The following is a 57671-nucleotide window of genomic DNA, read 5'->3' as shown; positions in this document are numbered from 1 at the left end:
TGAATTGCAATTGAATCGGTTTGCGACCACCGATCGAAGTGGAATCACCAATGCCGACTTCGCGCACGAAGTCCGTGTCGATCAGTTTTTTGGTTATTTGAGAAACAGACGCTTTATTGAGATGGGTCAAATTTGACACTTCCGCTCGTGACACATTTTCATTGTCAATGATCGTCTTCAATACAGCCGCTTCATTTTGTTCGCGTATGCCCATTTTATTGATAATCATGTGTTCTCCTCTTCGTAGATGTGATTAGTGTTAGTTTACCGTGCAAATTAATATTGTGCAAGCTGAAGAATAAAGAAAAGACGCAGAATGTAGGAGCAGCAGTTTGAGAAGGAAAAACCATGAAAGATTCGTTGAAAGCGCTTGACAGGAATGCGAGAATCGTTTACTATCCAATTAGTTAGTTTTGAATGCTAATTAACCGTTTGAGAGTCAATGGTTAACTGCTTCAAACAGAGGAAGGAGAGAAGAGATGGCTTATTTTTTAGGGTTGGATCTAGGAACAAGTGCGTTAAAAGGCTTAGTTTTTGATCAAACCGGGGAACTCCAAGGAACAGCAAGTGCTGACTATCCATTGTCATCCCCTAGACCGGGGTTCAGTGAGCAAGAGCCGGTGCATTGGCAAGAGGCGGCAGATAAGGTGATCAAAACCTTGATCCAGCAGCTTCCAACGCTGCAGAAGGAATTGATCGGCATCAGCTTTTCTGGGCAAATGCATAGTCTTGTTTTATTGGATGAAGAAAACCGAGTCATTCGTCCGGCAATATTATGGAATGACGTTCGAACCACCAAACAATGCCAAGCGATCATGGCATCCTTTGGAGAGGAAATAAAAGCAATCACCAAGAATGTTGCTTTGGAAGGGTTCACCTTACCAAAAATTTTATGGGTCCAAGAACACGAGCCTGAACATTGGCAACAAGTTCGTCACATGATGCTGCCAAAAGACTACTTGGCTTTTTGGCTGACTGGGAACTATTCGATGGATTATTCCGATGCAGCGGGTACGTTACTGCTGGATATCGAAAAGAAGTGCTGGTCTGAAGCCATTCTAGAAAAATTCGCAATCGCATCGGATTTACTGCCGCCGCTTTTTGAATCAGCAGCGCCTGTAGGGCAAATGCGAAAAGAGCTGCAAGAAGCCTTTGGGTTTGAACAAGAGGTGACGATCTATGCAGGTGGCGCAGACAATGCCTGTGCTGCATTAGGTTCAGGGATCATCGCCGAAGGTGTCGGCATGGTGTCGATTGGCACTAGCGGTGTGTTCTTATCCTTTGAAGAAGCGCAAGAGGTTGATTATCAAGGAGATCTACACCTTTTCCGTCATGCGATCAAAGACAAGTTGTATTCAATGGGGGTCACGTTAGCCGCTGGAAATTCCTTAAGCTGGTATCGTGATACGTTTGCCCCCAACCAATCGTTTCAGGAATTGCTTTCAGCGATCAGTGAGGTAAACCCAGGGGCAGAAGGCCTGCTGTTTACGCCTTATATCGTGGGCGAACGCACCCCGCATACCGACAGCCAAATCAGGGGTAGTTTTATCGGCATCGACACACGGCATCGCGAAAAGCATTTCAGTCGTGCCGTCTTAGAAGGGATCACCTTCTCTTTGAAAGATTCCCAAATGATCATGGAAGAACGGGCACAGCGGAAATTCACCCAGATCGTTTCTGTGGGGGGCGGTGCGAAAAATGCCGAATGGCTGCAAATGCAAGCCGATATTTTTAATGCAGAAATGCTGACTTTGTCTACTGAGCAAGGTCCAGGTATGGGAGCAGCAATGCTGGCAGCAATCGGCAGCGGCATTTATCCAGATGCAGCAGCTTGTGTTAACGCCTTTGTCAAATACGGCAAGGCCATTGCACCGATTCCTGAAAATGTCGCCAAATACCAAGAAATTTATGCGATCTACCGCACCGTCTACCAACAAACCGCACCTATCTGCCATGCATTGGCGCAAATCGAGTAGCGTAATGGCAGCAGGCAATCTACTTGATCAAAGCGAGGAATCGTTTTTGGTTCTAAATGATTGGAAACAAGTAAGTTAGTTTATTACACTAAAAAACATAAAATGGAGGCAACAACAATGACTTATTTCCCAGAGATCGAAAAAATCCGCTACGAAGGTCCTAAAACAGACAATATGTTTGCATTTCGCCACTACGATGCCGAAGAAGTTGTTTTAGGCAAGAAAATGAAAGATCATCTACGTTTTGCAATCGCCTATTGGCATACGATGACGCAAGACGGCTCTGATCCTTTCGGCGCACCTGTCAACAAACGGACGTGGATCGGTGACACCGAAATGGAAACGGCGAAAAATCGAGTAGAAGCCTTCTTCGAGATTTGCGAAAAATTAGGGGCAGAGTTCTTCTGTTTCCATGATGTTGACGTGGCACCTGCAGGAGAAACGTTAGAAGAATTTTTCCAAAACTTAGACGAAATCACCGATTTGATCAAAGAAAAAATGGAACAAACGGGAATCAAACTATTATGGAATACAGCAAATATGTTCTCACATCCTCGTTTCAATAACGGCGCTGCTTCCACCAATAATGCGGAAGTTTATGCGTATGCGGCAGCCCAAGTCAAAAAAGGCTTAGACATCTCGAAAAAATTAGGCGGCGAAAACTATGTCTTCTGGGGTGGCCGTGAAGGCTATGAAACCTTGTTGAATACAGACATGAAATTTGAACAAGACAACATCGCCCGTCTATTCAAAATGGCGATCGCTTATGGCGAAAAAATCGGTCATAAACCTCAGTTCTTATTAGAGCCGAAACCAAAAGAACCATCAAAACATCAATATGATTTTGATGCAGCGACAACGATGGCCTTCATTCAGCACTACGGCTTAGAAGGAGATTTCAAATTAAACCTAGAAGCCAATCATGCAACATTAGCTGGCCATACCTTTGAACATGAAATCGCCGTTGCCCGTAGCTATAACGCATTAGGCTCACTGGATGCCAACCAAGGAGATATGCTGTTAGGGTGGGATACGGATGAATTCCCAACCAACGTCTTTGACTCCACACTCGCTTTATACGAAGTCTTAGAAAACGGCGGCATCGCGCCGGGAGGAATCAATTTCGATTCTAAAGTCCGTCGTTCGTCATTTGAAATGGAAGATCTGTTGTTAGCCCACATCGCTGGTATGGATACGTATGCCAGAGCGTTGAAAGCAGCAGCGAAACTAAAAGAAGACCGCTTCTTAGACGAGTTGAAGGAAAAACGGTACGCCTCTTTCCAAGAAGGCATCGGAGCGAAGATCGTTGCTGATGAGGAAAGCTTAGAAACACTGACAGATTACGCATTGGCTCATGATCAAATCGAATTAGAATCCAGCCACATTGAATATGTGAAATCTCGTTTGAATGATTACCTGTTTTAATAAGAAACGACTGTCGTTCTGAGGAGCGGCAGTTTTTTCACCTAAAAATATCTTTTAGCAATTGTTACGAATCAACCAAATTATGATACGATAAAATGTAACCGATTTATTTCGGTTTAGGAAATGAAGGAGGCAACTTGATGTTTCACACAAACTTAGATCCTTTCCCAGAAAACTTCTTATGGGGGGCAGCTTCGGCGGCCTATCAAATTGAAGGAGCATGGGCAGAAGACGGCAAAGGTCCGTCGATTTGGGACACCTATGCCCAAATTCCTGGCAATACTTTTGAGGAAACCAACGGCAAAGTGGCGATCGATCATTACCATCGATACAAAGAAGATATTGCCTTGATGAAGCAAATGGGCTTGAAAGCCTATCGCTTCAGCGTGGCGTGGTCGCGAATATTGCCTGATGGCGAAGGCGCGGTCAATGAAGCGGGTGTGGCGTTTTACGAAAAGCTGGTGGACGAATTGCTTCGGCAAGGAGTAGAGCCGATTTTGACGCTGTATCACTGGGACCTTCCCCAGGCTTTGCAAGACAAATACTTAGGGTGGGAAGGCCGAGAAACAGCAGAAGCATTTGAACGGTATTGTCGGATCCTTTTTGAACGCCTAGGAAAGAAAGTCACCTATTGGGTCACCATGAATGAACAAAATGTCTTCACTTCTCTTGGGTACCGTTGGGCGGCACATCCGCCGGGCTTGAAGGACTTAAAACGGATGTATGCAGCCAATCATATCATCAACCTTGCCAATGCTAAGGCGATCAATTTGTTCCATGAGCTGGTTCCTCAGGGCAAGATCGGTCCAAGTTTTGGCTATGGCCCGATGTATCCGTTTAGCTGTGACCCAGAAGATGTGCTAGCAGCAGAAAATGGCGAAGCCTTCAATAACGCATGGTTTTTAGATGTCTATTGCAAAGGCGAATACCCGAAATTTGTGTACAAGCAATTAGCCAAAGTTGGCTTGGCTCCTGAAGTCACTCCAGAAGATCAAGCACTATTAAAACAGGCAAAACCTGATTTCTTAGGAATCAATTACTATCACGGTGGGACGGCCCAGCAAAACAATTTGCAAAAGCAGTCAGCTGAAAAGAAAGAATTTTCTAAAGTCGATCCGTATTTGATGCAAGCGGCAGCTGGTGAGTTCTCACCCGAAGAAACCATGTTTGCGACAGCAGAAAATCCTCACTTGAAAAAAACAGATTGGGGCTGGGAGATCGATCCCGTTGGTTTCCGTGTAGCCTTGCGGCGCATCCAAGCCAATTATGACTTGCCGATTTTTATTACTGAAAATGGGTTAGGCGCTATCGATCAATTGACAGAAGACAAACAGATCCATGACCCATACCGCATCACCTATTTGCAGGAACATCTGGTGGAACTGCAAAAGGCCATCACGGATGGGGTTGAGCTGATCGGCTATTGTGCTTGGTCCTTTACAGATCTACTGAGTTGGTTGAATGGATACAAAAAACGCTATGGGTTTGTTTATGTCGATCGCGACAATCAAAGCGAACGTCAGTTGGCGCGCATCCCGAAAGATAGTTTTTATTGGTATCAAGAGGTGATTCGCACCAACGGGGCAAGTTTGACAAGTGAAACATGATGTAACGAAGGAGTAGCTGAAAATGGAGGTTGGAAAATGCGTAAAGTGTTGATCGTTGACGATGAAGCATCGATCCGAAATGGGCTACCTCTGATCATCGATTGGGAACGTCTGGGGTATCAAATCGTCGGGTCGGCGGAAAACGGCGAAGCTGGCTTGGCAATGATCCGTGAATTGAAGCCAGACGTTGTGATCGCTGATATCCGTATGCCGGGAAAAAATGGTCTTGAGATGGTGCAAGCAGCATCGGAGGAAGGGCTTTTGTTTTTTGCCATTATTTTATCCGGCTACTCAGATTTTGACTATGCCAAGCAAGCTTTGCAACTGGGCGCTGTGACCTATTTGCTGAAACCAGTTGATGAAGAAGAGCTGATCGGTATTTTGACGAAAATCGATCAAAAAGCCAAGACCGATCAGCAGAAAAATCAGAAGAGTCAGTTGATGGAGAAATTGTTTGGCGGGGATCAAACGGGGATCAAAGACGCACAAGCCATCAAGCTATTGCGTCTTTCCGAGGAGGCAGATGCCCAAAAGCTGGTTGAGAAATTGCAGGAGCAAGTGGCGCAAGTCGTCACCTTGATCCATCGGCATCATCGGTATTTGGTTTTGTTAAACGAGGAGCGCTTTTCCGACGAGGCGATCGATGCGTGGTGCCGTAAAAAATTGGCTCACCAAGAAATCTTGATCTCCCGCTGGTTTGCGGCGCAAGATAACTTGAAGCCATTGATGATCGATATCCAGACATTAAGTAAATTGATTTTCTTATTTCCCAATCAAGTCATTTCTCACCATGTTTTGGATACGACGCAAGAAGCAGAAGAACGAAGCGATTTGCGTGAAGAATTAGTTAAGGCGATTTTGGCAAACGATCCGTTAGAACAGCCGTTATCCCGCTATTATCAAACCTTTTATCATTCATTGGCATTGGAAGAAGAGATCAAATGGCAAATCAATGGTGACATCGAATGGCTGCAGCATCAAATCAGTGAAAAAGTAGCCTTAGCAATCAAATGGTCGACAGACGAAGTGCATCAGCAGATTTTTCTCGCCCAGACGTTTCCAATGCTGCAAGAGGTGATCACCGCAAAACTAGCAGACTTGCAAGCAACAGTCGCCAGCAGTTTGAACCAAATCGATATCATTGCAGAATTGATCCAATACACGAAAAAGCATTATCAAGAAGATTTGACCTTGAAAAAAATCGGGGAACGTTTCAATTACAATAGTGCCTATCTAGGCAAGAAGTTTCGCAAAGAAACTGGGAAAAATTATTTGGCGTTCTTGGATGAAGTACGAATGGAAAAAGCGGTGGAAATCTTGCGTCATTCCAATCTAATGGTCTACGAAGTTGCTGAATTGGTGGGCTACAGCAATGTTGATTATTTCTACAAAAAGTTCAAACAATACCATCAGGTTTCACCGAATGAGTTTCGGAAAACATAAGAAAATTCGCTGATACATGAGCAGCTGCTTTTCAGGAAAACAGTCCATCGAATAGGCAATGAAAAGAGAAATTTGTGAAAAGAAAAAGCGGCATTACAGGTTCGCATGGCGGCAGCAAGAGACAACACGTCTTTTTTTGTCGCCATTTTTTTGAATAATCTCGTCAGAAGCTCATACAAGAAAATGCTTTAAAAAAGCTATTGACGTCGTTTTCATTTTGAAGTATAGTAAGTGCATCGGATCGTTACTGATAATGCAGGCGTGACCACAGGTATGAGATTTTCTCCATTCGTTTGTTTTGGAAAAAGATCATAGCTAGTTGGTGACGTTATTTTTTTGTTTTATTTTAGGAGGTGTTGACCATGGAAATCGTCAAAGTATTTAATAATAATGCTTCATTAGTCCTGAACGACAATCACCAAGAAGAAGTTGTGATGGGGAGTGGCATCGGCTTTGGTTTGAAGCCAGGCGACACTGTCGATCAAAAGAAAATAGAAAAGCGATTCATCATTAACGACCAAAAAAGCATTGCAGATTTGGAACAGCTGCTTAAACGGATTGAATATCGTGATCTGCAACTGGCCAGCGATATTTTAAAATTGTTTGAGGAAGCGTTTCAATGCGAAAGCAATCCTGCACTGCTAGTAGCACTTGCAGACCATATCGGTTTTGCTCTGACGAGAGCAAGAGAAGGGATGAAAATTCAAACACCCCTAGAATGGGAATTAAAGCAGGTGTACCCGAAAGAATATGAAATTGGTCTTCAAGCGGTTGAGCTGATGCAAAAGCGAACACATCTGAATATTCCGCAAGATGAGGCTGCTTTTATTACGCTGCATTTCGTGAATTTTTTAGGCGATAACAACGGAATGGAAGAAACAATGCTGATTTCCAAAGTCATGAAAGATATTTTGACGATCATCAATTATCATTATGGCAAAGAATTCAGACAAGACTCTATTTATTTTTCCCGATTCATCACTCACATTCGCTACTTTGTTAAACGACAGATGAGCAATGAGCTACCAGCTCAACCAGCGTCTAGTTTATTAGATGTGATTCAACTGAAATATCCGTTGGATTATGAGTGTGCTATGAAAATCAAGCAATTTCTGGAAAATAGGTATCAGTGGGAAATCACTGAAGATGAAGTGTTGTATTTAACCTTACATTTAAATCGATTGGCATCTTAACGGATCGTTACTGGTAAAGCAGGCGTGACCTAGAGTGAGCACTCAAACGAGTCTTTTGTTTGAGGTGTCTTCTAGATCACGCTTTTTATTATACGCAAAAGGAGAATAACTATGAAATTTGAAAACGAAAGTGCCGCGATCATTCGCTTGATCGGTGGTGAAAAAAATATCGACAGCTTGGTTCATTGTGCAACGAGATTGCGTTTTGGCTTGAAGGATGACACCAAGGCCAATAAAGGGGAACTTCAAAAACTGCCCTATGTGATGTCCGTTGTACAAAGTGGAGGACAATATCAAGTCGTAATCGGCAGCAATGTATCAGATTACTATGCGACGATCTCAGCTATGGCTGGGTTATCAGATCAAGAAACAGGTTCTTCGAAAAAAACAGGTTTTAATTTGAACGCCGTATTTGAAATTATCTCAGGTGCTTTTTCTCCTTTAATTCCTGCTCTAGCAGGTTCGGGGATGCTAAAAGCACTGCTGACGGTTTTGACCCAATTTAATTGGTTATCAGCAGAATCTTCTACTTATGTCATTTTGAGTGCCGCGAGTAATGCAATATTTTATTTTTTACCGATTTTCTTAGGGATCACGTTGTCGAAAAGATTAGGTGCCAACATGTACGTTGGCGGTGTGATTGGTGCAGCATTGTTGGAACCTCAGTTTACTGGGTTGATTGGCGTGGAAAATACAAATTTCTTAGGCATACCAGTTCAAGCCGTGGACTATGCCACAACCCTATTTCCGATTTTTGCGGCTATTTTTATTTATCAATTTGTAGATAAATTTTTGAAAAAGATTATTTATAAAGACATTCAATTGTTTGCCGTACCCATGCTTAGTTTGATGATCATGATTCCATTGACCGTTATCCTTTTTGGTCCATTCGGCACCTTTTTCGGGGATCTTTTATCAGGAAGTGTAATGTGGTTATTTGAAAAAAGCCGGATCCTTTCAGGCATCGTTTTAGGCGGCGGGATGACCTTCATGGTTATGTTTGGTTTGCACTGGGGCTTTACACCTGTAACGTTAGATAATCTGACAAGATTAGGTGGAGACCCTATTGAAGGAATGGCATTGGCCGCTGTTTTTGCTCAAATCGGGATTGCAGTTGGCTTCTTCTTACGAGCGAAAAAACATTCGAAAATGCGGGCTTTGGCAGGCCCAGTTGCCTTGACTGGCTTCTTTGCCGGCGTGACAGAGCCCATCGTCTATGGGATTATTCTTCGTTACAAAAGACTTTTGCCGATCGTAGCTATTTCCGGTGGTTTAGGCGGAGCGGTGTTAGGCGCTTTTGGTGTGACGATGAATGCGTATGTTTTCCATAATATTTTTTCCTTGCCTGTTTACAGTCCTTTGGTGGGTTATCTGATCGGAATCACCGTTTCATTGTTGTCAGGAGCTTTACTGGCTTATTTCTTCGGCGTGAAGGAAAGCGAACTAACAGAATTTGAAGCAGAGCCTGAATCAGAGGTAGAAAGTATCTTAACCAATGCAGCAACTCCGATTTATTCACCGGTAAAAGGACAAGTGATGCCTTTAGCAGAAGTGGAAGACGATGTGTTCGCCAGCGGAATCGCTGGACAAGGAATTGCGGTCATCCCCGATGAAGGAATCATTCGGGCACCTTTTGCAGGTACTGTTGTTGCTGTTTTCCCTTCTAAGCATGCGATTGGTATTAAATCTGATCAAGGGGTTGAATTATTGATCCACGTTGGATTGAATACCGTGAATCTAAATGGTGAGTTTTTTGATGTTAACGTCGAAAATGGTGCGACAATTGCACGAGGAGATCGTTTGTTGACCTTTGACCGGCAGGCGATTCTGGATAAAGGCTATCAATTATCGACACCCGTGATCGTTACAAATTGTGGACCAGATACAGTAATCGAGTACGAAACAACGGCCGGAACAATTGAAGTAGAAGGGATTCTGTTTACCGTAAACAACGAAGGATAGGAGTTTGAAAATGAAAGAAAACTTTTTATGGGGCGGTGCGATCTCCGCTCATCAAGTGGAAGGTGCTTGGCAAGAAGGCGGGAAAGGGATCAGTATTGCCGATGTGATGACAGCAGGAACGAAAGATCGGCCTCGGAAAATTACCAACACAATCTTGCCTGAGGAATATTACCCGAATCATGAAGGCATTGATTTTTACCATCGTTACCCGGAAGATATCAAACTTTTTGCGGAAATGGGTTTCAAAGCTTTGCGAATCAGTATCGCATGGACACGAATTTTTCCTTTAGGAGATGAACAACTACCGAACGAAGAAGGGCTGTATTTTTACGATCAGGTCTTTGACGAGATGCAAAAATATGGAATAGAACCTGTTGTGACGTTGTCTCATTTCGAGATGCCCTATCATTTAGTTGAAACCTATGGGGCTTGGCGCAACAGAAAGATGATCGGATTTTTTGAACGTTTTGCGCAAACTGTAATGGAACGATACAAAGAAAAAGTGCGGTATTGGCTAACATTTAACGAGATCAACAATCAGCGGATCATCGATAATCCAATTTACAGTTTTACCAATTCTGGTGTGATCTTTGACGAGGATGAGGAGAAACTAGCAGGCATGTACCAAGCTGCTCACTATCAGTTTGTTGCTTCAGCTCGTGTCGTCACAGCTGCGAAAAAAATCAATCCTGAGTTTCAAATTGGCTGCTGTTTAGCTGCCACGCCTAATTACCCGCTGACTTCTGATCCTCGTGATCAATTGTTAGCACAACAAGAAGATAATAATCAACTCTATTTCACAGATGTACATGTCCGTGGACACTACCCAAAAAGAATTCTCAATGAATGGCAGAAAAAAGGGTACACGATCGATGTGACAGAAGCCGATCTTGATGATTTGGCAAATGGCACCGTTGATTATATCGGTATTACTTATTATTTAAGCAATACAGTATCTACCCGCTCAGATGCAAACTATCTACATGATCCTTTGTTGGGCAGCAGTGTGCTAACAACGAATCCTTATGCAACGATGACGGAATGGGGCTGGACGATTGACCACATGGGATTGCGCTATATGCTGAATCTCTTGCAGGACCGTTATGAACTGCCGATTTTTATTGTGGAAAATGGCTTTGGTTTTAATGACCAAATGACAGAAACCGGCATTCATGATCCCGAACGGATTGACTATTTAGCTGAACACATCAAACAAATGATGCTTGCCATCGAGGAAGACGGCATTGATGTGATTGGGTATACAGCATGGGGCTGTATTGATCTCATCTCATTTACTACAGGTGAAATGCGAAAAAGATATGGGTTCATCTATGTAGACCGTGACAATGAAGGGAATGGTTCGCTTGATCGAATCAAGAAAGATTCTTTTGATTGGTATAAGGAAGTCATTGCTTCAAATGGAGCAATACTGAAATAAAAAAGAAGTATCCTATTGCCTATCGGAGACAGAAAAAAGCTAATTTTTATAGTAAGAAAGTCTATTCTAAGAAGTAGGCTTTCTTTTTTTTCTTTTATATAATTTAAATGAAACTGTAAGCGCTTTTCGAACGGAGGAGGAGAAATGACAGATGTACGCCTGTGCTTTGATGTAGGGGGGACCTATATCAAATTCGGGGTTTTTACGGAGAAGAATCAATGGCTGGACCGAGGCAAAATCAAAACCCCGAGTAATACGCGGGATGAATTTTTTGCTGCCTTAGCTGCCAAAATAAAAGAAGTCGAGCAAGCGCATGTCATCGAAGGGATCGGGCTGAGTTTTCCTGGTTTCATTGATTCAGTCAATGGCCGAGCGATCATGGCGGGGGCGTTGGCTCCTTTACACGGCTGTGCTGTCGTACAAGAGCTGCAGCAGCGTTTAACCAAGTCCTATCCGATCTGGATCGAAAATGATGCAAAATGTGCTGCTTTAGCAGAACTTTCTACCGGCAATGCTGCTGACGTACAAGATTTTGTCATGATCACATTAGGCACCGGTATTGGTGGCGCGCTCGTTCATCAGCGCCAGTTGATTCACGGACATGGGTTTCGGGCAGGAGAATTCGGAATGATGATCACTGATTTTCAAGCATCTTCTTTTGCGACCCTCCATGATCTAGCTTCAACGAGAGGACTGATTGCTGCCTATCGGCGGGCAAAAGCGATTCCTGAATCAGAGGAGATTTTAGGCGAAACCATCATGCAACAGCGGTCGAGTGATCCTGAAACGCAGGAGATCCTGAAACAGTGGGCACGTTATGTCGCACTTGCGATTTACAACCTAGCTGTCACGATGAATCCCGAAAAAATACTGATCGGCGGCGGCATCAGCCAACACCCTGATCTATTAGCTATAATCAAACAAGCAATCAATGAGAACCCCCATTGGCCAGATTTCCAAGTGCCGATCGAGACTTGTCGTTACTATAATGATTCTGGTCTGTTAGGGGCGTTGACATTGATCCAACAAGGAGGAAAAAAATGAAATTTTCAGATGGCGGTTGGTTATTTCGTGAAGGATTTGATGTGAAATTTGCGGTGCATGTCTACGATGCCCGTAAAGAAGAAAACAAATTGGTTTTATATCTGCCTTATAGCTATGTCGGACATAAAGGGGCAACGCTGGATGGCGGATTGTTAACGATGGAAGTCACTACCCCTAGAAGCAATATCATTGGGATCACCCTCTATAACTATAAAGGGGTCCAAGCCAAAGCCCCCGATTTTGAATTGATGACAGAAGCGATCACTCCTGATATTTCAGAAGACGAGCAATCATATGTTTTTCGCTCGGGAGACTTGCAAGTCGTAATCACCAAAGAGGAAAATGTGACAGCTTCGTTTTATTACAAAGAACAGCTGATTACCCAAAGCAAGCCTCGCAGCAAAGCCTTAGTGATCGATCCGCAAGCAAATACCCATATCAGCGAGCAGTTGACTCTGGATGTGGGAGAAACGATCTATGGTTTAGGGGAACGCTTTACTAATTTCGTGAAGAATGGCCAAAGTGTTGATATTTGGAATGCCGATGGGGGGACTGGTACAGAGCAAGCTTATAAAAATATTCCTTTTTATGTAAGTAATAAAGGGTATGGCGTCTTTGTCAATTCACCAGATCGGGTGCAATTCGAAGTGGGGAGTGAAAAAGTTTCGCGTGTTCAATTCAGCAATCCAGGACAATCGCTGCAGTACTTTGTGATTGCCGGCGATGAGTTAAAACAAGTGATTCAGCGCTACACTGATTTGACGGGGAAACCGTCGTTGCCGCCTGCTTGGTCCTTTGGTTTGTGGCTAAGTACCTCGTTCTTGACGGATTATGATGAACAAACCGTGACGTCTTTTGTAGACGGTATGGCAGAACGTGATATCCCTCTTGAGGTCTTTCATTTTGACTGCTTATGGATGAAAGAATATGAGTGGTGCAACTTCACATGGGATGAACGAACTTTCCCAGAACCTGAAAAAATGCTGCAGCGCTTGAAAGCCAAAGGATTGAAAATCTGTGTCTGGATCAATCCTTACATTGGGCAAAAATCACCCTTGTTTGATGAAGGGATGGCGAATGGCTACTTTTTGAAACGCGCCAATGGAGATGTCTGGCAATGGGACAAATGGCAAGCTGGTTTGGCGGTCGTCGACTTCACCAACCCTGAAGCGATCGCTTGGTACAACAGCAAGCTGCGTGCCTTATTAGACATGGGGGTGGATTGCTTCAAAACGGATTTTGGTGAACGGATTCCCACCGATGCGGTGTACTATGATGGCTCTGATCCAGAAAAAATGCACAATTATTACGCCTATCTATACAATAAGGTCGTCTTTGACTTGCTGAAAGAAGTCAAGGGAGCAGAAGAAGCCATCGTTTTTGCGCGGGCAGCTTCGGTTGGTTCGCAACGTTTGCCTGTACACTGGGGCGGCGACAGTACCTCGGATTATCCATCGATGGCAGAGTCGCTGCGAGCAGGTCTATCCTTTGGATTAGGCGGCTTTGGGTATTGGAGCCACGATATCTCAGGGTTTGAAGCTGGCTCAACTCCAGACCTCTACAAGCGCTGGACACAATTTGGTCTGCTGTCTTCCCATAGCCGTTACCATGGCAGCTGGGAATACAAAGTGCCATGGGTCTATGACGACGAAGCCGTGGCGGTAGCTAAAGCCTTTACCAAGTTAAAACTGTCCTTGATGCCTTACTTGCAAGCCCAATCGGTGCTAACCGCTCAAACGGGGATTCCGATGATGCGAGCAATGGTCTTAGAGTTTCCTGAAGACGAGATGACCCATCATTTGGATCGCCAATACATGCTGGGGGAACACCTTTTAGTGGCGCCCATTTTTAATGATCAAGGAACAGTCTCCTTTTACGTACCGAAAACGAAGGGGCATTGGATCGACTATTTATCTGGCAAAGCATACGAGGGCGGACGCTGGTACCAAGAAACCTATGACTATTTCCACTTGCCACTGTTAGTCCGACCAAATCAAGTCATTATCGAAGGCCATGAACAAACCAAAGCAGTCTATGACTATGCCCAACAGCCAACGATCCATCTTTTTGATCCGCAAGACAAGACCGCTGCCGCTATCTATGATCACCACGGTGAGTGGCTTGGCGAGGTGGCTGTCGAAAGAGTCGATCAAGAACTGATCGTCAAGCTGACTGGCATCCAGCAAGCATCCTTGCAGATACACACGACTGCTGGAAAAACGAGCCATGAGCTGACGGCTGACCAAACCACGATAAAGGAGTTTTAGATGCCCATGCGAACCATCACGAATCCAATTTTACCTGGATTTCATCCAGATCCCAGTATTTGCCGTGTCGGTGAAGACTTTTATCTGGTGACGAGTACCTTTGAATATTTTCCTGGATTACCAATCTATCAAAGTAAAAACTTGGCAGACTGGCAGCTGATTGGCCATGGACTTTCGCGAACTGAGCAGTTGCAGCTACCGACGAAAAACCCCAATGCTTTTGGTCTGTATGCCCCAACCTTGCGTTTCATCAAGGACCGCTTTTACCTCGTTTGTACTAACGTTGGCGCAAACGAAGGAGGAGAAGGCAATTTTCTGATTTGGACGGATGACATCGCTGGTGAATGGTCTGACCCGATTTGGCTGGACACCCCTGGGATCGACCCGACGATTTTCGTAGATGACGATGGGCAGACCTATTACTTAGGCACCCATAAGGAGATCTATCTGCGGACGATCGATTTGGCTTCTGGAGAACTAGGCCCGCGGCAAAATATTTGGACGGGCAGCGGAGCGGCTGATCCAGAAGGCCCCCACTTGTATAAAAAAGACGGTTATTACTACCTGTTGATCTCCGAAGGCGGAACGTCCTATGGGCATATGCTGACCATGGCCCGCAGCCGTTCCTTGACGGGACCCTATGAAGCATGCCCCAACAATCCAGTGATGACCAATCGCAGTACGAATCTGCCACTGCAAGCCGCAGGGCATGCGGATCTCGTGCAAGATACTAAAGGCAACTGATGGGCAGTCTGTCTAGCAGTACGCCCCATCAGCTATCCTTTGAGGCATTTGTTAGGGCGGGAAACATGCCTGCTGCCAGTGGACTGGTCAAACCCATGGCCGGTGTTTGGCGAGGAAGGTCATCTACCAGAAACCATTCAGGTAGACACAGCAGCGGCACCAAAGGAAACACAAAAGAAGAGCAGCAAGCCTGATTACGTGACTTTATTCGAATGGGACCCGACGTTGATTGAAGAAGAGCCGCATGGCTTCTTGCTGCATCCTAATCAGACGGGTCTGTCTGATCAAGGCAAACTTGCGGCTGTGTTCCAACGGCAAACCGCCTTTGATCAACAATTTCAAGCAACCTTTGATTGTCGGCAACTAACGGATGGACAAGCGGGATTGACGGTTTTCTTAAATGCCACCCATCACTATGAGGGCTACCTGGAAAAAACGGCGTCCAGTCAGCAGTTAGTTTTCCGCCGACAAATCGGTTCCCTATGGAAAGTGGAAAAGAAACTGCCTTATGCAGCAGATACAGTCACCTTGCAGCTGAGCGCAGATAAAGAAACGTATCGTTTTTCTGTTGTTGATGAGCAAGGACAAGCACAGCCTTTAGGTAGTGGAGAAACAAAATATCTGACTACTGAAGTTGGCGGTGTCTTTACTGGGATCATGGTAGGCTGTTACGCCAGTGCTTCTTCACCACAACAAACCGTTCATGTGCGGGATTTCTAATCAATCAAAAGCCCCCCTTCGATTTCTGAAACAGGAATCGAAGGGGGGCTTTGCTGTTTTAGTGAGGAGAAGATGAATCTTGGCTTAGATCGTGGATCCGCAAGGTGACTTGTGTGCCGCTGCCCAACACACTCTCGATCGTCAAGCCGTATTCAGGTCCATAAAACATTTTGACCCGATGATTGACGTTGGCTAGCCCAATGTTCTTTTTGGCATGGGTGGAGGGCGTCTTGATTTTTTGCTGCAAGTGTTCGAGTTTTTCTGGTGGTATCCCGCTGCCGTTGTCTTGTACCACGATCACCAGATCATGGCCGTCTTTGGTGATCGTCAAACGAACAAACCCTGGATAGGTGATGCCTTCCAAGCCATGGGAGATGGCATTTTCCACCAATGGTTGAATCAGGAGGGGCAATATTTGGACTTCTTTTTGGTCGATCTCATTGGAGACTGAATAAGAAAAGTTGACTCGATCGCCAAAGCGCATCCGCTGGATCTTGACATATACGTGAACGGCATCTAAGGACTCTTCTAAACTCGTTCGCTTGGTTCCGTGGGCTTCTAGCGTATAGCGCATCGATTTTGCCAGTAACTTGATGGCATAAACGACGTCAGAATTGCCAGAAGTCAGCGCCATCATGCGAATCGTTTCTAACGTGTTGAACAAAAAGTGGGGATTGATCTGCCCCGCTAAGATATTAAATTCCATTTGCTGCTGCTGAGTCAACAGCTCTTGCTGTGCCAGACGCGAACGGTAGATCTCTTCTTCTTTTTTCTTGATTCGTTGAATGATCTTGTGGAAATCAAGAGAGATCTGTGAAATCTCGTCTTCGCCGCTGATATTTTGAAAGAAATCATAATCCTCGATCGAGGCAAAGTAGACCGCCTGCTGCAGTTGAGAGATTCGTTTGGTAAAGAATCGAGCAAAGAGAAAGACGATGATGAAAGTAGTGATCAAAATCACCAAAACGATCGTGCTCCACCGGATCAGATTGGTGCGTAGATTGCTGTAGGCATTGGTATCCGCACTATAAATCGTGATGATGTCTTCTTTGTTACTCATGGGTAAGGTGCTTTTGGTGAGCATCACCTTGGTACCATCATTTTTTAAAAAGGCAGCACTCGTTTGCGGCTCAGAAAGAGCTGTCAGCTGTCCCGGTTCCCCAACTTGATTGATTTTGTCGCTATAAAAGATGACATCATCATTTAACTGTAATTCCAATTCATAGGATGAATTACGAAGTCGGTTACTGAGATAATTGTAATCGACTTGGATCTCCAAAACGGCTGTTTCTTTTGATAAAGGCAAAGGTAACGTTTTATAAAGACTCAAACGATTTGCTTTGTAATCCTCTGGCATCGTCATCAAAAAAGCATCGGGTTGCTTGAGCGCTCGTTGGTACCAGGCGGTCGCTTGAATCGTGTCATCTGCCTGTTGAAAATATTTATAGTTCGGAATGGTTTGATTCGTCGTATAGATGGTTAATTTCGCAATCGAGGTTTGAAGATTTCTGATCTCATCTAGCTGATCATAGCTATTGATGTCCACAATCGCTTCTTGATCGTCAAGGTAATTGGCAGTTAAAAGTTGACGTAGATGGGTATCGTTTGATAAGGAACTCGCCGTGTTGGTCAGCGTGTTTGTTGTATCAAAAAGAACAGATTTGACACGCTGAGCATTCAACTCTGCCAAGTGTTGGTAATTGCCTGTCAGCTGTTTGGTTGAATCGTAGACCAATAAGAGACCTATAGTCACTGTGGATAAAAAAACAACAGGTAGATAAAGAATGAACAATTGTCGCCGAATGGAAAACTGACTCAGACGACGAAAAAGTGAGAGATGACTGATTCTTTTCATGCTTGTTGATTACGAAAGATAGAAAGCAACAGGAACGAACTACAATAAATAACAAAAGAAAAGCCGAAAATCAACAAGAGAAATTTAAACAACGGAAATAAAACAACAAAACAAAACGCAGCGATAGGAATAAGTGCGAGAGCTAACGAACGGACAGGGTCCGCGATCGGTAACAGAAACGCATTTTTTAGTGTTTGCCTAAAGCTGTTTTCATAACGTCCAATTAAGGCAAGGCAATAGACTAACACAATAAACAGATAAATAGCTGTAACAATTAGAACGAAAGCAAAAATACTGGCAAGAATGGTTTTTGAGGAAAACCAAAACAAGCTACTATACAGTAGTGCTACCATGGGGAGCCCAAGAAGGAGAAAACTACCGGTGGCTTTCATAAAGTTTGCTCGTAGCGCTTGCACATAGCCTACAATCAATTCACCACGCTCCTCATCCGCATAACGAATCGTCACTTCATAAAGGGCAGCTGTCGCAGCACCAATCGTAATAATTGGCAAACAGCTAATGATATATAGTAAATTTAACAATGTAAATTGTGAAAAAACGGTGGTTATTTTGTACAGTTGACCGTCAGGATTGTACTTCATTTTTATCCCTCCAAAATTGATATATTCCTATAGTACTCGCAAAAAACAAATTTTGAAAGCCTTACCATTCGAGCGGTTTCTAGCGAAAACATTGATAGATCAACGTTCTTTATAAATAAAAGAAAAATGAAGTCTAAAATGTACGGATTGACCTCTATTTTTCACAGGTGGCAAATAAGCATTCAGGTGCTAGTATTAAAAATGTAAAAGCGGTTACAAAAAAAGGGGGAGGAAAATGGAAAGTAAACTAAGCAGTGTCCCAAGAAAAAATAAGCGGGTGACACGAGAAGGGAAGATTTTGTTTTTATGTATCGTTCCCTTTCTGATTCTCGTGTTTTTGTTCTCTTATTTTCCTTTGCATGGATGGATTTATTCACTTTATGATTACAAACCAGCATTAGGTTTAGCTCGCAGCGAGTTCGTAGGCTTCAAATGGTTTCGACTTCTTGTCTCTAGTCCAACACAAGTGGATCAGATCGTACAAGTAATGAAAAACACCTTTGCCATGAGTTTTTTAGGGATCGCCACTTCGATCCTACCAGTAGGCTTCGCCATTTTACTGAACGAAATCAAGTGCAAATGGTTTAAAAATTTGGTCCAAACGCTGACCACGCTGCCGAATTTTATCAGTTGGGTTTTGGTGTATACGATTGCCTTTAGCTTGTTTTCTTCAACAGGGCTGGTAAACACGTTGCTGCAAGAATGGGGCTTCGTTACCGATCCAGTCAAATTTTTGGATAGCGGCAATCATACGTGGCTGATGATGTGTCTTTGGAATATTTGGAAAGGCTTGGGCTGGGGTGCCATCATGTATCTTGCAGGCATTTCAGGAATTGACCCCGAATTGTATGAATCGGCACGAATCGATGGGGCGAATCGTTTCCACCTGATGCGTCATATCACACTACCTGCCTTGATGCCGACGTTCCTTGTGATGTTGATGCTGTCTATCGCCAACTTGCTGAACAACGGAATGGATCAGTACTTTGTCTTCCAAAATGCATTCAATCGAAACACGATCCAAGTCCTCGATTTGTATGTCTACAATTTAGGGATGGGCGGAAATAGTCTATCGCTAGCGACCGCGATCAGTATGCTAAAAAGTGTCATTTCTGTTGCCTTGTTAGCCATCGTCAATATTGCTTCGAAAAAAATTCGGGGGACATCCATTATTTAGAAGAGGAGGATATCAATGGAACTATCGATTAGTGAAAAGAAAAAGGCGAAAAAAGTACGCAAACGTGAAAATCTGACGTTTAGTATCCTCAATTATACCTTTTTCTTTTTGATTACGTTGATTTGCGCGTATCCCTTTTATTACTTGATCATTAATTCAATCAGTAATAATGAGTTGAGTGCATTAGGTCAAATTCGCTTTTTTCCACAAGAGATCCATTTTGAAAACTATAGTCAAGTGTTACAGCTAAAAGGATTGCCTCTAGCCGCAACAGTTTCGGTGGCTAGAACGGTGATTGGTACCGCCGCGACTGTCTTAGCTTCAGCGTTTTTAGGCTTCATGTTTACCCAAGAAAAAATGTGGAAACGAAAATTTTGGTATCGCTTTGTCGTAATTACAATGTATTTCAATGCAGGGTTGATTCCATTATTCATCACGATGAAGACATTAGGTTTAACGAATAATTTTTGGGTCTATATTTTGCCGGCTGTCGTTCAGCCCTTTAATATCATCTTGGTGAAAACCTATATTGAGTCGATCCCCAAATCATTGCAAGAAGCAGCTGAAATGGATGGAGCTGGCATCATTCAAGTATTCTTTCGGGTAATTTTACCCAACTGTACGCCGATTTTAGCAACAGTAGCGATTTTCTCGGCAGTGGGTCAATGGAATTCCTTCCAGGATACACTGATTTACATTACGGATCAAAGTCTCTACTCCTTGCAATACCTTCTTTACACGTATATCAATCAAGCCAATTCGTTGGCACAAATGGTCAAAAATACCTCGGGATCACTTTCCAGCATCGCTTCAGCAGCAACAACGCAGACGCCGACGTCGATCCGCATGACCGTTTCAGTCATTGTTGTTTTACCAATCATGTTCATTTATCCGCTATTCCAGAAGTATTTTGTTAAAGGAATTATGTTGGGTGCGGTGAAAGGCTAATAAAAAGAAAGAGGGAAGAAAATGAAAAAAATGTCCAAATATGTAACAACAGGTTTGTTAGGCATGACATTGCTAGGTAGTTTAGCCGGCTGTGGAGGAGCGGCTGAATCTGAGACAGATGCTGCTTCCAGTGAAAGTGGCTACGATGAAACGATCACGATCGATGTCTATAATGGGCTAGCCAACTATATGGGAATGCAAGAAGGTTGGTTTGCCAAAATCGTGCGGGATAAATTCAATATGGAATTGAACATCATCGCACCAAACGTTGCTGGAAACGGTGATACCCTTTATCAAACGAGAACGGCAGCAGGCGATTTGGGTGATTTGATCATTGTTGATAATGGCCAACAATACAACGAATTGGTTGAAGCAGGTTTGTTGACCGATGCGAGCGAGTATTATGAAACTATGGAAAACGTTCAGCGCTTCGATGCGGCTGTTCAAAATCTAAACAAAGATGCCGATGGGCTGTATGGCTTTCCAACTTCTGTTTCTACCTTAAAGGCCACCGATCCTTCAGAAGGATTAGATCCTACATTTGGTGCTTATGTGCGTTGGGATCTTTATGGGGAGCAAGGATATCCAGAAATCGGGACATTGGAAGACCTACTTCCTGTGATTCAAAAAATGCAAGAAGACAATCCAACAACAGATTCTGGCAAAAAAGTGTATGGGTTTTCTCTATTCAGCGATTGGGACGGCAACATGATGAATGCAGGCAAACAGCTGGTCACCTATTATGGGTACGATGAATCAGGATTTGTCTTGGCAAAAGCGGATGGTTCTGATTATCAAAGCATTCTCGATAGTGATTCTGAATATATTCGCGCACTTAAGTTTTATTTCCAAGCCAATCAAATGGGCTTAGTGGATCCAGAATCAACGACGCAAAATTACGATACACTTTTTGCCAAATTCCAAGAAGGACAAGTCTTATTCTCATGGTGGCCTTGGTTAGGTCAAGCGGCTTTTAATACGACTACGAACTTGACTGAAGGAAAAGGCTTTATGTTGGCACCGATTCAAGACCAAAAAATCTTCTCTTATGGTGCGGAAGTTTACGGTGGCAAACAATTTATCGGGATCGGTTCTAATGCCGAAGACCCAGAGCGAATCGCAGCCTTCATTGACTGGCTCTACTCATCAGAAGGTGTGTTAGCAAATTCTTCTCAAACAAGCGGCAGTAGTGGTCCAGAAGGGTTGACTTGGGAAATGAAAGACGGCGAGCCTGTCTTAACTGAGTTCGGAAAACAAGCATTGCTAGATGGTGATGGGGATGTGCCAGAAGAATACGGTGGCGGAAGTTACAAAGATGGCGTATCTGCACTCAACGTCAATACGGTATTACCGATCGATATCAATCCTGATACAGGCTTCCCTTATGCTTATACGATGTGGGAAAGCTACCAAAATGAAACAACCGATCCTGTAAAAGAAGATTGGTCAAAAAATATGGGTGGTGCAGAATCCACCATTGGCTATTTAGAGGAGAACGACCAATTGTTAGTTGCCCCTGGTGCCAGCTATGTAGCGCCAGAAGATAGTTCAGAGATCTCTACGTTGCGTAACCAAGCCAAAGCGACGATCATCGAGTACTCTTGGCGAATGGTTTTTGCCAAAGATGAAGCAGAATTTGATCAATTGCTAAAAGAAATGCAAGAAACAGCAGATGGTCTTGGCTATCAAACCGTTTTGGAATTTGACATGAACAATGCAAAAGATCAAAACGAAAAACGGATAGAAGTAGCGAAAGAATTTGGAGACTAATCAAAAACAAACAAAGAATCGCTCGAGTGATTTGCCAACGGTTCCTTGGCAAAAGTGAGTATACAGCCTTTGGATAAGCAATCACTTAAGAAGATTGATCCAGCACCAGCGGATCAGTCTTCTTTCTTTAAGGAGGAAAACAATGATAGTGGAAAAAAAGATCGTTTGCTTTTTATGGGGGATTCGATCACAGATAGCAATCGAAATTATCAAGCGATACCCGCAGGTTGGTCTTCATGGGGGGACGGCTATGTTCATCTGATCAACGCCTATACCACAGCATTACTCCCGCAAATGGAATTAATGATCGTCAACCGGGGTGTCAGTGGGGATACGGTTGTCGATTTGAAGAAGCGCTGGAAGGATGATGTGTTGGCATTTCAACCAGATTGGGTAACGATCATGATCGGTGTGAATGATGTGTGGCGGCATTTTGATGGAACCTTTGCTCAAACGGAACTAGTGGGGATCGAGAGATTTGAATCAGAGCTGCGTGATTTGATCGAGCAGACCTTGTCAAATGTCAAGGGGATGATTCTTTTGAGCCCGTTTATGGTTGAAGCCAACAAAGAAGATCCATTAAGAAAAATGCTTGCCAATTACCAACAAGTGCTTGCCAAAGTAGCGCAAGAGTATGGTATCCTTTTAGGGGATACGCAGGAAAAGTTTGATGATTTTTTGCTTTATCAATCATCCTATGTCTTAAGCAGTGATCGCGTGCACCCCTCGACTGCCGGACATGTGTTGATTGCAAAAACATGGCTGGAAACAGTCGGTATTTTGGAGGAAAAACAATGATCACAGTAGAAACGATCCAGCAAGTCGCACATCAAGGCCCCTTTTTTCCAAATTGGCAGTCATTGGGCGCTTTTGTTCTACCGGAATGGTTCCGCAAAGCAAAATTTGGGGTCTTCATTCATTGGGGACTGTACAGTGTTCCAGCCTTTCACAATGAATGGTATTCAAGAAATATGTACATCAAAGGCCACCCAGAATATGATCACCATATTGAAACATATGGTCCACAAAAAAACTTTGGCTACAAAGACTTTATTCCGATGTTTACCGCAGATAAATTTGATGCAAATGAATGGATTCGCTTGATCAAACAAGCCGGTGCCAATTATCTTTTTCCCGTTGCAGAACATCACGACGGGTTTCAGATGTATAAAAGCGAACTGTCTGAATGGAATGCGTCAGTTATGGGGCCGAAAAAAGATATTCTTGGGGAACTAAAAGAAGCAGCAGAGGAGCAAGGCCTGCATTTTTGTACCTCATCTCATCGTGCCGAACATTGGTTTTTTATGGGACACGGTAAGGATTTTGACAGTGATATCAAGGAGCCGTTGGCAAAAGGCGACTTTTACTGGCCAGCGATGCCAGAGCCAGACCATGAAAGTCTCTTTAGCGAGCCATACCCGTCAAAAGAATTTTTAGATGATTGGCTGCTTAGAACCTGTGAACTCGTCGACAACTATCAACCAGAGCTGCTGTATTTTGATTGGTGGATCCAACATGAAGCCTTCAAGGAGCATTTGCAACTTTTCGCTGCTTACTATTACAATCGTGGGGCTGAATGGGGCAAACAAGTTGGTATTTGCTACAAGCACGATGCCATGATGTTTGGTAGCGGTATCGTGGAGATTGAACGGGGGAAATTTGCCGAACCACAACCTTTTTACTGGCAAACAGACACAGCAATCGCTCGTAATTCATGGTGCTATACCACGACATTGGATTATAAAACAACACGTGAGATTTTACAGGATTTGATCGAAGTCGTCAGTAAAAACGGCAATCTCCTTTTGAATATCGGGCCGAAAGGGGATGGTTCGATCCCAGAAAAAGATCAAGCGATCTTAAAAGAAATCGGTGCGTGGCTGGATGTAAATGGTGAAGCCATTTATGAAGCGAAACCATGGCGCAAAGCAGGGGAAGGGCCCACGACCGTAGTTTCGGGCCAATTTCAAGAAGCACAGGCGACGACATACACGAGCCAGGATTTCCGCTTTACGGTTCAGGGGGATGCGTTGTATGCGATTGGCATGGCAAGTCCTGAGAATGGACACGCAAGGATCCAAGCACTGGCCCAGTCTAAAGACCAAAATTTGCCAGAATTTCACGGCATCATCAAAACCGTCACGATTCTAGGATACGAAGAACAGCCTGTTGATTGGCAAGTGACCGATGAAGGCTTGCAACTAACTTTTGAACCAATTGAAACCGACCAACCAATTGTCTATAAAATTACAATGAAATGAGGCGCAACCCGTGATACATGAAAAAAGATCTGCACTTTTACCAGAAAGCCAAGCAAGTTTAACTACCTATGTCATCGAAAATTCTCCTGAAATGGAACCAGATCGTGTCCGACCAGCTGTCATCATCTGTCCTGGCGGCGGCTATGAAATGTTGTCGGATCGAGAAGCGGAACCTATCGCCATCAAAATGATGAGCTTTGGTTTCCAAGCCTTTGTGTTGCATTATAGTATCAAACCGGCTGTCTATCCGTTAGCCTTAAAGGAATTGGCTGCTGCCGTTCGTCTTGTCCGCACCAATCATGACACCTGGCACGTCGATCCTGAAAAAATCATCGTTGCTGGTTTTTCAGCTGGTGGCCATTTAGCTGCTAACTTGGGTGTGTCTTGGCAGCAACCTTTTCTAGCAGAGGCTTTACAAGGAGCCAATGAAGAATGGCGGCCTAACGGGTTACTGTTGAGCTACCCAGTATTATCTAGTGGAGAACTTGGGCACCAAGATTCCTTCCGTTCATTATTAGCAGATCGTTACGAAACAGAAAAAGCCGTCTTGTCTTTAGAGACTTTAGTCAATGAACAGACACCACCAACGTTTCTTTGGCATACGTTAGAAGATGGATTAGTCTTGGCGGAAAACAGCCTCCTTTTTGCCGAACAGCTGCGCAAATTTAATATACCTTATGAGCTACACATTTTCCCTCGGGGCGGTCACGGGTTAAGTTTAGGAACGCCAGAAACCGCCAACAGCGATCAACACGGGATCGAAGCGTCGGTTGTCCGTTGGCCAGAATTATTTGCTGATTGGGTAAAATGGAATTTTTGAGAAACGTTTAATGATCGAAAGAAATAAGCCATTGTCTGCTCAGTTCAGACAATGGCTTTTCTTTTCGTTGTTATCAGATAGTTTATTCAGCTGAAAAGACAACCGTTCCTTGATAAAAACTTTTGCTGACGAAGCCTTTGCGGGCAACGAATTCTGCCGTACAAGCAGCTGGTGTCAGCAAGAAATCAGCCGAATCACCAACCTTAGGCCATTGCTGCGCACCGTTTTTATCTAAGGGCACTTTGCCATCAGTAACCAGACCTAGGGCTTGCGTCAAGTCTTCCTGACTTTTGACGGCAAAAATCTCTAAATAGCGCGCCAGCTTTTCTTGTAAAGAACCGTCGCCAAGAGAAGACCAAGAATCATAGACATTGTCGCAACCGATATGAACAGCCACGCCATAGCTTTGCAATTCCTTCAGTGGCGGGATCGTTCCTGGGCTGATGGGAATACTTGAAATGATATGGAGCTCTAAGTCTGCTAAGGCTTGAAAGACTTCTTTGCGTTCTTCTCCCTCAAAGTCATTTAGACCAAAGGCGTGACTGATCGCCACTTTTCCTTGCATATTGAATTCCTTCGTCAAACGAATCATTTCTTTGACGGTCGCTCTGCCAGCTTCTTGCCGATCATGAAGATGGAGGTCAATCCCGACATGTCCTTTTTGAGCAAGTTCAAAAGTTGTCCGTAAGGAAGCCTGGTAATCTTGATCGAGTGTATAAGGATCAACACCGCCAATAAAAGATGCTTTGCCCGTTGCTAAGGCTTCTTCAATTAAGGAAGCAGCATCTGAGCGCAGCAAGCCATGTTGGGGAAATAAGACCAGCTCTGAACCAAAAGGCTGTTCGGCAACGAATTCAGTGATCGCATCAAAATAACGCAGCTGAGTCATTGGTTCAATATCGATATGTGAGCGGAACATCACCGCACCATGAGGCAGTTCTAAATCAATCAGCGCTTGTCCGCGTTCTTTGATCGATAACGGCAAGGCATCTAATTGGGGAATCTCAGTTTCAAATCGTTCCACCAAGCTAGCTGCCGGCGTTACTGGACGCCAAGGAGTACCTAATTTACTTTTGTCCAAATGACAATGTTTTTCGATCAATCCTGGCAACAATAACTGATTTTCCCCATCAATGATCGTCGCTTCGCTTGATGCCTGCCATTCGGTCATCGGCACGATTTCCGCTATTTTTCCATCATTGATCCCGATTGCTGTATTTTCTGTTTTGGTTCCATAAGACCAATCGCCTTCTTTTAAATAACTCGTCTCAAGTTGTACATTTGTAAGCCATAAATCCAAGAAATCGCCTTCTTTCGTGTTTGCTTCATGGTATCATATATTCGCTGCTCGGCTCTAAAGAGATGCTTGTGGCAAAAGGACGAAGTGCTGAGCCTTGCAATCATTGGCTAGAAGTGTAGGATAGAAACTAAGTGAAGATAACGAGGAATAAACCAAAAGACTTGGAGGATAAAGGATGAAGAAAAACGACTTTCTATTGACAGCTGATGAGCTGTCCCATCAGAAAATGGAGTATCTAGAAACATTGTTCGCTTTAGGAAATGGGCAAATCGGCGTCCGTGCAGGGCATCCTTTGAAGGTCAATCAACTGTATCCAGGAAATCCTGGGGCGTTTGTCAACGGCTTTTTTGACAGCGAGCCGATTCAGTATGGCGAATGGGCTTATGGGTATGCAAAAGAACATCAAACGATTTGCAAACTGCCCAACTTGCGTGGAGTTATTTTGAAAATCGGCGAGGAGGATTCTTCGGTTGAGGAATGGCAAGTCGAACGAACCCAAATGAGTCTTAAATTAGCTGATGGGGTTCTAACGGAAAGTTACCAGATCACTACTCCGACTGGAAAGTCTTTTGAGTTGGGGTTAACTTCGTTTGCGTCAATGACGCGCAGTGAACTCTATGTTTGTCGCTATGAAGTGATAACAGCCGATTTTTCAGAACCGATCGAACTCTCCCACACATTAAATCAGCAATTCTCTGTCAATAAAACAGATGATCCTCGAGTTGCCAGTAAGAATCATCAATTGGAAAAAGAACAAATGGGCGCATACCAAGTATGGACAGCACCAAATAGTCAAAAGAAAATCGCTATTCAGCTACATCAAGAAAAGCAGCATTTGACTGTTGGAGAACCGTCAACTTCGATTTTTCAGGTCAAATTGTTGCAAAGGATTGGTGAGACACCATTTCAGCAGAGCGTCGACAAGTTTTCTGTCTTATTAAAAGAACAAGCGGATTACTATCAATCTTTCTGGCAAGCCAGCGATATTCAAATTGTGGGTGATGACTATTTGCAAAAAGGGATCCGTTTCAATTTGTTTCATTTGAACCAAGGTGCAGGGCGGGATGGGAAAACGAATTTCGCCGCAAAAGGGCTTACGGGTGAAGGATATGAAGGACATTATTTTTGGGATACAGAAATGTATCTACTGCCTTTCTTCATTTATACGAACCCCGAGATAGCCAAAAGCTTGCTTTCCTATCGTGCAAGTATTTTGCCGCAAGCCAAAAAACGAGCAAAAGAATTGAATCAAGCTGGGGCATTGTTTGCTTGGCGTACGATTGACGGTAATGAAACGAGTGCCTATTATCCAGCAGGTACAGCACAGCTGCATATCAATGCCGATATCGTTTATGGCTTTCAATTATATGAACGTATCACGGGTGATCAACCCTTTATTGAAGAAATTGGTCAAGAAGTCGTTTTTGAAACAGCGAAATTCTGGTTTCATTATGGCACGTTTGTTGTAAAAGAAGGACAAGAGCGGTTTTGTATTCATGGAGTGACAGGACCAGACGAATACAGCGCTTTGGTAAACAACAATTTTTATACAAACAAAATGGTACAAAATAACTTACGCTATGCGGTCGAATTGGCCAAACGATACCATGTCTATCAAGAATTGATTGCCGATTGGGAAAAAGCAGCTGACCTGATGTACTTCGGTTACGATGAAGAGCGGCAGCTAACGAAACAAGATGATTCCTTCTTAGATCAAGCGCTGTGGCCATTTGAGGAAACACCTGCTGAGAATTATCCGCTTCTGCTTCACTATCATCCAATGATCATTTATAAGTATCAAGTATGCAAGCAAGCAGATACGGTTTTAGCAGAGATGCTGTTTACCCATGAATTTTCAGCAGATCAATTAACAAGAGACTATGACTATTACGAGCAGGTGACGACCCATGACTCCTCGTTGTCTCGTTCAATCTTTAGTGTGATGGCTAGCCGAATCGGCGACACTGAAAAAGCGTATCGCTACTTCATGGATACCGCACTGATGGATCTCAATGATTTGCAAAAGAATGTTGTAGACGGTGTTCATGCTGCCAATATGGGCGGCAGCTGGTTGAGTTTGATTTATGGTTTTGCTGGTCTGACCTATGATCGCGGACTTCACTTGGCGAATCATTTGCCACAGAAAATCGAATCACTGACCTTTACGATCACTTATCAGCAAGAAGCAATCAGAGTGAAGCTTCAAGGGGGAGAAATCGAATGCCAGTTACAGCCGAATAGTAAATTAAAGGTGGTGGAGGATAGGAATGGCCTTTGGATTAAATAGAGGACTTGCTTATAATGACTATCTACTATCAAGAATAGAAAAAATAATAAGACTACAATCAATAGTAGAGGAATTTAGATGATATACAAAAAATCCCATACCGCACTTTTGATCATCAGCAATACGATCACGATCATCCCGTATCTTTATTTTTTATCTTTGAGCAAAGAGCAGTCGCTAAGTGCAGCATTAGCCTTTGCGCTCTTTTATACCTTTCGCATGACAGGGGTCTTTTTCTTACAGACGCTTACGGCGCTTTTCGCACCATCATTGTTAGCAGCCAGTGTCTTGATCGGCGGCGCCGGCGCATTGGTGGGTATTTTGAGCACTTGGTGGAGCGCTGCACTCTTGCCAGCTGCTAGTTTGTTGGGGATCAGTGCTTCTTGGCTGCCGCCAGCTGACCTGATGGTACGCCAAAAAGTCAAGCTCACTGAACAGCCGCTGAAAAATGATTGGAAGGAGGCGCTGTTCTTTCTTTTCGTTTTACTCTTTGCCTTACGGTTGCCTGATGACCTTCAAGGCATTGGCCTATTTGGCAGTTATTTTGCACTCTTTGTGCTGGCAGCTAAGAGTAGCCAAACCTTCAACAACCTCCCAAAAAGACCGTTGATGCAGCGCAACCAGTTATTCAACAAGCAGTTTTTGTTGTATTTCTTTTTCTTTCTCTTACTGTTTGGCTTGCGAGCAGCAAGGCTGATCAAGTCGAATGCCCTGTTTGAATGGGCGATCACTGGTTTCTTGTTTCTCTTTACTTTGATGCTGATCACTTTAACGAAACGCAGTAAGTCGTGGAGACAGCCGCTTCACTTGAACATTCTCACCTTTATTCGGGGAGTGATCGGTAACTTTCTTTTTCTTTTCGGCTCGGTGTATGTTACCGGTCGATTTGGAGCACAAGCGCTAAGCACTCACGTTTACTTACCATATGCACTGGGCCTTTTTGGTGCCATGTTTCTCGGAGGAAAACTTGCTCATCGTTTAGAAAAGCAGCTGGTACCAACATATTTACTTGGGCTGATGGCAGGTGTTCTTCTGTTCAGCAGCGACACACTGATTCCAATAAGTTTATTCGTCATTAGCTTCTTTAATGCGGGATTGAATCAATGGCTTACGAAACAGTATTTGGCGGCAAAACCGGAAGCAATTGAGCAGCAGAGTTTAGCCAAGTATGCCACACAAAACAAAGGGAGTCTGGTACATCAATTTCTTTTGATGACACTCCTGTTCATCATTCTTCGTTTTGAACATCAGCCGCTGGCTTTCTTGTTTCAGCTATCAGGAACGACGGCAACGAATCAGACCTCAAGGATCCAAAGCTTTTTAGAGCCAGCAAAATGGGGCTCGATTGCAGGAGTAATCTGTTTGCTAATAGGCGGACTGGTGGTTTTTCGTAGGAATCGTAAAGAGAAATGATTTGGAGTTGATTCGGTGTAATCGACAAAGAGAATGTTAAGTAGTTTTGTATCAACTAGAAAAAAGATGAAACCAATTATAGGGAATAAAGTCTAAGAAAGAATAATGAACGGTAACTTGAATCGACAAATGATAGCATATATGCTATCATTTGTGTATGGACAAACCTAAGTTTGAGTTTTATGAGCGACCAAATGGACACAATGAATTTATTGAGTTTTTTGAACAGTTACCTGAGAAAGACCAGAAAAAAATGTTAGCAGTCATTGCGAATGTGGAAGAACATGGAATACTGATCGCTCAAAAAATGAAATGGGTGAAAAAACTGGGAGATAACCTATTTGAGCTGAGATCAGGAATGGGAGGAAACATTCAAAGAGCTTTATATTTTCATTGGCTAGGTTCTAAATTCATTATTACCCATGGTTTCACCAAGAAAACGCAGAAGACGCCAATTCCAGAAATAGCAAAAGCGATAGAGATCCGAAAAGAATTTGAGGAGGAGATCAAAGATGCCAACAGTTAAATTCAATGATTTTTTAAAAGAAAAAATGAAAGACACTGAATTCAAAGCTGAATATGAAGCTGAAAAAGCGAAACTTGCTAGTGCTGTAGCATTGATGAAAGCGCGAGAAAGTGCAGGACTCACACAAAGAGAACTTGCAGAGCTCGCCGCTGTTCCTCAGTCAACCATTGCACGTATTGAGAGAGGGGATAATACAAGTTTCGAAACATTATCCAAACTTGCTTCCGCCCTCGGAAAAACCCTGACCGTTAGTCTAGTTTAGGTAACGCCTTAGTTATAGATAAACCAAGCGAATATTCTCAAAAAGCAGACACTGTCTTATTTCTAGACGGTGTCTTTTTTTTGAAATCGCATAAAAACCGAACGTTCAGCGTTTTATCTTCCTTTATGATAGTGAATTTTATTGCACTATTTTCGAATAGCGTTAAAATAAGAACATCGTGTTAGTGAAAAAGGAACATTAAATGAACGGCTTTTTCCTGACAATGTCTTAAAGAACGGGGGAAATCAAACAAATGGCAACCATTCGCTATTTTAAAGGAGATGTTTTCCATACGCCAACTGATGGAAAACTAGAATATATAGAAGAAGCTTTGATTCAAGTCGATGACGCAGGGATCATCGTAAAAGTGACTGCCAAAACAGATCAAGGGTATGAGGTAGAGCTGGCAAAAGCATCAGAGAATCTTCAGGCTTTATCTGAAGGCCAGTGCTTTTTACCAGGGTTTGTCGATCTGCATGTCCACGCACCACAATGGCCGCAAGCAGGGATCGCGTTAGATGAACCGTTAAATGTCTGGTTAGATGAATGCACGTTTCCACTGGAGGCAAAATATGCCGATCCAGCATTTGCCAAAGCTGTCTATCAAGATTTGGTGGCACAGCTATTGGCAAGAGGAACGACAACGGTTCTTTATTTTGCAACGATCCATCTAGAAGCGAGTCTTCAATTGGCGAAGACTTGTGCCACTCTTGGTCAACGGGGATTAGTCGGAAAAGTCGTCATGGACGATCCCCAAGCCAATCCTGCTTTTTATCGAGACGCGTCAACAGAAGAGGCATTAGCGGATACAGAACGTTTTATTCAAGAAGTACAAGCAATCGCAAAGACCGCACCTCAAGGCGTTTATCCTGTGGTCACTCCGCGATTTGTCCCCAGCTGTACCGATGAAGGATTGGCAGGGTTAGGCGCATTGGCTGAAAAATATGATGTCCATGTTCAGACCCACTGCAGTGAAGGGCAATGGGAACATGACTTTGTTCAAGAACGATTTGGTAAAACGGATACCGAAGTGCTGCAAGATTTTGGCTTGTTGCGTGAAAAAGCAGTGATGGCTCATGGCAATTTCATCAGCCCAGCTGACGGCGCTCGTTTTGTTGAAACCGGCGCCGCAGTTGCGCACTGTCCCATTTCAAATGCCTACTTTGCCAATGGCGTGATCCCAATCAAGCGCTTGAAAGAACAAGGAGTCACGATTGGTTTAGGAACGGATATCTCCGGCGGTTTTTCACCGAGTTTGTATGACAACATCAAACAAGCTGTGATGTCTTCGAGAATGTTAGAAGATGGCGTGGATGTCACGCTTCCTCAAAACACACGAGGAGTAGCTGATTCTCGTATATCCGTGATCGATGCGTTCTCATTGGCGACAAAAGGCGGCGGTGAGGCACTGAAATTACCAGTAGGTGTCATCAAAGAAGGGTATGCGTTTGATGTGCAAGTGATCGATACGCGACAAAAAGAAAATCCTTTGCCTGACTTCGGTGTGTTCACCTCACCCGAAGCAAGATTACAAAAAATCCTGTACTTAGCAACGATGCAAAATATTCGCCAAGTCTGGGTCCAAGGAAAAAAAGTACACGAAAAATGAGGAGAATGAGACAGTGGAATCAACGAAAAACAAACATTTAACGATCGGAATGAATGAAGACATTCCCTTTGGTCAAGCAGTACTTTTAGGATTACAGCATGTGTTGGCAATGGACGTGTATGTGCCGCCATTTATTATCGCAACCGCGGTGGCGATGTCCTCTTCAGACGCATCAGGTTTGATCCAATCGACCTTTTTAGGAGCAGGGATCGCTTCTTTGATCCAAGTCCTCTTTTTCTTGAAATTACCCGTATGTCAAGGACCATCCTTTGTACCCGTTGGAGCGATCATCGGTATTTATTTTGGTGCCAACGGCATGGACACGGTGTTAGGTGCCAGCATTGTTGGTGCCGCAGCAGTCATTTTACTAGGTTTTACTGGCATCTATAAGTATATCGTTCGTCATTTTATTCCTACGATCGTCAGTGGAACGATCATCATGATCGTTGGTTTGACGCTGCTGCCAACAGCATTTACTAGCAATATCTATCCTGCCACTGAAACTCTAAGTGCCAATCAAAACATGTTGTTAGCTGCGATTACTGCTGCGATTTTGATCTTGTTTTCCATGTTAGGCGATTATTTTCCAGGAATGGGAAAATACTTCCGAATCAGTTCGGTCATTATTGCTTTGGTTATCGGTACCGTGATTGCTTCCTTTATGGGAGGCGTTGATTTTCAGTCGGTGGCGGATGCTTCTTTCTTTAGTCTGCCAAAACTGGTATTTCTAAACTATGGCCTGCATTTTGATGTTTCAGCGATCTTAACGATGCTAGTGATCTATATGGTTCTCCTAGCAGAAACAACAGGAACTTGGTACGCGGTCAGTTCTGTGACAGAAGAACCTGTTACGGATGAACAGATCAATAAAGGCGTGATCGGTGAAGGGTTAGGCTGCTTGGTTGCCGCCTTAGTTGGAACGACACCTGTAACTGGTTATTCTACCAATGCAGGGATCATTTCGATCACAGGGGTTGCTAGTAAAAAAGTCTTTGTGATGGCGTCCGTCTGGTTTATCCTATTGTCCTTCATGGGAAAACTTTCAGCCTTGATTCACGCAGTACCTTCTGCTGTCATCGGCGGCGTGTTCGCGGTCGTCTGCGTCATTATTTTGTTGAGCGGCTTTCGGGTCATTAAGAATGAAGAGTTTTCCGAGCGGGAGTTGTATATTATCGGGGTACCGTTGATTATTGCCATCGGCTTGTTGTTTATGCCAGCAGAAATCAAAGAATCTGCGCCTCAATTCTTACAATATTTATTAGATTCACCGATTGCTTTAAGCGCTATTGCGGCGATCGTCATGAATAAATTGATCCCAGTGAAGAAAAAATAGAAAGTAAATGAGGAATGAGACCTTGTCTCGTTCCTTCTTTTGTTACAATCCTGTGTAAAAAGAGGGTTTTTTGTAATATAGGAAAGGTTTTCTAAGGTTAACTGGTTTACCTGAAAACAAAATAACTGTAATGTTGAAAATTACAGCAGAACAAAGCTTGATATGATAGGATTCTCAAATTCTTACGAAACGTAAGGCAACTGTCGTTTTCGTAATCATCTGTAATGAATTCTTTACCTATGAAATATTCTTCGATGTTAGACTTGTTTATGCGCTTGAGTCATCTCAAATGACGCAAAATGAGTTTCAAAGAAGGAGATTTAATTATATGAAGTCTTTAAAAACTGTTTTACTTAGTACAGCTGTCCTTGCCGGTTTCGGCCTTTTCTTAGGTGGGAAAGACGCCTTTGCAGACGAACAATACACTGTTCAATCTGGTGATACATTATCAACAATCGCTACTAACTTTTATGGTTATAGCTCTGATGATACGATCAATGCGATCGTTGAAGCAAACGAGATTGCTGATAAAAACTTGATTTTTGTTGGGGAAGCATTGATCATCCCTACAGATGGCACTGCAACTTATACAGAATCTGCAAGCACGACTGCTGCAGCAAGTGTACAACAACCAAGTGAAGCAGCAGCTTCACAATCAAGCAACACACAATCTGCTGCAAGCACACAAAGCAGCTCAAGCTACAGCTCTTCAGCTAGCGGCTCAGAAGCTTCAGCAAAAGAATGGATCGCCAACAAAGAATCTGGTGGTTCTTACACAGCGACAAACGGACAATACTATGGCCGTTACCAATTAACCAACTCTTACTTAAATGGTGACTATTCAGCTGCTAACCAAGAAAAGGTTGCCGATGAATATGTTGCATCACGTTATGGTTCTTGGTCTGCTGCCAAAGCATTCTGGGAAGCAAATGGTTGGTACTAAGATTCTCAAATGAATCTTGTCCGTGACATCTAGTAATCAATTGCCCTTATTGGCGAGTACAACTTACTCGCTGATGAGGGCTTTTTTGTGTCCTCTGAGAAAGGTGAATGAATGTAACGCCGCTTACAGCTGCATGTAACGTCATTATCAGTCGACATGCCACTGATAAAAAATCCCTTTTTCCACGACAACCATGTATAATAGTAGGAAATAGAGCAGCAAGCGATTCAATCTGTCAAAATTGAGACAGAAAATGGCGATTTTGATAGCAGAAAGTGGGGGACACACAATGAGTACATCGATTGAAGAAAAAATTGCACAAAAAATGCAGCGATTTCAAGCATTTGGGGAAGGCTTGCCGGGAGCCAAAGTCTATTATCGCGAAGATTGGGATGCAATCTACTTTGATTTAGTAGGAAAGCAGTTTGGAATCATGAGTCCACAACCAGAAGAAACAGCGTTTTTGACTTTGAAAAATCTGCCCGAGGTCAACGAAACGCTGCGAGAGCAATTTCCTGACGTCATCATTCCAGGGTATTATGCCAATAAGACCCATTGGAATACCATCAAGTTGGCATCTGATGCCTTGATGGAAGAAAACATCGAACAAATGATTTTGGTTTCCTACGATTTAGTCAAACAAAAACTGACAAAAAAACAAAAAAGTGAGCTGGAAAACAGCGAATCGTAAGTCAAAGATTTAGCGACAAAAAATAATCAAACCAGTATCGAGGATCATCATAATCCCTTTACTATTCGTTATTTTCGACAACATTTATGCAATATTTTCAAAGAGCTTTCATGAAAGCTCTTTTTGTTTTATTTGTTCGCTTGTTTCCCGTCGTGATCCATGGTAAATTGTTGTGCAACCGAAATTTTTTGGCAGTCTTTTCTGCTAAACACAAAGGAGTGGTACGTATATGGATCTGGTCTTACGCCATGTCAAAAAGTACAAAGCGGCAACCGGCATTGCCTTATTATCGGTCATTTTAATGGTCGTTGCTGCATTATGGCAGCCGAAGCTCTTGCAGCAAGTGCTAGAATCAATTATTACCGAAAACAATGATGAAATGAAAAAAATTGGTGTGCAGCTGATTGGGCTAGCATTGCTAGGCCTTGTTGCAGGGATTATCAACACGATTTTTTCTGCGAAAGTGGCGCAAGGCGTTAGTGCCGATATTCGGGAAGAGATGTTTCGGAAAATCCAGACATTCTCATTTGGTAATATCGAAACCTTCTCGGCAGGAAACCTAGTGGTGCGCTTGACCAATGACATCACGCAAATTCAAAACTTAGTGATGATCTCGCTGCAATCGTTGTTTCGCATCCCGTTCTTATTTATCGGTGCCTTCATTTTGGCGATGACAACCATGCCGCAACTTTGGTGGATCATCGTCTTACTAATTATCGCTGTCCTAGTGATTACGGCACTCTCCTTTACACGGATGGGCAAACACTTTATGATCATCCAGAACTTGATCGACAAAATCAATGGGATTGCCAAAGAAAATTTGATGGGGATTCGTGTGGTGAAATCTTTTGTTCAAGAAGAAAACCAGCTACAAGGCTTTTCCAAAGTCAGTGAAACGTTAACGAAGCATAATATTATCGTAGGAACCTTGTTCTCTGTAATGATCCCCTCCTTTATGCTGGCAGCCAACTTAGCCGTCGTCGGCGCGATCTTCTTTGTCAGTGATCTAGCGAAAGATGATCCAACCTTGATTGGGGGAATTGCCTCATTCATGAATTATTTGATGCAAATTATGATGGCGATCATTATCGGCGGCATGATGATGATGATGACATCGCGGGCTGCAGTTTCGCTAAAACGGATCAAAGAGATTCTAGATACCGAACCGGATCTGCAATACCAAGATGTCCCAGAACAAGAGTTGTCTGGAAGTGTCGCTTTTGAAAACGTCAGTTTCCGTTACCCTGGGGATGAAAAAAATGCCCTAACGGCTATCAGTTTTACCATCAAACCTGGCGAAATGATTGGGATCGTAGGGGCGACTGGTGCCGGCAAATCAACACTGGCGCAGCTGATTCCTCGTTTGTTTGACCCAACGGAAGGTGTCGTGCGAGTTGGCGGCGTTGACTTGAAAGAAGTCAATGAACAAAGCTTGCGTAAAACGGTCGCTTTTGTCTTGCAAAAAGCGATCCTCTTTTCAGGAACGATTGCCCAAAACTTGCGGCAAGGGAAAAAAGACGCCTCAGAATCTGAGATGTCTCGCGCAACGGAAATCGCTCAAGCCAGTGAATTTATTCAAAAATTGACCGCTGGGTTTGAAGCGCCGGTCTCCGAGCGCAGCAGCAATTTTTCTGGAGGGCAAAAGCAACGCTTATCGATTTCTCGAGGAGTGATCGGTGAACCGAAAATTTTGATTTTGGATGATAGTACGAGTGCATTAGATGCTCGTTCAGAAAAATTGGTTCGCGAAGCGTTTGAAAAACAATTAAAAGACACGACAACGATCATCATCGCGCAAAAGATTGCCTCTGTTGTGAAAGCCGACCGCATCTTCGTTTTAGATAATGGACGTCTGGTTGGTGAAGGAAGCCATGAATTTTTAGCCAATAACAATGCCATCTATCAAGAAATCTTCGCAACACAGAAAGGAGAGGAGTAACCATGACAGATTTGTTCAAAGCGAGTAAATTTTTCTACCATTACTTAAAACAATACAAGTGGTCGTTTCTATTCATTTTTGTGACGGTGATTCTGGCAACGTATCTGCAAGTGCAAGCGCCAGTCTTTGTCGGAGAAGCGTTCCAAGAGTTGGCGAATTATGTTGGTGGTTTGATGCAAGGGGTCGATGATAAATCAGCTTTTCTATCGATCATTTGGAAATTGTTGATTTTTTATGTCTTAGCCAGTGCAGCCAATTTTGTTTATAGTATCTTGTTCACGCAAGTGGTGGGGAAATCAACCAACAGAATGCGGATCGGTTTATTTAATAAACTGGAAAAATTGACGATCAAATTCTTTGATTCTCATCAAGACGGTGATATTTTGAGCCGTTTTACCAGTGACTTGGATAACATCCAAAACAGTCTGAACCAAGCATTGTTGCAAGTGCTGACCAATGTAGTCTTAATGGTGGGAATCTTGATCATGATGTTCCGTCAAAACGTTGAATTGGCATGGGCAACGATTGCTTCTACCCCGATTGCGGTCTTAATCGCGGTGATCGTGATCCAAAAAGCCCGCAAATATGTCGATCTGCAGCAAGATGAAGTCGGAAAATTAAACGGCTATGTCGATGAAAAAATCAGTGGTCAACGAATCATCATCACCAATGGACTGCAAGAAGAAACCATCGACGGTTTCTTGGTCCACAACCAACAAGTCCGCGAAGCTACCTACAAAGGGCAAGTCTACTCTGGGCTGCTTTTCCCCTTGATGCAAGGGATGTCCTTGTTGAACACGGCAATCGTGATTTTCTTTGGTGGCTGGTTAGCATTGAACGGTGACTTAGAACGTTCCGTTGCTTTAGGATTAGTTGTGACCTTTGTCCAGTATTCGCAGCAGTATTATCAACCATTGATGCAGATCTCTTCTGGTTACAGCATGATTCAATTGGCGATCACCGGTGCGCGCAGAATCAATGAAATGTTTGATGAACCCGATGAGGTCAAACCAAAAGACGGGATCAAAGTGAAGGGCATCAAAGAGGCGGTTGCTTTGAATCATGTGGACTTTGGGTATGACAGTCAAAAATTGGTCCTAAAAGATGTGTCGATCACAGTCAACAAAGGCGAAATGGTCGCATTAGTCGGACCGACGGGTTCAGGAAAAACGACCATCATGAACCTATTGAATCGCTTCTATGATGTGAATGGTGGTTCTGTGACCTTTGACGGCATCGACATCCGGGAGCTAGACTTGGATCTGCTGCGTTCTCAAGTGGGAATCGTTTTGCAAGAATCCGTGTTGTTCTCAGGGACGATTCGCGAAAACATTGCTTTTGGGAAACCAGAAGCGACTGAAGCCGAAGTCATTGCAGCAGCGAAACAAGCCAATATCCATGAGTTTGTTATGACGTTGGAAAAAGGCTATGACACGGAGATCACCGAAGAGAATAATCTTTTCAGTACTGGTCAAAAACAATTGATGAGTATTGCCCGAACGATTTTGACCAATCCAGAATTGTTGATTTTGGATGAAGCCACCAGTAACGTTGATACCGTGACCGAAGCGAAAATTCAACGAGCAATGGATGAAGCGATCAAAGGTCGAACCAGTTTTGTGATCGCCCATCGCTTGAAGACGATTTTGAATGCCGACCGCATCGTAGTCTTGAAGGATGGCAAAGTCATTGAAGAAGGCAATCACCATCAATTGGTGGCGGCTGACGGCTTTTATGCGGAACTGTATCACAATCAATTCGTTTTTGAATAAGCGCAAACCAACGTAAAATCATCAAGAAGACACTAGCAGGACAGCCCGCAATTTCGTCAACCAATCGACGAAACAGCGGGCTGTTTTTTTTAGGTTAAAGCAAGCGCTTCTTATGACGACAATGTCTATGAGCAGTTAGTGGTATAAGGGGTCCGTTGTTCTGATAACCAAAAAAGACCAGCCTTAAGCATGGTCTTCTTTGGTTTTTTAGTGATACGCAGCGGTTTGAGCCAACCACTCAATAAAATGGTCTGGCTGTTGCGTATCCTGTGCCACGATATTCCACTGCTGGTTTTTGCAGCGGGTGCATTCATGCAGCACCTGATAGCCTTTTTTGGAATGTTGGCGATAGTCAATCGGTCGCATCAAGCCATGGCAAGTATTTTGACGATCACCCGGGCGAATATCCACGTGTAACGAGTAGAGACACTGGGGACAATGGTTGCGGTAAGAACCATTGGTCAAGGGTGCCACAGGCGTACTGCAGTTTTTACAAACAAAGGTCGTATTTTCATTTTTTCTCATTTTGCCTTCCTCCAAAAGAATGATTTCTTTTGAGAGAAAAGGGTTCCGTTCGTTCTTCATCAGGCTTCTTTGGCTAGGGACACATTCACCGTCCGTAACGATTACTTCTGCTTCCAGCTTCATGCGATTTCGCAATCCGTACCACGCTTAGTTTTTTCGTTTTGTGCTAAGCACTGTGTTGCGGCAGCCCACAACCCAGCAGTAAGTGTAGTCCAAAGTCACTGTCATTGGCGTCGTCCCCTAGAAAGCAATTGAGGAATGCTTTTTCATCGAGTACCTCCTATGTGTTTATGAGGGTATTATAGCAGAAATAAAGTTGGAATTCTAAGACAGATAAAACCAGATCGTAATTCATCCCTCTTTTTTTATCGTTAAAAACAATAACATGTAGATAATAATGCTATTTTGTGACAAAATGTTTACATGTAGGTTTCGCTCGATTTTATTTTGGTCACTGAAGAAGAGACACGGAATCACAAAATGAAGGAAGGATGACCTAACGAAAGGAGAACAAAAATGTTTGGTACGAACAAGAAATCCGAAAATTCGAATGGTACACAAGGCAAGAAACGAAAAAAGAGTTTGACTGTAGAAGACCTGATCAACCAGTATATTGTAGAAAAAGAGGTTCATGAATTGAGTGAGGGTCTGTCTGTTCAGATTTTTAATGACTTAGCTGCTCACCGCGGACTGTTCATGGAGATCCCCAAACTCAGTTACAAAGACCTCGGAGCAGCTATCCAAATCGATCAAAACTGGATTAAAATCAAGCAACAAGATATGATCATCAAACAGCAGGCAGAGATCATTCAGCTTTTGAAAGAAACACGATAGAAAAACCGAAGAACGAGCTGAGCGGTTCTCCTTGAAAAGGAGGGCAGCTAGCTCGTTCTTCGGTTCTTTGTTGACGATGAAAGATCAATAGTACTCCCCGTGGCGATAGTCCCATGAGTTGAAGTGATCAGAAAGGTACATTTGGATTTTTTCAACATCGAGTCCTTTACGGATCAAGACAGGTGCGGGTGTGATGGAGCGTTGGTCTCCTTGCTCAGGAATCAAGTTGCCGTCTTTATCAACGAAAGAAACCATGACTCCTTGCTCATAGCGGGTTTCCAGCGTTTTGTCTGGTTGGATCGATGCAACATAGTCATTGCCTTCAATGATTAGATCGGCTTCTTGCGCGATTTGTTCGCCGATCCCTTCAACAAGTCCGCGGTTTCCTTTGCCTGAAGGGTTCGCTGAGCTGGCGAAAAGCAATTTCTTTTTCTGATCCCAAAGTTCTTTTGAAATCTGCTCACCAGGGACACCGAATTTGATCACAAAACAGCTGGTTCCCCGAACGTCCGTCATCAATTCTTCTGAACCATCGTTTGGGATATAGGCTTTTCCTGATTCTTTCCAAGGCAAAATTGCACCGAATAACACGTCATTGTTCCAGCAAGTTTCGTAAACGGCGGCGGTTTCCGCATTTAGTTCGGCTAATTCATGTAGCTGTTCCAATGAGCTGCAAAGAACGACGCCTGGTTTGTTACGCTTGCGATTCTTCGCTGAAAACTTGCGTTCCAGCCCTTTTTTATCAGAGACGGCAATGATATAGCCGACTTTGGTTGGGCAAACGATCACTTTGCCTTCTTCATTCAAATAGTTGATCGCACGTTGATTTGGTTCTCCTGTCCATGGGACTTGTTTTGTTTCTTTCACTCTCTTCATCCTCCCTGTCTTCCAATGAATCGCCGTTATGAAAAATATAACGGAATATTCTGAAAATTCTGATTGAATATGGTTACCCTTGATGATAAGGGAATCAATCTGTGTAGTCAAGGGGATTTACACCAGAATGTAAAAAGAGAGGAAGAGGAAAACCGTATATACGTCATTAGAGAATAGAGTGAATGATTGACAGCAACACTATTTTTTTCCGCTTTGTATGAAAAAATTGACTGTTTTTCATGTTATTTATATGGGAAGATAGGCTTATAGATAGAAGAACACAATCAAAAGAATAGTTTTTTTGTGAAAGATGAGGAGTATCATGAGTGAAAAGAAAAAAATACGCAAGCTTTTGTTGGCATCGATTGTCGCTGGGAGTATCTATGGTGGCGGTGCCTTGCTTTTTGGGTTGCTGGTCAGTTATAACGTCCTCTTGTTAGATGGGGTCTATACATTGATTGGTGCAGTGATGTCATTGATTGCTTTGTACGTGGCAAAATATATCCAAGCCCAAGATTTTGAACGTTTCCCATTCGGTAAAGAGGCATTGATGCCATTAGTGGTATTTATTCAATATAGTATCATCCTGCTGATCTCAATTTATGGGATCATTGAGTCTGCTTTTAGTTTATTACAGGTCAGTGATGGCATGATTGATCCAATCGGTTTGTATTTCTCGCTGGTTGGTACGATCTACTGTTTCTCTTTTTACTTGTACTTAAAAAAGAAACCACTGACCCATCCCTTTTATTGGGTGGAACTAGAACAATGGCGTTTCGGCTTTTTCTTTAGTCTGGGTGTCGTCGGTTCATTTCTTGTGTCCTGGCTGATCCAAGCCAGTCCCTATGGGAATTTTGCGATGTATGTCGACCCAATCATCTCCATCGGGATCACCTTGTTCTTTATCCAGCTTTCGATAAAAGAGTTGAAAGCAGCGATTTTAGAATTGACTTCTTCTACTCCAAAAGAAGAACTGAGGGAGACCATCATGACGATCGTTGAAAAAGAATTGCGCGCAGAAGAAGTGGTGGACTTTGTGTTACGTACCGCCAAAGTCGGTAATCAAGTCATTGTGGAATTAGATGTAGTGATTTTACCTGCAACGCCTCTCGATACAGTAGGTCAGCAAGATCCCTTGCGAGAACGATTGAATCAGGCAATCAGCCAACAGATTTCCGGTTATTCCCTCTGGCTAAACATAAATTTTGTCGGTGACATCAAATGGGCGTATAGTGAGGAGTAAGAATGGCTGCAAAGCAGCTTGAATAAACCGTGAAAATGACAGAGAAAAGAGGAAACAAATGACAATTCTGAAAACCTATGGAAAAATCACCGCAGCGCTTTTCTTGTTAGCGGCAAGCATCAATTTATTTTTGGGCCCGCATCATGTGGCAGCTGGCGGTGTCAGCGGAATCGGTATTTTATTAGAGTCAGCACTCGGTTGGGATCGAGCGGCTGTGATCATGGTCTTGAATATTCTCATGCTTATTCTTGCCTATGCCTTTTTAGGGAAGGGGCCTTTTTTGAAAGTCCTCTATGGTAGTTTTGCTTTTCCAGTAGCAATTGCTTTAGTTCCGGAATATATGGTGGCTGAAGACCGGTTGCTTTCCGTGATTTTTGGCAGTGCGATTTTTGCTTTAGGAGTAGCGATTTTGTACAAAAATCAGTCTTCCAGCGGCGGCACAACGATTCCACCGCTGATTTTCAAGAAATACTTTAATTTGAATCCAGCGATTGGCTTGCTGGCGACCGATGCGATCGTTGTTTCCATGAACTTGTTCGTTTTCGGGTTTGAAGAGTTCTTGTTTGCGATCTTATCGATCGTGATCACCTCTGGTGTGATGACCTACATTGAAACCGGCTTTAACCGAAAGAAATCTATCATGATTTTAAGTGAAAACCACGTGAATGAGATTCGAGAAGCGGTCTTTGATAAAACAGCTCGGGGCGCGACCCTGTTGGCTGCCCAAGGCGGTTACCAGCAAGCCGACAAGCAAGTGCTGCTGATCGTTGCCAGCGACCAAGAGTTTATGCAGATCAGACAAATCATTGAGACGATTGACCCAAAAGCGTTTGTGATCGTCAATAATGTCTCAGAAGTACTGGGGCAAGGTTTTAGTTATCATCCCATTGAATGATCGTATTCTCGCTTGTTCAGCATATGAAACCACCCTCGTCAAGTAGGCTATCTACTCGACGAGGGTGGTTTTTAAGGTCCATGATTTTCAAATAGCTTTACTCCGTAAAGTAATCGGGAAAGGCTTTTTCCACAAAAACCAAATCGTTATCAATGACATCAATGTGTTGTCCGACCAAGGGAGCAATTTTGGCTTGGTCTTTTTCTTTTAAGGTTGCTAAGATTTCTTCGTGATCCCGCAAAATAATTTCCCAAGACAATTCCTCCACCTCTAAACGTAAGAAGCGGAAGCGATTTAAAGGCAGATTGATCGTTTGTAGCCAATTCCAGACATTCTCTTTGTCGGCGATTTTATAAATCAACTGATGGAAGGCCTCGTCAAGTTGGAAAAATTCGATTTCGTCCTTCAATTGGGCATAGGTCCGCTGCAAAATAACGAGCTTTTCTAGTTCTTTCAGCTGTTCTTCTGTAACGGCTTGGCAGGCAGCTACGAATACTTCTTTTTCAAGCGTCTCTCTGACAAAACGAGCTTCTTCAATTTGTTTGATGCTGATTTTAGAAATATAGGTACCGCTTTGGGGAACGACATGGATCAGTGCTTCACGGCGCAGACGAATAATTGCTTCACGGATCGGCGTCCTGCCGATGGTTAGTCGTTGCTCCAATTCCTTTTCAGATATTTTTTGACCGGGAATCAGTTTGGCGGTTAAAATCAATTCTTTGATTGATTCATAAGCTTGTGATTGAAAATTTGTAGGGTTCAACATAAACGCTTCTTTCTGTATCAGGCATTCAATTCCCTTCGAAAGAAAAACTCTGAAGGAAAGTGCCTAGGGATAGTTTTGAGTAATAAAACTAGTATATAAGTTGAATAACCTTTTGTAAAGGCTTGCAATTCAGTATGGAATGAACTAGAATACTAATATATCAGTTTTAAGGAAAAGGAGGAAGTAGGATGTTTGATTTTACTGCCTTGAAGCAGGCAGGAGTTACGATGCCGGTCGTTCCCAAAGAAGTGAGGGATCAATCAGATACTCAGTTTCAATGGCTACACTTTGGTGGGGGAAATTTGTATCGGGCATTTCACGCAGAAGTAGCCCAAACGTTGATCGATCAACAAGCGTTGTCAAAAGGAATCGTAGTGTGTGAAACCTTTGATGAACAAGTGATCGATCAAGTGTACGCGCCTTACGAGAATGACATTTTAGAAGTGATCATGCACGAAGGGGGACGGTTGGAGAAAAAATTGCTCCAGTCAACGGCGGCTAGTTATTATTGCCATCCTTCCCGCACTGCGAGTTATGAGCATATACGCAAAGTATTTCGTGAGCCGTCACTACAATTGGTCACCGTAACAATCACAGAAAAAGGCTATGGCTTAAAAGACAGTCAGGGGAATTTTTTGCCTGTCGTCCAAGCGGATCTCGCTGCGGGTCCTCATCAGGTCAACCATACAATGAGCATTTTGGCTAGCTTTTTATGGGATCGTTTTCAATCAGGGGCTCTTCCGATCGCTATGGTCTCCACCGATAATTTTTCGCAAAATGGGCTCCGTTTCCAAGCGGCGATGGTCACCATCGCAAAAGAGTGGCAAAAGCTGGGGCATGTTTCAGAAGCGTTTGTTCGATACTTAGAAAACAACGCGCAAGTGACGTTTCCGTGGTCAATGATCGATCGGATTACGCCAAATCCTTCAACAGCAGTTGCAGAAGAATTAGCAGCAGCTGGCATTCAGCAGTTGCCAGTCATCCGGACCGATAAAGGAACGACGATCGCTCCGTTTGCTAACACAGAGGCGACTCATTACTTGGTGATTGAAGATGATTTCCCGAACGGTCGCCCGAATTTAGACAAAGCAGGGGTGATCTTGACGAGTCGAGAGATCGTAGACAAAACCGATAGTATGAAAGTCACAACTTGTTTGAATCCACTGCATACGGCAATGAGTTTGTTCGGCTGTTTACTCGGCTATACATCCATTGCTGCGGAAATGACCGATCCAGATATTGTCGCTTTGATCAAAGGAATCGGCTATCGTGAAGGCTTACCGGTAGTGGAAGATCCTGAGATCATTCAGCCAAAGAAATTTATCGATGAGGTGGTCGGTCTTCGTTTACCGAATCCGCTGATTCCTGACACCCCACAGCGGATCGCCGCAGACACCTCACAGAAAATCGCCATCCGTTTTGGCGAAACCATCAAAAAGTATGTGGAGAAAGAAGGCTCGGCTTCTGAGCTGACTTTTATTCCCTTAGCGATTGCTGGCTGGTTGCGTTATCTCTTAGCGATCGATGATGAAGGCCATCTATTTGTCCCAAGTCCTGATCCCCTCTTAGCAGAATTGCAAGAGATTTTACGGGAGTGTCAGTTAGGGACAGCCGCCGATGTTCAAGGGATCATTCGCCCAATCTTAGCAAATCCGCAGATTTTCGGGTTGGATCTCTATCAAGCAGGAATCGCTGAAAACGTGGGTCACTTGTTCGCTAAGATGCTAGCAGGAACCGGCGCAGTCCGTAAAACATTACATGAAACAGTAGAAGGGATTGAATAAAAAATGGAAATGACATTTCGTTGGTATGGAAAAGAATACGATAAAATCAAGTTAGCAGATATCCGTCAAATTCCTGGGATGAAAGGCATCGTCGGTACACTCTTTGATTTGCCTGCTGGAGCAGTTTGGCCCAAAGAACGGATCAAGGCGCTCGTGGAAGAAGTCGAAGCAGCTGGACTTTCTCTGAAGGTGATCGAAAGTGTCAATATTCATGATGACATCAAGATTGGCTTGCCTTCGAGAGACCTGTATATCGAAAACTACAAAGAAACGATTCGTAATTTGGCAGCATACGGGATCGAAGTGATCTGCTATAATTTTATGCCGATTTTTGATTGGATCAAAACGGATCTCGATTATCGCTTAGCCGATGGTTCTTCTACGATGGCATTTGAAAAAGCAGGGATCGACAAAGACCCAGAAGAGATCGTCAAAGAAGTTGAGGAGTCAAGCTCTGGCTATACCTTGCCAGGCTGGGAACCAGAACGTTTGGCTCATGTCAAAGAATTGTTTGCTGCGTATAAGGATGTCGATGATGACAAATTAAGAGAAAACTTTGCTTATTTCCTAAAAGCCATCATTCCCACCTGCGAAGAGGTCGGCATCAAGATGGCTGTTCATCCAGATGATCCTCCCTATTCGATTTTTGGTCTGCCGCGTATCGTTAAAAACCGTGATGATCTGGATTGGGTCTGTAACGTGGTCGACAGTCCGTCAAATGGTATCACACTTTGTACTGGCAGTATCGCCGAAGACCCAGCCAATAATGTCTATGAGATTTTGGCTGAGTTTTGTCGCCGGGATCGAATTCCTTTTGCCCATGTTCGTAACATTCAATACTTGGGCAATGACAAAGACTTTTATGAAGCACCGCATCTCTCCTCTGAAGGCTCGTTAGACATGTATCAGATCCTAGAAGCGATGTACAAAAATGGCTTTGACGGCTATATTCGACCAGATCATGGGCGAATGATCTGGGGAGAAACGGGACGTCCAGGCTATGGCTTATATGATCGGGCGATCGGCGCTTCCTACTTATTAGGGTTGTGGGAAGCCATCGACAAGAGCGTGGGGCGTTAAGAAAAGGAGCGAAGAAATGTTTTTAACTGACGATTTTATTTTGAAAAACAGCTTTGCCAAAGAGTTATACCATGGGTATGCAAAAAAGCAGCCGATCATTGATTACCATTGCCATTTAGATCCGAAAGAGATTTTCGAAGACCAAAACTTCACCAATCTGACCCAAGCGTGGCTGGCGGGGGACCATTACAAATGGCGCTTGATGCGAGCCAATGGTGTTGCAGAATCTTTGATCACTGGCGATGCTGATGACTACGAAAAATTCTGTGCTTGGGCGCAGACCTTGGAGGCTTGCATTGGCAATCCATTATATGTCTGGACCAATTTGGAATTGAAGCGAATCTTTGGTATTGATGAGCGGTTGACACTAGCCAATGCAGCAAGCATTTGGGAAAAAGCCAATCAACAGTTGCAGACGAAGGAATTTTCACCACGAGGGCTGATCAAAAAGATGGCCGTTGAGGTGATCTGTACGACGGATGATCCCATTGATTCGTTGACGTATCATCAAAAGCTGGCAGAAGAATCCTTTGCTGTGTATCCTACCTTTCGTCCTGACAAAGCAATTAATCTGCAGAATTCAGAATTTCCAGCATACCTTAAGCAATTGGCTGCAGCTGCGAGCAAAGAAATCACTAGCTATCAAACGCTGGTTGAAGCATTGACCGTGCGTATTTCCTACTTCCAGCAACGGGGCTGTCGTTTAGCAGATCACAGTCTGTCACGTCTTGGAGAGGAAGCCTACGATACCGCTGCACTTGAAGCGATTTTTCAGAAGCGTTTGACCACTGGGACACTGACTAATGAAGAAATCAGACAGTTTCAAACCGGCTTGCTGATTGACTTGATGCGCCAATACGCAAAGCAAGGCTGGACCGCGCAATTGCATCTGATGGCGACTCGCAACAACAGTCAAAAGCTTTTCCAACAACAAGGGCCTGATAGTGGCGGTGATGCGATGGGGGACGACCGTCTAGCGAGCGGCTTAAGTCGGACATTGGCGCAGCTTCAGGCGGAAAGCTTACTGCCGAAGACGATTTTGTATTCACTGAACCCCAAAGATTATCCAGTGTTGACTGCGCTGATGGGGGCGTTCCAAGAAGAGAGCAAAGGCAAGCTGCAATTAGGTTCTGCTTGGTGGTTCAATGATACGTATTCTGGTATGCGATATCAGTTGACGACCCTAGCAGAAGGCGGGATTCTTGGAAACTTCGTCGGCATGCTGACGGATTCTCGCAGCTTTTTGTCTTATCCACGCCACGAGTATTTCCGGCGGATTTTGTGTCAGGTGATCAGTGAATGGGTAGAAGACGGACAACTACCAGCAGATGAAATATATTTAGGGCAGATCGTCGCAGATATCTCTTATCACAATGCGAAAAACTACTTTGATTTTCCAAACTAATGACTACTCGATTCGTTCTTGGCTTGCTAGAGAACGAATCGAGTGTTTGTATGGCTATTGCTAAAGTTGCGTCTGTTCATTTACTATTGGCAGGGAATCCAGTACTATGATAGAAAGAATCAAAGAAGGAGCGAACAGTATGAATCCATTCTATGAAGAAGTCTATGCGCTGGCGCGGCAGATCCCTTTTGGTAAAGTCGTCTCCTATAGTCAGATTGCGTGGAAATTGGGACAAATCAACGGCGCGCGAGCAGTCGGTCGAGCGATGCGCTTGAGCCCTCAGGATGTCCCTGCCCATCGTGTCGTGCGGGCAGATGGCGTCTTAGTTGGTCCCTCCGCCAATGGGCGAAAAGCAGCACTCGTCGATGAAGGGGTGGTCTTCAAAGCCAGTGGTCGTATCGATATGAAGGCTTGCAGTTGGTCCATGAGCGAGATCGCTCCCGCTCAAATGAAGGAGCCATTATGAAAAAACGTGAATTTATCGTGCAAGATCTGTTGAGTAAAATCTATCAGGAAGAATTTTCTGCCGGCAAATTACCCAACCAAAGAACCCTTGCGCAAACCTATGGCGTTTCGCGGTTTACGATCCAGCAAGCAATCAAAAACCTTGAAGAGATCGGGATCGTCAAAGTGGTACAAGGTTCAGGGATTTTTATCCATGAAAAATGGGTCAAAAACCCAATGATCTTTAATTCCTTGACCCGCACCCCTTATGACCGCATCCATTCCAAAATGATTTCCTTGAATAAGGCGGTAGCAACGTTGGATGAACAGCAGATTTTCCAAATAGGCCCAGATGAGGAAGTCTGGACCTTTGAACGAGTGCGGATCGTCAATTATAAAATCGAACAGCTGGAAACCTCTAAATTGCCCGTCAGCCTATTTCCCGAATTGACACAAGAAATCGTGGAACACTCGATCCAACGCTATGTCGAAAGCTGCGGATACCGAATTTCCCACTACATTACCAGCTATACCCCCATCACCACATCGACCGCGCAATCGGGTATTTTATTGTGCAAGCGGGGAACACCGGCAATGCAGATCAGCAATCGGGCGATTTTAGAAGACGGCCGCGTGTATGAGTTCAGCAATATCGTTGCCATTGATTATGCTGTGACCTATATCCGTCCCTTTGACCGTGAGATCCATCGCTCACGCATCGATTGATTTTGGAAAAGCAAATGTGCCAGTTGCGTTGTCCTTACCCAGAGAGAACAAAGACATCCCCTGTCGATTGGACAGGGGATGTCTTTTGTTGTGTTTAAGGAGTGATCAAAGTGCCGTCTGGTGTACGGCTCTGGGTCCATTCATGAGGACGGTAAACCACGGGAAATTCCGCAGCTGCTGCTTCATCGAACGTGATTCCGATCCCACTTTTCTCGATGGGATAAAAATAGCCGTTTTCAGGTTGCGGACTACCACCAAAGACCGACTGGGTATTTGCTGGGATCGCAATCGTTTCTTGGATCGCGGCATTATGGAGATGGATATTTAGATGGGTGTTGACGGCTAAGCCGACAGGGCTGATATCAGACGGCGTGTGCCAAGCGATCCGAATGCCCATCGCATCGCAGAAGTGAGCCAATTTCAATGCTGGCGTGATCCCACCAATTTGTGAGACATGGGCACGCATAAAGTCAATCTGTTGATTTTTGACTAGCTCTTGCCATTCCATCGGATTATTGAACAATTCGCCGGTCGCGATCGGGGTCGCCGACTGGCTGCGGAGTTGCTGCAACCACTTGTTTTGATCCGGCGGCAAAATATCTTCTAGGAAAAAGAGATTGAAAGGCTCAGCGGCTTTTGCAAATTGAATCGCTTGGTTTGGATGCAGCCGTTCATGCACGTCATGCAGCATTTGAAATTGATTGCCGTATCGTTCTTGGATCGCAGCAAACATTTTCAGTGTTGTGTCCATGTAGTCTGTTTGATCAAAATAGGAACCAGCGATGGGCTGATCGGGTGTTTGCAGTTGGCTAGGATTTCCACCATAAAAACCTAATTGGCAACGGATATAGCGATAGCCCTCAGCCAAGAAGTGATCGATTTCTTGATAAAGGTCTTCGAGATTATCTGCCACGGCATGGGTATAGGCGGGAATCGCCGTACGCGCTTTTCCACCTAACAGTTGATACAATGGCATATTGGCTAATTGTCCCTTGATGTCCCATAAAGCCATGTCGACTCCTGAGATGGCATTGTTGGTGATCGGACCATTCCGCCAGTAAGAATTGACATTCATCACTTGCCAAAGATCTTCGATTTGATTGGCATCGCGGCCAAGTAAGAGGGGGCGTAAATACTCGTCAACGACGGTTTTTACGGCTAGTGGGCGAAACTGGAAGGTTGCACAACCTAACCCAGATACGCCTTTGTTCGTTTCTACTTTAACGACAACAAGGTTATGACGATCAGGTTTGATCGCAAAGGCTTTGACGTCGGTGATGATCGTTGGTGTCATTTCATTCACTCCAATTTTTGTCTCTAGTTGCTATAGCCATTGAAACATGCTTGGCAACCGCTGTCAATTTGGTCTAATAAAAACTGGATATACACCATAAAACCAGTCCAATTTTTGCCTATTTTATAATAAAACGTTGATATATAGCGTTTTTATTCTAGTTTTATCAAAAAAGGACTGGTTTTACAAGTCTGTGTGAGCATGCTACTATGTGTGTGAAAACGGAAACACCTGAAAGGGCGCCCGTCAAAAGGATCAGGACCGTTAGCAAACAACAGGGGGAAAAAAAGATGACCAAAGAAGACATCGTAAAACAGATCATTAAAGATGTTGGCGGATCAGACAATATCAACAATGCATGGCACTGTATGACTCGCTTGCGTTTTGATTTAAAGGATGAGAAAAAAGTCGACTATGCGGCGTTAGAAAAAACACCCAAAGTCGTAGGAACAAAATATCAAAGCAATCAGCTGCAAGTAGTGATAGGAACGGATGTTGCTGATTATTATGCACCTTTGGCCAAAGAATTAGGACTTGATGAAGCGAACCAAGGGGAGTCATCTGAGAAAAAAGGCGCCGTTTCCTTATTTATGGATACCGTTTCTGGCGTTTTTGGTCCGATCGTTCCAGCTATCGCTGGCGCAGGAATGATCAAAGGATTGATGGCTGGATTGGTGGCATTGAATGTCATCTCTAATCAAACAGATACCTATTTAGTGATCGACATGATTGCGAGCGGCGTATTCACATTCTTGCCATTTTTTGTTGCTGCTTCTGCCGCTCGGATTTTTAAAACCAATCAATATTTAGCGATCGCAATCGCGGCAACGCTGCAATTTCCAACAATGACCAATGCGGTAGCCGAAGGAAGCATTTCCGCCTTTCGTTTGTTCGGCGTATTGCCAGTACCCGTCTTTAACTATGCAGGGACAGTGATTCCCATTATCTTTGCCGTGCTGGCACTCAGCTATATTTACCGTTGGGTCGATAAACTCTTACCACAAGTTCTGCGCACCGTATTTACACCGACGATTTCGTTGTTTGTCGCTGGTATCTTGACATTAACGGTCATTGGCCCAATCAGTATCCATCTAGGAAACTTATTGGCTGCTGGCGTGGCTGGATTATTCACTATCTCGCCTGTCTTAGCAGGAATCGTGGTAGGGGCGATTCGACCAATCGCAATCTTCACGGGACTGCATCATGCCATGACCCCGATCGCTTTGCAAAACTTTGCCAATCAAGGATATGATATGCTGATGCCAATGATGTTTATGGCAAATATGGCAATCACCGGCGCAACAGCAGCTATTTATTTCAAAGTCAAAACCAAAGAAGAAAAATCGATCATTCTATCGTCGGCGGTTTCAGGCTTGTTAGGGATCACAGAACCTGCGTTATTCGGGATTTTGTCGAAGTATAAAAAAGCCTTTATCGCAGCAACAGTTGGTAGTTCTGTAGCTTCTGCCTTCATCAGTTTCTTCGGTGTTCGTATTTATGGGTACATTCTTTCAAGTATCTTTAGTTTGCCAGCCTATATCGGGGAATACTTTGTCTACGCCGTTCTAGGGATCATCTTGGCGATCGGATTATCTTTTGCCATGAGCTGGTTCTTGGTACCAAATCAAGCAGCAGAAGGCGATCGTTACACCAACGAAGTGGATCTGCATGCCGTGACCCATGGTGAATACGTCCCATTAGAAGATGTACCAGATGAAGTTTTTTCAACGAAAATGATGGGAGAAGGCTATGCCATCGAGTCCCAAGATGGCCAAATCTTTGCACCAGTCAGTGGCGAAGTCACCACTGTGTTCCCTTCAAAACATGCCGTCGGGATCAAAACCCAAAACGGCGTTGAAGTTCTTGTGCATATGGGGATCGATACAGTTTCCCTTGGCGGTCAAGGCTTTGAAGTCTTTGTCAAAGCTGGGGAGCAAGTCACTCCGCAAACCAAACTGGCACAAATGGATCTGCCGTTTATCAAGCAGCAAGGCAAAGAAACCATGGTGATCGTTTTGATCACCAACATGGATCGCGTGCAGCAATTTTCTGGAAGTACTGATTTAGAAGGCAGACACCAAGCCGGTGCATTGCTGGAAAAAGTCGTCTTGAATGCCTAATAAAAGAAAAAAGATGAGCTTCGTTAACGAAGTTCATCTTTTTTTATTTGTCCAGTAACTATTTATGTTTATTCATAACGCAAAGCTTGGATTGGATCTAGTTTACCTGCTCGGTTAGCAGGCAATGTGCCGGCTAAAAAGGCAATCAATAAGATGACACCCATAACAGTCAGCGTGTTCGACCAAGAAAAACCAATCAATTGAAATCCGGTCAAAGCTTCAAGAAACGTGCTTGAAGCATAGTCATTGATGATATTTCCTAAACTAAAAGCGGCGACGATCCCACTGAAAGCGCCGAAGAAACCAATTAAGAGTGCTTCGAAGCTAAAGGTCAGAAAAACTTTGCTGCGGCTCATTCCTAAGGCTTTCATTAAGCCAATCTCACGGGTTCGGTCTTGAACAGACATATACAATGTATTGATAATACCAAAGCTGGCAGCTAACAGTGAAATTGCCCCAAATAAAGTCAAGACGCCAGTAATCGCATCAATTACCATACGAAACATATTGATTTCATCTTCCATAGTCATTCCTTGGAAGCCATTTTCTTGTAAAGATTCTTTGATGGTATCGATTGCTTCACTGGATAAATTTTCTTCTAGATATGCCTGTACAACAAAAGATTGGTTTTTTAAGTTTTCTGGTAAGCCTACTTCATAAATTTCCAACACTTTTTGACTCAAAGCCTGATTAAAAATAGTCATTCCAGCTTGAATAAAGCTGAAATGGCGAACCCCAACAATTGTTGCTGTGACGGTTTCTTGTTCACCAGTTGCATGAGAAGACACTCCAATAGTAACTTTTTTTTCCAAAGCCTCTTTGGCATCTTTAAAGCCTAAAATTTCCACATAATCTTGATCAAGAATGACTTCAAATCCATCAACTTCATTATTGACTTGTCGACCAGCTTCTAATTCTAAATCGATATCACCAGAAGCCATTGCGTTGAGTTGATATTTCGTAGTGGAACTCCCCTGAATGTAATCCGCTACTAAAAAGCTGATTGGTTTAACGGTATCAATATGCTCGATACTTTCAATTACTTCCATATCTGCAGGTGTAATTACGTTAGCTTCTGCAGAGGATTTCTCTGGATCGTATTCTTGAATAGTGGACGCTGGTATTATATTATTACTGCCATCCATTTTGTAGACTGCTAGTAGGCTATTGTCACCGGCAGCTGTAATTTGTTGATCGAGGTAATTATTAATACCGGTGTTGATACCCATCGTTAGATAAATGGTAAAGGCACCAATAAAAATAGCAATGATCGTCAGGAGTGTTCGGCCTTTGTTTCGCAACAGATTTTTCGCAGAAGTTTTTAACAAATCGTTGAATTTCATTTATCGTCCTCCTCAATCACTAAACCATCTTTAATATGGATCTGCCGATCACAGCGGGCAGCTAGATCAGGATCGTGGGTGACGATGACTAGGGTGATATTTTCTTTTTCGTTAAGATCAAATAATAGCTCTTCGACTTTTTCTCCCGTCGCTGAATCAAGATTTCCAGTAGGCTCATCGGCAAAAATGATTTTGGGTTTGTTGACGAGTGCTCTGGCAATACAGATCCGTTGTTTTTGACCGCCAGAAAGGTCAGATGCTTTATTTTTTGCTTTATCACCCAATTCTACGGCTTGTAGTGCTTCATCTACCAGTTTTTTTCGTTGATTTCGACGCATACCGCTGATTTTCAATGGCAGCATCACGTTGTCATGAACCGTATCTTTGGCGTTCATAAAAAATTGCTGAAACACGAAGCCAAAGGTTTCGTTTCGCAGTTTGTTTAATTCAGCAGCCTTTTTTCCTTTGACATTTCTTCCAAGTAAAAATAGATCTCCGCTAGTAGGCTGGTCCAACAAGGCTAATAAGTGCATCAATGTAGACTTACCTGAACCACTTTTACCGATAATTGCCACTGACTCACCCGCATAGATTTTTAAATCAATGCCCTTCAAGGCATCGAATCTAGTTTCTCCTTTTCCATAAACCCTCGTTAACTTTCTTGTTTCTAAAACGATCATTACATTCCTCCTCTAAAAACATTAATAAGTTAAGACTATCACAAATAGTTGCCAATAAATCAGTCTTTAGGAGTAGTTTCTGAAATTAAATGAAAAAAAGCGACCCCCACTGGGAATCGCTAAGAAGCTATAAAATAAATTTTAAGTTCAATTAACTACGCAGCCCGCGGCCTTTTTGGATCAAGTACCAGCATACGCTGTATAAGACGACAATGAACAAGACCAAAATACCGATGGAGAGGAAAATCGGGACATCGATGGTGCCCAAAAAGCCGTAACGGAAACCAGAGATCATATACACGATCGGGTTGACTTTGGAGATCGTTTGCCAAATCGGCGGCAGCATGCTGATGGAGTAAAATACGCCTCCAAGATAGGTCAATGGTTGTAAAACAAAGGTTGGCACGATGGAAACATCGTCAAAGGATTGGGCGAAGATCCCATTTAGCAACCCTGCTAATGAAAATAAGATGGCGGTCATGACAAGGGTTAAGACAACGATGACCCAAGAATAAACATGTAATGGGACGAAGAAAAGGGAAATGATGGTCACCAATGTGCCCACCAAGATACTACGGCCAAGTCCGCCAAAGACAAAGCCCCAAATGATGACGTGGGTAGGGACCGGCGCCACTAAGAGTTCCTCAATGTTTTTTTGAAACTTCTGTGAAAAGAAGGAAGATGACACGTTAGAGTAAGAACTAGTGATCGTTGACATCATGATCAGCCCAGGAACGATAAATTCCATATAAGAAAAGCCGCCCATTTCGCCGATGCGGCTGCCGATCATTTTCCCAAAGATAATAAAGTATAAGGAAGTAGTGATGACGGGTGGGACGAGGGTCTGCACCCAAATCCGTAAATAGCGGTTGGTCTCTTTGACCGCTAAACTTTTTAAGGCTGTAAAATAAAGACTAAACATGGTTTTCCTCCGCTTCGTGTGATTCTTCGGTGATTTTCAAAAATAGTTCTTCCAAGCGATTGGATTTGTTGCGCATGGAGAGGACATTGATCCCTTGCTGACTGAATTGGGCAAAAAGATCGTTGACGCCTTGATCTCGAGCGACTTCAACAGCGATGGTCTGTTCATCTTCCATTTGGATCGGATACCCAGTGATCGTTGGTGCTTGCTTGATCGGTGCGATATCAAAAAGAAAGGTTTCAAATTGCAGTTTTGCCAATAAGGACTTCATGCTGGTGTTTTCGATCAGTTCACCAGATTGGATGATCCCGATGTTGCGGCAAAGCATTTCCGCCTCTTCTAAATAATGGGTCGTCAAAATGATCGTTGTGCCCTTTTGGTTCAATTCCCGCAAAAAGCTCCACATTTCCCGCCGTAATTCGATATCGACACCTGCCGTCGGTTCATCCAAAATCAATAGCCGTGGTTCATGCATCAGGGCACGAGCAATCATCAAACGGCGTTTCATCCCGCCCGACAGCATCCGCGCACGAACATTGCGTTTTTCCCACAAATTCGACTGCTTCAAGTATTTTTCGCTGCGCTTGATGGCTTCGTTGCGTGGGACACCATAATACCCAGCTTGATTGACAACGATCTGCTGGACCGTTTCAAAGGGATTGAAATTGAATTCTTGGGGAACCAGACCAATCTGTTGTTTGACTTGGACCAATTCTTTGTCTAAATCGTAGCCGAAGACTTTGACGCTTCCCGAAGATTTATTGACAAGAGAGGTGATAATGCCGATGGTGGTGGACTTTCCAGCGCCGTTTGGGCCTAACAAGGCATAAAAGTCGCCTTCTTCCACCGTCAAATTTATGCCCCGCAACGCTTCAACGCCGGTAGCATAGACTTTGCGTAAATCGGTTAGTTCTAGTGCATAGGTCATGTTTGTTTGAACTCCTTCTATGTATGATGGTTTATTCTATCATTTTTTTTCAAGAAGAACCGCATGATTTGATTTTTTTCATTTGATTAGATAACAATTGTTGCTAATCGATGAAAAGTGGGAAAGAGGCAAAAGAAAAAACGACCATTTGATCGTTTTTTCGATAAAGTCGATTGTTAGCATAAATACCGTTCTGGTCGTTCTGTCTGTCCTAATAAGTAATCGACAGAAACATTATAGAGGGAAGCTGCATGTAGCAGCGTCAATACATCGGGTAAGCGATCGCCTGCTTCGTATAAGGTGTAATCGGGGTAAGACACATCGAGATGCTGGCATACTTCTTTTGGGCTCAATCCGCGTTCTTCTCTTAAAAATTTGAAGCGGCAACGCAAGGTGTCTAATAAAAAAGCTTCTTCTAATGTCACTTTGCGGTCCTCCTTAAAAAATAGCGCTTTTTTTTCGCACTGTTCTCTTTTTAT

General features: G+C 43.6%; 49 protein-coding genes (1 of these 49 only partly in view). 36 read left to right on the top strand and 13 right to left on the bottom strand.

Going from position 1 to position 57671, the window contains the following annotated elements:
* Positions 1 to 229, bottom strand: partial view of an ROK family protein gene (locus tag ACI3E5_RS05875; protein ID WP_498821030.1) — the 5' end (the start) only. Its footprint begins 950 nt before the window's first position; 229 of the gene's 1179 nt are visible here — the first part of the coding sequence; its start codon is at positions 227 to 229; the stop codon falls past the left edge of the window.
* Between the two features lie 250 nt (positions 230 to 479).
* Here ACI3E5_RS05875 and xylB point away from each other — a divergent pair, with 250 nt between their 5' ends.
* The 11 genes from xylB (at position 480) to ACI3E5_RS05820 (ending at position 15819) form a co-directional block, all read left to right on the top strand.
* The gene (gene xylB / locus ACI3E5_RS05870) at positions 480 to 1976 is read left to right on the top strand and encodes a xylulokinase (RefSeq protein WP_167821468.1); all 1497 of its coding nucleotides are present in this window, start codon (positions 480 to 482) and stop codon (positions 1974 to 1976) included.
* 117 nt (positions 1977 to 2093) lie between these two features.
* Positions 2094 to 3401, top strand: a complete 1308-nt coding sequence (gene xylA / locus ACI3E5_RS05865) for a xylose isomerase (protein ID WP_005228447.1) — start codon at positions 2094 to 2096, stop codon at positions 3399 to 3401.
* Positions 3402 to 3541: 140 nt separating this feature from the next.
* Positions 3542 to 5008 carry a glycoside hydrolase family 1 protein gene (locus ACI3E5_RS05860; RefSeq protein ID WP_142968685.1) on the top strand — a complete coding sequence of 489 codons (1467 nt, stop codon included), beginning with the start codon at positions 3542 to 3544 and terminating at the stop codon, positions 5006 to 5008.
* A 36-nt stretch (positions 5009 to 5044) separates the two neighbouring features.
* Entirely contained in the window at positions 5045 to 6451 is a 1407-nt protein-coding gene (locus tag ACI3E5_RS05855; protein WP_498821028.1) for a response regulator, read from the top strand.
* 362 nt (positions 6452 to 6813) lie between these two features.
* A complete protein-coding gene (gene licT / locus ACI3E5_RS05850; protein ID WP_010749938.1) occupies positions 6814 to 7644 on the top strand; it encodes a BglG family transcription antiterminator LicT in 831 nt (276 codons plus the stop codon).
* Between the two features lie 111 nt (positions 7645 to 7755).
* Positions 7756 to 9606 (top strand): beta-glucoside-specific PTS transporter subunit IIABC, encoded by a 1851-nt coding sequence (locus ACI3E5_RS05845; protein ID WP_016608398.1) that lies wholly within the window; start codon positions 7756 to 7758, stop codon positions 9604 to 9606.
* A gap of 10 nt (positions 9607 to 9616) precedes the next feature.
* Positions 9617 to 11044 carry a 6-phospho-beta-glucosidase gene (locus tag ACI3E5_RS05840; protein WP_142968687.1) on the top strand — a complete coding sequence of 476 codons (1428 nt, stop codon included), beginning with the start codon at positions 9617 to 9619 and terminating at the stop codon, positions 11042 to 11044.
* 144 nt (positions 11045 to 11188) lie between these two features.
* Positions 11189 to 12088, top strand: coding sequence for an ROK family protein (locus ACI3E5_RS05835; RefSeq protein ID WP_087627926.1), 900 nt, complete (start codon positions 11189 to 11191; stop codon positions 12086 to 12088).
* Positions 12085 to 14355, top strand: a complete 2271-nt coding sequence (gene yicI, locus ACI3E5_RS05830; RefSeq protein WP_428211705.1) for an alpha-xylosidase — start codon at positions 12085 to 12087, stop codon at positions 14353 to 14355. Before ACI3E5_RS05835 ends, yicI begins: the two co-directional genes overlap by 4 nt.
* Complete coding sequence (locus tag ACI3E5_RS05825; protein ID WP_498821023.1) at positions 14356 to 15099, top strand: glycoside hydrolase family 43 protein; 744 nt, start codon at positions 14356 to 14358, stop codon at positions 15097 to 15099.
* Between the two features lie 48 nt (positions 15100 to 15147).
* Positions 15148 to 15819 carry a beta-xylosidase family glycoside hydrolase gene (locus ACI3E5_RS05820; protein WP_498821021.1) on the top strand — a complete coding sequence of 224 codons (672 nt, stop codon included), beginning with the start codon at positions 15148 to 15150 and terminating at the stop codon, positions 15817 to 15819.
* Between the two features lie 58 nt (positions 15820 to 15877).
* Here ACI3E5_RS05820 and ACI3E5_RS05815 read toward each other — a convergent pair whose 3' ends face one another.
* Both ACI3E5_RS05815 and ACI3E5_RS05810 read right to left on the bottom strand, forming a co-directional pair.
* Positions 15878 to 17674 carry a sensor histidine kinase gene (locus ACI3E5_RS05815; RefSeq protein ID WP_087627923.1) on the bottom strand — a complete coding sequence of 599 codons (1797 nt, stop codon included), beginning with the start codon at positions 17672 to 17674 and terminating at the stop codon, positions 15878 to 15880.
* Positions 17671 to 18276 carry a YesL family protein gene (locus ACI3E5_RS05810; RefSeq protein ID WP_074933222.1) on the bottom strand — a complete coding sequence of 202 codons (606 nt, stop codon included), beginning with the start codon at positions 18274 to 18276 and terminating at the stop codon, positions 17671 to 17673. Before ACI3E5_RS05810 ends, ACI3E5_RS05815 begins: the two co-directional genes overlap by 4 nt.
* 235 nt (positions 18277 to 18511) lie before the next feature.
* Here ACI3E5_RS05810 and ACI3E5_RS05805 point away from each other — a divergent pair, with 235 nt between their 5' ends.
* The 6 genes from ACI3E5_RS05805 (at position 18512) to ACI3E5_RS05780 (ending at position 25252) form a co-directional block, all read left to right on the top strand.
* Positions 18512 to 19453 (top strand): ABC transporter permease, encoded by a 942-nt coding sequence (locus tag ACI3E5_RS05805; protein WP_005228459.1) that lies wholly within the window; start codon positions 18512 to 18514, stop codon positions 19451 to 19453.
* A gap of 15 nt (positions 19454 to 19468) precedes the next feature.
* Entirely contained in the window at positions 19469 to 20401 is a 933-nt protein-coding gene (locus ACI3E5_RS05800) for a carbohydrate ABC transporter permease (protein WP_005228460.1), read from the top strand.
* Between the two features lie 21 nt (positions 20402 to 20422).
* Positions 20423 to 22171, top strand: a complete 1749-nt coding sequence (locus ACI3E5_RS05795; RefSeq protein WP_142964579.1) for a type 2 periplasmic-binding domain-containing protein — start codon at positions 20423 to 20425, stop codon at positions 22169 to 22171.
* Positions 22172 to 22345: 174 nt separating this feature from the next.
* Positions 22346 to 22969, top strand: coding sequence for an SGNH/GDSL hydrolase family protein (locus ACI3E5_RS05790; RefSeq protein WP_142964725.1), 624 nt, complete (start codon positions 22346 to 22348; stop codon positions 22967 to 22969).
* On the top strand, positions 22966 to 24432 hold the full coding sequence (locus tag ACI3E5_RS05785) for an alpha-L-fucosidase (protein ID WP_016608389.1): 1467 nt from the start codon (positions 22966 to 22968) through the stop codon (positions 24430 to 24432). The genes ACI3E5_RS05790 and ACI3E5_RS05785 overlap by 4 nt, the downstream gene beginning before the upstream one ends.
* Before the next feature lie 10 nt (positions 24433 to 24442).
* On the top strand, positions 24443 to 25252 hold the full coding sequence (locus ACI3E5_RS05780) for an alpha/beta hydrolase (RefSeq protein ID WP_016608388.1): 810 nt from the start codon (positions 24443 to 24445) through the stop codon (positions 25250 to 25252).
* 82 nt (positions 25253 to 25334) lie between these two features.
* Here ACI3E5_RS05780 and ACI3E5_RS05775 read toward each other — a convergent pair whose 3' ends face one another.
* Positions 25335 to 26552, bottom strand: coding sequence for an amidohydrolase family protein (locus ACI3E5_RS05775; protein ID WP_142964580.1), 1218 nt, complete (start codon positions 26550 to 26552; stop codon positions 25335 to 25337).
* Between the two features lie 175 nt (positions 26553 to 26727).
* Here ACI3E5_RS05775 and ACI3E5_RS05770 point away from each other — a divergent pair, with 175 nt between their 5' ends.
* From ACI3E5_RS05770 to ACI3E5_RS05725, 10 genes are all read left to right on the top strand, one after another.
* Positions 26728 to 28839, top strand: coding sequence for a glycoside hydrolase family 65 protein (locus tag ACI3E5_RS05770; RefSeq protein WP_086337926.1), 2112 nt, complete (start codon positions 26728 to 26730; stop codon positions 28837 to 28839).
* A gap of 78 nt (positions 28840 to 28917) precedes the next feature.
* Positions 28918 to 30252 carry a hypothetical protein gene (locus tag ACI3E5_RS05765; protein WP_142964581.1) on the top strand — a complete coding sequence of 445 codons (1335 nt, stop codon included), beginning with the start codon at positions 28918 to 28920 and terminating at the stop codon, positions 30250 to 30252.
* Positions 30253 to 30409: 157 nt separating this feature from the next.
* Positions 30410 to 30778 carry a type II toxin-antitoxin system RelE/ParE family toxin gene (locus tag ACI3E5_RS05760; RefSeq protein ID WP_142964582.1) on the top strand — a complete coding sequence of 123 codons (369 nt, stop codon included), beginning with the start codon at positions 30410 to 30412 and terminating at the stop codon, positions 30776 to 30778.
* Positions 30765 to 31040 carry a helix-turn-helix domain-containing protein gene (locus ACI3E5_RS05755; protein ID WP_005228477.1) on the top strand — a complete coding sequence of 92 codons (276 nt, stop codon included), beginning with the start codon at positions 30765 to 30767 and terminating at the stop codon, positions 31038 to 31040. The genes ACI3E5_RS05760 and ACI3E5_RS05755 overlap by 14 nt, the downstream gene beginning before the upstream one ends.
* A 253-nt stretch (positions 31041 to 31293) precedes the next feature.
* A complete protein-coding gene (gene guaD, locus ACI3E5_RS05750) occupies positions 31294 to 32649 on the top strand; it encodes a guanine deaminase (protein ID WP_142964583.1) in 1356 nt (451 codons plus the stop codon).
* Positions 32650 to 32698: 49 nt separating this feature from the next.
* Positions 32699 to 33982, top strand: a complete 1284-nt coding sequence (locus tag ACI3E5_RS05745; protein ID WP_016612741.1) for a uracil-xanthine permease family protein — start codon at positions 32699 to 32701, stop codon at positions 33980 to 33982.
* 328 nt (positions 33983 to 34310) lie between these two features.
* Positions 34311 to 34925, top strand: coding sequence for an aggregation-promoting factor (gene apf, locus ACI3E5_RS05740; protein WP_498821016.1), 615 nt, complete (start codon positions 34311 to 34313; stop codon positions 34923 to 34925).
* A 289-nt stretch (positions 34926 to 35214) separates the two neighbouring features.
* Complete coding sequence (locus ACI3E5_RS05735) at positions 35215 to 35616, top strand: MmcQ/YjbR family DNA-binding protein (RefSeq protein WP_010749917.1); 402 nt, start codon at positions 35215 to 35217, stop codon at positions 35614 to 35616.
* Positions 35617 to 35845: 229 nt separating this feature from the next.
* Complete coding sequence (locus tag ACI3E5_RS05730) at positions 35846 to 37555, top strand: ABC transporter ATP-binding protein (RefSeq protein WP_060791424.1); 1710 nt, start codon at positions 35846 to 35848, stop codon at positions 37553 to 37555.
* A gap of 2 nt (positions 37556 to 37557) precedes the next feature.
* Positions 37558 to 39327, top strand: coding sequence for an ABC transporter ATP-binding protein (locus tag ACI3E5_RS05725; protein WP_081117932.1), 1770 nt, complete (start codon positions 37558 to 37560; stop codon positions 39325 to 39327).
* Between the two features lie 207 nt (positions 39328 to 39534).
* Here the strand turns inward: ACI3E5_RS05725 and ACI3E5_RS05720 are convergent, their stop codons facing one another.
* The gene (locus ACI3E5_RS05720) at positions 39535 to 39852 is read right to left on the bottom strand and encodes an RNHCP domain-containing protein (protein WP_185953941.1); all 318 of its coding nucleotides are present in this window, start codon (positions 39850 to 39852) and stop codon (positions 39535 to 39537) included.
* A gap of 516 nt (positions 39853 to 40368) precedes the next feature.
* Here ACI3E5_RS05720 and ACI3E5_RS05715 point away from each other — a divergent pair.
* Complete coding sequence (locus tag ACI3E5_RS05715) at positions 40369 to 40686, top strand: hypothetical protein (protein ID WP_142964585.1); 318 nt, start codon at positions 40369 to 40371, stop codon at positions 40684 to 40686.
* An 84-nt stretch (positions 40687 to 40770) separates the two neighbouring features.
* Here the strand turns inward: ACI3E5_RS05715 and ACI3E5_RS05710 are convergent, their stop codons facing one another.
* The gene (locus ACI3E5_RS05710; protein ID WP_034859003.1) at positions 40771 to 41562 is read right to left on the bottom strand and encodes an L-threonylcarbamoyladenylate synthase; all 792 of its coding nucleotides are present in this window, start codon (positions 41560 to 41562) and stop codon (positions 40771 to 40773) included.
* A gap of 322 nt (positions 41563 to 41884) precedes the next feature.
* Here ACI3E5_RS05710 and ACI3E5_RS05705 point away from each other — a divergent pair, with 322 nt between their 5' ends.
* Positions 41885 to 42805 (top strand): cation efflux transmembrane domain-containing protein, encoded by a 921-nt coding sequence (locus ACI3E5_RS05705; RefSeq protein ID WP_142964586.1) that lies wholly within the window; start codon positions 41885 to 41887, stop codon positions 42803 to 42805.
* A gap of 58 nt (positions 42806 to 42863) precedes the next feature.
* Positions 42864 to 43700, top strand: coding sequence for a YitT family protein (locus ACI3E5_RS05700; protein ID WP_005234105.1), 837 nt, complete (start codon positions 42864 to 42866; stop codon positions 43698 to 43700).
* Positions 43701 to 43797: 97 nt separating this feature from the next.
* On the opposite strand, the gene ACI3E5_RS05695 is transcribed toward ACI3E5_RS05700, so the two are convergent.
* Complete coding sequence (locus ACI3E5_RS05695; protein WP_015510256.1) at positions 43798 to 44466, bottom strand: GntR family transcriptional regulator; 669 nt, start codon at positions 44464 to 44466, stop codon at positions 43798 to 43800.
* Positions 44467 to 44654: 188 nt separating this feature from the next.
* Between ACI3E5_RS05695 and ACI3E5_RS05690 the strand changes: the two genes are divergently transcribed.
* The 5 genes from ACI3E5_RS05690 (at position 44655) to ACI3E5_RS05670 (ending at position 49905) form a co-directional block, all read left to right on the top strand.
* Entirely contained in the window at positions 44655 to 46250 is a 1596-nt protein-coding gene (locus tag ACI3E5_RS05690; RefSeq protein WP_142964587.1) for a mannitol dehydrogenase family protein, read from the top strand.
* 3 nt (positions 46251 to 46253) lie between these two features.
* Positions 46254 to 47330, top strand: coding sequence for a mannonate dehydratase (uxuA, locus tag ACI3E5_RS05685; RefSeq protein WP_010749907.1), 1077 nt, complete (start codon positions 46254 to 46256; stop codon positions 47328 to 47330).
* Positions 47331 to 47346: 16 nt separating this feature from the next.
* On the top strand, positions 47347 to 48735 hold the full coding sequence (gene uxaC, locus ACI3E5_RS05680) for a glucuronate isomerase (RefSeq protein ID WP_142964588.1): 1389 nt from the start codon (positions 47347 to 47349) through the stop codon (positions 48733 to 48735).
* Between the two features lie 139 nt (positions 48736 to 48874).
* Positions 48875 to 49201 (top strand): MGMT family protein, encoded by a 327-nt coding sequence (locus ACI3E5_RS05675; protein ID WP_074933265.1) that lies wholly within the window; start codon positions 48875 to 48877, stop codon positions 49199 to 49201.
* Positions 49198 to 49905: a GntR family transcriptional regulator gene (locus ACI3E5_RS05670; RefSeq protein WP_005228494.1), complete on the top strand. Its 708-nt coding sequence runs from the start codon at positions 49198 to 49200 to the stop codon at positions 49903 to 49905. Before ACI3E5_RS05675 ends, ACI3E5_RS05670 begins: the two co-directional genes overlap by 4 nt.
* 94 nt (positions 49906 to 49999) lie before the next feature.
* Here the strand turns inward: ACI3E5_RS05670 and ACI3E5_RS05665 are convergent, their stop codons facing one another.
* A complete protein-coding gene (locus tag ACI3E5_RS05665; protein WP_074933270.1) occupies positions 50000 to 51199 on the bottom strand; it encodes an enolase C-terminal domain-like protein in 1200 nt (399 codons plus the stop codon).
* A gap of 290 nt (positions 51200 to 51489) precedes the next feature.
* Here ACI3E5_RS05665 and ACI3E5_RS05660 point away from each other — a divergent pair, with 290 nt between their 5' ends.
* Entirely contained in the window at positions 51490 to 53319 is a 1830-nt protein-coding gene (locus ACI3E5_RS05660; RefSeq protein ID WP_087627907.1) for a glucose PTS transporter subunit IIA, read from the top strand.
* A 68-nt stretch (positions 53320 to 53387) separates the two neighbouring features.
* Here the strand turns inward: ACI3E5_RS05660 and ACI3E5_RS05655 are convergent, their stop codons facing one another.
* The 5 genes from ACI3E5_RS05655 to ACI3E5_RS05635 form a co-directional block, all read right to left on the bottom strand.
* Positions 53388 to 54662 (bottom strand): ABC transporter permease, encoded by a 1275-nt coding sequence (locus ACI3E5_RS05655; protein ID WP_498821011.1) that lies wholly within the window; start codon positions 54660 to 54662, stop codon positions 53388 to 53390.
* Positions 54659 to 55342, bottom strand: a complete 684-nt coding sequence (locus ACI3E5_RS05650) for an ABC transporter ATP-binding protein (RefSeq protein WP_498821009.1) — start codon at positions 55340 to 55342, stop codon at positions 54659 to 54661. Before ACI3E5_RS05650 ends, ACI3E5_RS05655 begins: the two co-directional genes overlap by 4 nt.
* A 151-nt stretch (positions 55343 to 55493) precedes the next feature.
* Complete coding sequence (locus ACI3E5_RS05645; RefSeq protein WP_005228499.1) at positions 55494 to 56264, bottom strand: ABC transporter permease; 771 nt, start codon at positions 56262 to 56264, stop codon at positions 55494 to 55496.
* Positions 56257 to 57192 carry an ABC transporter ATP-binding protein gene (locus ACI3E5_RS05640; RefSeq protein ID WP_005228500.1) on the bottom strand — a complete coding sequence of 312 codons (936 nt, stop codon included), beginning with the start codon at positions 57190 to 57192 and terminating at the stop codon, positions 56257 to 56259. Before ACI3E5_RS05640 ends, ACI3E5_RS05645 begins: the two co-directional genes overlap by 8 nt.
* Positions 57193 to 57368: 176 nt before the next feature.
* On the bottom strand, positions 57369 to 57617 hold the full coding sequence (locus ACI3E5_RS05635; RefSeq protein WP_005234115.1) for a helix-turn-helix domain-containing protein: 249 nt from the start codon (positions 57615 to 57617) through the stop codon (positions 57369 to 57371).
* Positions 57618 to 57671: the final 54 nt, after the last annotated feature.

It is taken from the genome of Candidatus Enterococcus avicola, assembly GCF_047470845.1.
Classification (GTDB): domain Bacteria; phylum Bacillota; class Bacilli; order Lactobacillales; family Enterococcaceae; genus Enterococcus_D; species Enterococcus_D casseliflavus.
Note: the sequence above shows the minus strand (reverse complement) of the source record. Positions and strands in the feature narration are given on the sequence as shown.

Excerpts from the sequence above, each read along its gene's own strand:
- xylB (WP_167821468.1), top strand. The coding sequence starts at position 480 with ATGGCTTATTTTTTAGGGTTGGATCTAGGAACAAGTGCGTTAAAAGGC.
- xylA (WP_005228447.1), top strand. The coding sequence starts at position 2,094 with ATGACTTATTTCCCAGAGATCGAAAAAATCCGCTACGAAGGTCCTAAA.
- ACI3E5_RS05860 (WP_142968685.1), top strand. The coding sequence starts at position 3,542 with ATGTTTCACACAAACTTAGATCCTTTCCCAGAAAACTTCTTATGGGGG.
- ACI3E5_RS05855 (WP_498821028.1), top strand. The coding sequence starts at position 5,045 with ATGCGTAAAGTGTTGATCGTTGACGATGAAGCATCGATCCGAAATGGG.
- licT (WP_010749938.1), top strand. The coding sequence starts at position 6,814 with ATGGAAATCGTCAAAGTATTTAATAATAATGCTTCATTAGTCCTGAAC.
- ACI3E5_RS05845 (WP_016608398.1), top strand. The coding sequence starts at position 7,756 with ATGAAATTTGAAAACGAAAGTGCCGCGATCATTCGCTTGATCGGTGGT.
- ACI3E5_RS05840 (WP_142968687.1), top strand. The coding sequence starts at position 9,617 with ATGAAAGAAAACTTTTTATGGGGCGGTGCGATCTCCGCTCATCAAGTG.
- ACI3E5_RS05835 (WP_087627926.1), top strand. The coding sequence starts at position 11,189 with ATGACAGATGTACGCCTGTGCTTTGATGTAGGGGGGACCTATATCAAA.
- yicI (WP_428211705.1), top strand. The coding sequence starts at position 12,085 with ATGAAATTTTCAGATGGCGGTTGGTTATTTCGTGAAGGATTTGATGTG.
- ACI3E5_RS05825 (WP_498821023.1), top strand. The coding sequence starts at position 14,356 with ATGCCCATGCGAACCATCACGAATCCAATTTTACCTGGATTTCATCCA.
- ACI3E5_RS05815 (WP_087627923.1), bottom strand. The coding sequence starts at position 17,674 with ATGAAAAGAATCAGTCATCTCTCACTTTTTCGTCGTCTGAGTCAGTTT.
- ACI3E5_RS05810 (WP_074933222.1), bottom strand. The coding sequence starts at position 18,276 with ATGAAGTACAATCCTGACGGTCAACTGTACAAAATAACCACCGTTTTT.
- ACI3E5_RS05805 (WP_005228459.1), top strand. The coding sequence starts at position 18,512 with ATGGAAAGTAAACTAAGCAGTGTCCCAAGAAAAAATAAGCGGGTGACA.
- ACI3E5_RS05800 (WP_005228460.1), top strand. The coding sequence starts at position 19,469 with ATGGAACTATCGATTAGTGAAAAGAAAAAGGCGAAAAAAGTACGCAAA.
- ACI3E5_RS05795 (WP_142964579.1), top strand. The coding sequence starts at position 20,423 with ATGAAAAAAATGTCCAAATATGTAACAACAGGTTTGTTAGGCATGACA.
- ACI3E5_RS05790 (WP_142964725.1), top strand. The coding sequence starts at position 22,346 with ATGGGGGATTCGATCACAGATAGCAATCGAAATTATCAAGCGATACCC.
- ACI3E5_RS05785 (WP_016608389.1), top strand. The coding sequence starts at position 22,966 with ATGATCACAGTAGAAACGATCCAGCAAGTCGCACATCAAGGCCCCTTT.
- ACI3E5_RS05770 (WP_086337926.1), top strand. The coding sequence starts at position 26,728 with ATGAAGAAAAACGACTTTCTATTGACAGCTGATGAGCTGTCCCATCAG.
- ACI3E5_RS05765 (WP_142964581.1), top strand. The coding sequence starts at position 28,918 with ATGATATACAAAAAATCCCATACCGCACTTTTGATCATCAGCAATACG.
- ACI3E5_RS05760 (WP_142964582.1), top strand. The coding sequence starts at position 30,410 with ATGGACAAACCTAAGTTTGAGTTTTATGAGCGACCAAATGGACACAAT.
- ACI3E5_RS05755 (WP_005228477.1), top strand. The coding sequence starts at position 30,765 with ATGCCAACAGTTAAATTCAATGATTTTTTAAAAGAAAAAATGAAAGAC.
- guaD (WP_142964583.1), top strand. The coding sequence starts at position 31,294 with ATGGCAACCATTCGCTATTTTAAAGGAGATGTTTTCCATACGCCAACT.
- ACI3E5_RS05745 (WP_016612741.1), top strand. The coding sequence starts at position 32,699 with ATGAATGAAGACATTCCCTTTGGTCAAGCAGTACTTTTAGGATTACAG.
- apf (WP_498821016.1), top strand. The coding sequence starts at position 34,311 with ATGAAGTCTTTAAAAACTGTTTTACTTAGTACAGCTGTCCTTGCCGGT.
- ACI3E5_RS05735 (WP_010749917.1), top strand. The coding sequence starts at position 35,215 with ATGAGTACATCGATTGAAGAAAAAATTGCACAAAAAATGCAGCGATTT.
- ACI3E5_RS05730 (WP_060791424.1), top strand. The coding sequence starts at position 35,846 with ATGGATCTGGTCTTACGCCATGTCAAAAAGTACAAAGCGGCAACCGGC.
- ACI3E5_RS05725 (WP_081117932.1), top strand. The coding sequence starts at position 37,558 with ATGACAGATTTGTTCAAAGCGAGTAAATTTTTCTACCATTACTTAAAA.
- ACI3E5_RS05720 (WP_185953941.1), bottom strand. The coding sequence starts at position 39,852 with ATGAGAAAAAATGAAAATACGACCTTTGTTTGTAAAAACTGCAGTACG.
- ACI3E5_RS05715 (WP_142964585.1), top strand. The coding sequence starts at position 40,369 with ATGTTTGGTACGAACAAGAAATCCGAAAATTCGAATGGTACACAAGGC.
- ACI3E5_RS05710 (WP_034859003.1), bottom strand. The coding sequence starts at position 41,562 with ATGAAGAGAGTGAAAGAAACAAAACAAGTCCCATGGACAGGAGAACCA.
- ACI3E5_RS05705 (WP_142964586.1), top strand. The coding sequence starts at position 41,885 with ATGAGTGAAAAGAAAAAAATACGCAAGCTTTTGTTGGCATCGATTGTC.
- ACI3E5_RS05700 (WP_005234105.1), top strand. The coding sequence starts at position 42,864 with ATGACAATTCTGAAAACCTATGGAAAAATCACCGCAGCGCTTTTCTTG.
- ACI3E5_RS05695 (WP_015510256.1), bottom strand. The coding sequence starts at position 44,466 with ATGTTGAACCCTACAAATTTTCAATCACAAGCTTATGAATCAATCAAA.
- ACI3E5_RS05690 (WP_142964587.1), top strand. The coding sequence starts at position 44,655 with ATGTTTGATTTTACTGCCTTGAAGCAGGCAGGAGTTACGATGCCGGTC.
- uxuA (WP_010749907.1), top strand. The coding sequence starts at position 46,254 with ATGGAAATGACATTTCGTTGGTATGGAAAAGAATACGATAAAATCAAG.
- uxaC (WP_142964588.1), top strand. The coding sequence starts at position 47,347 with ATGTTTTTAACTGACGATTTTATTTTGAAAAACAGCTTTGCCAAAGAG.
- ACI3E5_RS05675 (WP_074933265.1), top strand. The coding sequence starts at position 48,875 with ATGAATCCATTCTATGAAGAAGTCTATGCGCTGGCGCGGCAGATCCCT.
- ACI3E5_RS05670 (WP_005228494.1), top strand. The coding sequence starts at position 49,198 with ATGAAAAAACGTGAATTTATCGTGCAAGATCTGTTGAGTAAAATCTAT.
- ACI3E5_RS05665 (WP_074933270.1), bottom strand. The coding sequence starts at position 51,199 with ATGACACCAACGATCATCACCGACGTCAAAGCCTTTGCGATCAAACCT.
- ACI3E5_RS05660 (WP_087627907.1), top strand. The coding sequence starts at position 51,490 with ATGACCAAAGAAGACATCGTAAAACAGATCATTAAAGATGTTGGCGGA.
- ACI3E5_RS05655 (WP_498821011.1), bottom strand. The coding sequence starts at position 54,662 with ATGAAATTCAACGATTTGTTAAAAACTTCTGCGAAAAATCTGTTGCGA.
- ACI3E5_RS05650 (WP_498821009.1), bottom strand. The coding sequence starts at position 55,342 with ATGATCGTTTTAGAAACAAGAAAGTTAACGAGGGTTTATGGAAAAGGA.
- ACI3E5_RS05645 (WP_005228499.1), bottom strand. The coding sequence starts at position 56,264 with ATGTTTAGTCTTTATTTTACAGCCTTAAAAAGTTTAGCGGTCAAAGAG.
- ACI3E5_RS05640 (WP_005228500.1), bottom strand. The coding sequence starts at position 57,192 with ATGACCTATGCACTAGAACTAACCGATTTACGCAAAGTCTATGCTACC.